Source organism: Arthrobacter sp. SPG23, from assembly GCF_000876655.1.
GTDB lineage: Bacteria > Actinomycetota > Actinomycetes > Actinomycetales > Micrococcaceae > Arthrobacter.
In genome coordinates this window covers 1-42,882 of the sequence record NZ_JYCN01000024.1, presented here as the reverse complement: position 1 = coordinate 42,882, position 42,882 = coordinate 1, and the positions used below count along the sequence as shown (strand labels likewise).

Here is a 42,882-nt window from a genome sequence, read left to right as displayed (position 1 = left end):
CCTGTCCACGCCGCAGCTCGGCGGGACCCAGGATGTGGCGCTGCGGGCGTGGCTGGCCGGCCAGGGGTACAAGACCGGCACGGACGGCAGCGGGGACGTGGCGATCAACCCCACCGAGAACGCGCAGACCCTGAAGCTGTTCCAGGACGGCAAGCTCGACGGCGCGTGGCTGCCCGAGCCCTGGGCGTCCCGGCTGGTGCTGCAGGCCGGCGCGAAGGTCCTGGTGGACGAGAAGGATCTGTGGGACGGGTCGCTGACGGGCAAGCCGGGCGAGTTCCCCACCACCATCCTGATCGTGAACAAGAAGTTCGCCGCCGACCACCCGGACACCGTCAAAGCCCTGCTGAAGGGCCACGCCGAGTCCGTGGCCTGGCTCAACAACACACCGGCCGCGGAAAAGGCGAGCGAGCTGAATGCTGCCCTGAAGGAATCCGGAGGTGCCGAACTCCCGGCCGACGTCATCGATCGGTCACTGCAGAACATCGTCTTTACCGTGGATCCGCTGGCCGGAACCTACAAGAAACTGCTTGAGGACGGCGTGAAGGCCGGCACCACCAAGCAGGCGGACATCAACGGGATCTTCGACCTCACCGCCCTAAACAGCGTCACCGCCCAAACCGGGGGCAGCCCGGTCTCCGCTGCCGGCCTCGGCAACGACTAACCCCAAAGCACCACCTCCAGCCCCATCAACGTAAGGACAGGACCATGCCAGTCGTACTGGAAAACCTGGGCAAACGCTTCGGCGACGGCGCCCCGGTGCTGGACGACGTCAACGCCAGCATCGCCCAAGGCGAGTTCGTCGCCCTCCTCGGCGCCTCCGGCTGCGGCAAGTCCACCCTGCTGAACATCATGGCGGGACTGGAACTCCCGACGTCGGGCGCCCTTGAAGTCCCCAGCGACGGCGCTGCCTTTATGTTCCAGGACGCCGCGCTCTTCCCGTGGCTGACGGCGCGGGAGAACATCGAGCTCGCCCTGAAGCTGCGCGGCGTGGGCAAGGCCGAGCGGCGCACCAAAGCCAACGAACTCCTGGACCTGGTCCACCTGGGCGGAGCCGGCGACAAGCGCCCCCACGAACTCTCCGGCGGCATGCGCCAGCGTGTCTCCCTGGCGCGATCGCTGGCGCAGGACCGGCAGCTGCTGCTCATGGACGAGCCGTTCGCCGCCCTGGACGCCATCACCCGTGACCTCCTGCACGATGAACTGGAACGGATCTGGAAGGAAACCGGCCGCACCATCGTTTTTGTGACGCACAACGTCCGCGAAGCGGTCCGGCTGGGCCAGCGGGTGCTCCTGCTGTCCTCACGCCCCGGCCGCGTCGTCCAGGAATGGAACGTCACCGAGGAACACCGAACCGACGCCGGACTTGCCGGACAGCTGACCGGGGTCATTACCGCCCGGCTGCGAGAGGAGATCCGCCGCCATGCCAAGTAACCCGACACCCCTGGCAGAAGCCCCCGTAAGCGGGGAGGCAGCCGGCCCCGTGCCCGAAACCCGCAAAGTACACGCGGCACTGACACGGTCCTCCACGGGCAACGAGGACCTGCGCGAGCTTGAATCCGGCCTTGATTCCCTGCAGTCGGACGCGGCCCGCGCGGCGCGCATCGACTGGAGCCGCATCCTGCTTCCCGTGGCGGCGCTCGTGGTCCTGGTGCTGGTCTGGCAGTTCTATGTTTCGCTCGGCTTCAAGCGCCGGGACCTGGTGCCCGGGCCAATGGACGTACTGGGGCAGTTCGGCACCCTGTGGGCCGAGGGGTCCCTGCAGGAAGCCGTCTGGACGTCGCTGCAGCGCGGCATTGCCGGCTTCCTGATCAGCGTGGTCATTGCGACCCCGATCGGACTCCTGCTGGCACAGGTGGCCCCGCTGCGCCGCGCCTTCGGTCCGCTCATCTCCGGGCTGCAGGTGCTGCCGTCCGTGGCCTGGGTGCCCGCGGCCATTATCTGGTTCGGCCTCACGGATGCCACGGTGTACTTCGTGGTGTTCATGGGCGCCATCCCGTCCATCATCAACGGGCTGATCTCCGGCGTGGACCAGATCCCGCCGCAGTACCGCAGCGTGGGCACCGTCCTGGGCGCCAACCGGCTGCAGATGGCCCTGCAGATCGTCCTTCCGGCCGCGTTGCCAGGCTACCTGAGCGGTTTGAAGCAGGGCTGGGCGTTCTCCTGGCGGTCCCTCATGGCGGCGGAAATCATCGCGGTGGGCGGCACCATCGGCTTCGGCCTGGGGTCCATGTTGAACCAGGGCCGCGACCTCGCCGACATGACGATCGTGATGTCTGCCATCCTGCTGATCCTGGCCGTGGGCATCCTGATCGAACTGCTGGTGTTCGCGCCGATTGAAAAGCGCCTCCTCCGGCGCCGCGGCCTCCTTGCCGGCAGCACCCGCTAGGGTCCGCCGCACCAGTCAACCCGCGCAGAACCAAACAGCAGAGCCCGACGGCGAGTCCCGCCGTCGGGCTCTGCTGTTGGCTTTTCGTCGGGGTCCGCAGCGTGGGGTGCGGTGACCGAATCAGGGCACTTCGACACGGACACGCCGGGCGTAGGCCCCGCCCGGGGCTGAATCGGCGTCAATGTGCCCCGCGACGGCGGAGATGGCGCCCGCAGCAGACCGGTCTGGCAGACTGGCGCCATGACCGCCAGCTTCGTGTGCCGCACAGAGTCCGCCCTGCCCCGGGAGCGCCTGTTCGACCTCGCGCGGAGCATTGATGCGCACCTTGACTCGCAGGCCGAGGCGGGGGAGCGGGCCGTGGCCGGTGTGACGTCCGGCCTGATCGGCGAGGGGCAGGAAGTGACCTGGCGGGCACGGCATTTCGGCGTGCCCTTCCGCATGACCAGCCGCATCACCTCCATGGATTACCCGGAGAGGTTCGTGGACGAGCAGGTCCGCGGGCCGTTCAAGGCCTTCCGCCACGTCCACGAGTTCGAGGCCACAGGCCGCGGCAGCATCATGACGGACCGGGTGGAGTTCACGACCCCGTTCGGGCTGCTGGGCCGGATTGCGGAGCGGCTGGTGCTGCGCCGGTACCTGGAGGGGCTCATCGCGGTGCGCGGGCTGTACCTCGCCGGGCAGGTTCCCCCGGGCCCACCTGCCTGAACCCGGGGCCTGCGGATGCCACGGCCGGTCCACCAGCAATGTGACGCAGCGTTACCTTACGTGAACTGGTGTTTCCGCGCCGTTGTTCCGGTATATGACGCGGCCCTATCGTCGATTTATGGCAATTCAGGACATTTACCCCACGGCACTGCGCCTGCTGGGCCGCCCCGTACTGGTGGTGGGCGGCGGGCCGGTGGCCACGCGCCGCGCCAAAGGGCTGCTCGACGCCGGTGCCCGGGTAACCGTGGTTGCCCCCCTCGCCTCCGCCGGACTTGAGGAACTGGCCGACGCCGGCCTCATCACCTGGGAGCAGCGCACCTACCGCACGTCCGACGTCGACGGCGCCTGGTTCGTCCAGACGGCCACCGGCGATTCCGTGGTGGACGCCCGGGTCTCGGCCGACGCAGAGGCGCAGCGCATCTGGTGCGTCAACGCGTCGGACCACGAAGCTTCCGCCGCCTGGACCCCCGCCGTCGCCGTGGTGGACGACGTGCAGATCGCCGTCAACGCCGGGGGAGACCCGCGCCGCGCCATGGCCCTCCGCGACGCCGTGGCCACCGCCCTGGAAACCGGCGACCTCCCGCTGCGCCGCCAGCGGGCCCACCGGGGAAGCGTGGCCCTCGTGGGCGGCGGACCCGGCGACACCGGGCTCATCACCGTCCGCGGCCGCAGGCTGCTCGGCCAGGCCGACGTCGTGGTGGCGGACCGCCTGGGCCCCCGCGAGCTGCTGAACGAACTCGCCCCGGACGTCCGCGTTATCGAGGTGGGCAAGACCCCCGGGCACCATCCCGTGCCGCAGGCCGAGATCAACCGCATCCTCGTCGAGGAAGCCCTGGCCGGCCACCGCGTGGTCCGGCTCAAGGGCGGCGACCCCTACGTCCTGGGCCGCGGCGGCGAGGAAGCCGAGTTCTGCCGGCAGCACGGCGTCGAGGTTGAAGTGGTCTCCGGCGTGACTTCCGCGATATCCGTTCCCGCGGCAGCCGGCATCCCTGTGACGCACCGCGGCCTGGCCAAGGGCTTCAGCGTGGTCACCGGCCACGAGGAACTCTCCGAAGTCCCGGCCCGCGCGGACCACACCATCGTGCTGCTGATGGGAGTGGGCCAGCTCCGCGAATCCGCCGCTGCACTGGCCGCTGCCGGTTTGCCTCAGGACACTCCAGTTGGCATCGTTGAGAACGGCTATTTGCCCAACCAGCGCGTGACCATCGGCACTGTCGGTTCCATCGCTGACCAGGCTGAGGCCACCGGCGTCGCGAATCCCGCGGTGATCGTGATCGGCGACGTTGTCCGCGTCAGCCCGTTCGCGCCGTCGCACTTCAAGACCGCCGACTACAGCACCACCACCCCGAACCAGCCCCGCGTACTGACCAAGTAGCCCCGAAGTCCCGTAGCCCCGTAGCCCCTTCCCAACTAGCTCGCAGTTAACGCTCCCAAAAGCCGTTTTCACGACGTTAAGTGCGAGTCAGTTGGGCCCGTGACAGAAAAAAGGAACACAGCCGTGTCAACTAGCACCACCGTAGGTTCTGCCGCCCGCCCGCTCCGGGTCGCCGTCGTGGGTTCCGGCCCCGCCGGCGTATACGCCGCCGACATCCTCACCAAGAGCGAAGCCGTCAAGAGCGGCGAGCTGACCGTGAGCATCGACCTCTTTGACCGCTACCCGGCGCCCTACGGACTGATCCGATACGGCGTGGCCCCGGACCACCCGCGCATCAAGGGCATCGTCAACGCCCTGCACAAGGTCCTGGACCGCGGCGACATCCGGTTCTTCGGCAACGTGGACTACGGCACGGACCTCTCCATCGAGGACCTCCGCACCCACTACGACGCCGTCATCTTCGCCACCGGCGCCATCAAGGACGCGGACCTGAACATCCCCGGCATCGAGCTCGAGGGCTCCTACGGCGGCGCGGACTTCGTCTCCTGGTACGACGGCCACCCCGACGTGTCCCGCGAATGGCCGCTGGATGCCAAGGAAATCGCCGTGATCGGCAACGGCAACGTGGCCCTGGACGTGGCCCGCATGCTCTCCAAGCACGCCGACGACCTCCTGGTCTCAGAAATCCCGGACAACGTCTACGCCGGCCTCAAGTCCTCGCCCGTGACGGACGTGCACGTCTTCGGCCGCCGCGGCCCCGCCCAGGTGAAGTTCACCCCGCTGGAACTGCGCGAACTGGCCCACTCCAAGGACGTGGACATCATCCTGTACCCGGAGGACTTCGAGTTCGACGAGGAATCAGACCGCCAGGTCCAGAGCAACAACCAGACCAAGACCATGGTTGGCACGCTCACCAACTGGATCGCCGAGCAGCCGGAAGACCTTTCCGAGCTCACGGCCTCCCGCCGCCTGCACCTGCACTTCCTGCACAGCCCGGTTGAGGTGTACGACGACGCCGAGACCCCCGGCCGCGTAGCCGGCATCAAGTTTGAGCGCACCGAGCTGGACGGCACGGGCAACGCCCGCGGCACCGGCGAGTTCGTGGACTACCCCGTCCAGGCCGTCTACCGCGCGATCGGCTACTTCGGTTCCGCGCTGCCCGAGGTGGAGTTCGACCACAAGAAGGGTGTTGTACCGAACGACGGCGGACGCGTCCTGGACGCCGCCGGCACCCACGTGCCGGGCATCTACGCCACCGGCTGGATCAAGCGCGGCCCGGTGGGCCTGATCGGCCACACCAAGGGCGACGCCCTGGAGACCGTGACCTACCTGCTCGAAGACCGCGCGAACCTGCCGCTCGCCGCTGCGCCGGCACCGGACGCCGTCGTCGAACTGCTGGAAAACCGCGGCGTGAAGTACACCAGCTGGGAAGGCTGGCTGGCACTGGACGCGCACGAGCGCGCCCTCGGCGAGAAGGCCACCGAGACCGGGTCGCACGGCGTGGAGGTTGCACGCGAACGGGTCAAGGTTGTGCCGCGCGAGGACATGGTGTCCATCTCCCGCGACGGGGTGGCCGCCCAGGTCTAGCCGCGCCCTTCTTCAGCGCGAACTGGCAGCTAATGACCGCAAACCACGCGGTTGACGTCATTAGCTGCCAGTTCGCGCTTTGGTTTAAGTCCCCGCGCCGCCCGCGTTCCCCGCGCCGCCCGCGGCCATGAGTTCCAACCGGTTCAGCGTTTCGGTGTTCCGGACCGTGATCAGGGGGTCGCGGATGGCCTTGGGGACCCAGAGGCCCGGTCCTTTGACAGCGTCCTCGGCGATGGTCACTTTGCACCCGGTTTCCTCCGGCTCCACGGTGATCACCACTTTGGCCTCGCCGAGGGGCCAGCCCCGCGCCATGAGCTCGATGGACTTCCCCGGATCCGACGCCGTCACTGTCGTTTTGTCGTTGATCAGCAGCGGCCACGCCCCGACCGAGTGGTGCAGCACCGCGTCGGCAGCAGGCCACAGTGCGTCCACATCCCGGATCCGTGATGCACCCACCACCCACCCCGAGTAGAGCCATCCGTTGGCGATGACGTTCCAGACGTCGGCCGGGGGAGTGAGGAAACTCTTCGAAACAGTAGCCATGTTGTGCTCGCTTTCTGCTGGGGACTGCGGGTTGCGCCGGCCTACATCCGGCCGAATCTTGCCCGGACCAGGGCGAACAGTCCGTAGCTGATGAGGCCGGCCGCAATGGCCGCCAGGAGGTAAGGCCCGGCCGGGTGGTCCCGCAGCGCCTTGAGGCTGCCGTCCAGCCCGGTCGATTCGCCCGGACGGTTGGTGGCGGCCGCCACGACGAACAGCAGTCCCGCCAGGATGAGGGCGACGCCCTTCGCCACATGGCCGGCGACGCCCAGTCCGCTGATGATGCGCCCGCGCCTGGTTCCCTCGAAATGGTGCAGTTCCTCCTTGAACTGCTTCCGGACGCCCTTGACGATGAAGTAGATTCCGACGCCGATCACCGTCAGCCCCAGCGCAATGAGCGCCGGAACCCCCAGGGGTCCGCGGACCAGGGCTGTGCTGAGGTCCCTTGTGGAATCGCCCGAGTCCCCGCGCTGTCCAACCGCGAACCCTGCGAAGGTGAGCCCCACACTGCCGTAGGCCACGGCCAGGAAACCGGATGAGACCAGCTTGCCGAGACGCTGGCCTGCAGGAAGGTGGCGGGCCCTGAGGGTGGCTTCGCTGAGCTGCCACAGCGCCAGGCCCGCACAGCCGGTCAGCCCGACCCACATCACGGCGGGACCCCACGGGTTCGCGGCCAGCTGCTCGATGGCTCCCGTGGGCTCGGCCTGACCGGGCTGGCCCAGCGCCAAGGCGATGGCGATGGCCCCGATCACAATGTGCAGCAGTGCCATCACGGCAAAACCGGAACGGGCGACGACGTCCAGCGCTTTGGTGTTCGACACCGCCTCGGCCGCATCGGCGGCTTCGCCCAGGGCCGTATTTTCTTCCGCCATCGTTAGCCGTTCATGGGGCCTTCGGCATGGACCTCATCGGCGCCCGGGCCGGTAAGTTTCACCGTGCAGCGGACAATGAGCTGCTCCGGTGCCGTGTGGACATCCGCCAGAGTGTCGCCCGGGTTGATGACCGTGTACGTTTCGGTGCCCTCTTCGACGCCGAAGCCCCGGGAGACGGCATCCTGGGCGGCGTTGGCCAGGGCGTCGCGGCGCAGTTCGTCCAGATACGCCTCGTCTCCGGACCGTGAAAGGTCACCAAAAGCCCAACCGAAAAGCGTTCCGGACCCGTTCATATCGCTGATTTTACGCATCATCCACCCTACCAAGATATTGATAAGTGTGCTTACTATAGCCTCGCTATCCGCACTCACGTTAGGAAGATCATCATGGCAGGAAATCTTGTTGCCCGCTCCATTCACGACCTGACCGCGGGCGCGTGGTTCGGGGGCTCGCTCATGGGTGCGATCGGGCTTAACGGGGCCGCCGCTGCGGCCAAGGATCCAACCGAGCGCACCAGGCTCTCCAGCCTGGGCTGGAAGAAGTGGGCGCCCGTGCAGGCCGGCGCGTTTGCGGCGCACCTGCTGTCAGGCTTGGCCATCACTTGGGAGAACAAGGGCCGCACGGCGGCGCAGGAAGGTGTGGCCGGCCTCAACGTTTACAAGACGGCGGTTACGTTGGCCGGCGCCGCCGTTACGTTGTACGCCGGGATCCTGGGCAGCAAGGTGGAGAAGCTCGCCGGTGAAGGCGCCGAAGGCGCAACCGAACCGAAGCGGGGGGCTTCGGACGAACTCAAGTCGGCCCAGAAGCAGCTGAAGATCCTGCAGTGGGCCATCCCGGTCTTTGCCGGCTGGGTCATCGTCCTGGGTGCACAGCACGGCGAAATGCAGCGGCCGAAGAACGTTCTGCAGGGCCTGCTGCACCGTTCCAGCTAGGGGCCACCGGCCAGCCAGTCGATACCCGGCCGGATCTCAGCTTCCAGCAGACCGGCCGCTGTCTGCGTCAGCCAGGTCCGGGTCCGCGGATTCCGCTTCGTCACTGCCAGGTTTGGCCGTCGCGGAGTCCGCGGGGTCCGGGTCCTTGCTGTCCGTTGTCCAAACCTGGATGATCGCCCAGACCACGGCGGCCAGCGGAACCGAAAGCACGGCGCCGATGATGCCGGCAAGGATGGTTCCTGCTGTCAGCGCCAGCAGGATGACCAAAGCATGCAGCTGCAGGGACTTGCCCATGACCACCGGCTGAAGCAGGTTGCCCTCAAGCTGGTTGACGGCGATCACCACAATCACCACAATCAGCGCCACCACGGGCCCGTTGGCCACGAGTGCCACCAGTGCCGCGAGGATGCCCGCCACCGTGGCTCCCACGATCGGGACGAACGCGCCGATGAAAACGATGATGGCCAGCGGGATGGCCAGCGGAACCTGCAGGATCAGCAGCGCAGAGCCGATGGCCACGGTGTCCACGAGGGCAACGATGGCCGTGCCGCGCACGTAGTCACCCAGGACCTGGATGGTTCGTGCGCCCGACCGGCGCAGCTTGGCCTCGCGTGCGCCGGTGTAGGGCCGCAGGAAGAAGTTCCAGATCCCGGTCCCGTCCTTGAGGAAGAAGAACAGGATCACCACCATCAGGCTGGCCCCGGCGAGGAACTCAGTGATGACGGACAGCCCGGTGATGGCTCCGGAGCGGACCTGGCTGCTGGCGGCAAAATCCACAATGGCTGCCCGGGCCTGCTCGATCTGCTCTCCGTCCACGGGAATGGGGCCGTTGAGCAGGAAGGACTGCAGTTCGTCCAGGCCTGAAGACGCCTGGCTGGCCAGTTCACCCCACTGGCTGCGGATGGAGGCAACAATGACCGTGGTGACGCCGGCCAATACGGCGAGCAGGGCCACAAAAGCCACAGCCGTTGCCGCCGAGCCGGGCAGGCCCCGCCGCTTCAGGAGGTTGACGAACGGCGCAATAGCAGCTGCCAGGATCAGGGCGATCAGCACGGGAATGACCAGGAGCCGGATCTGCAGCAGCGCGAAGACGGACACCACCACCACGGTGAGGACCAGCAGGATCTGGGCCGAGCGAACGCCCACCCTGCCCAGGCCGTCTGCCCAGGGGTCCGGGCGTTTGCCGTCCACCGTGATGTCGACTGATCTGGCCATGGGGTACTCCAATTCGTCAGCGTGCAAGAACGGGACGCCCGATCCGGCTGAGGCCGGGATGGGAACTCCCAAACAGCTAAGCCTACTGATTTACCGGGCCTCCCGCTGGGCGGCGGCCAGGGCCTCCCGCCGGGCGGCCGCCCCGGCCTCCCGCTGGGCGGCGGCAGCCCCGGCTATACCCCGAGCCACTCCGCGCAGGAGTTCAGGTTCCGGTTGACGCTGTCCACGGCGGCGGCTTCATCGTGCGCCTCGATGGCTTCCACCAGCTCGCCGTGCCCTTCGTCGGGTAGTCCGTTGAAGCCGCTGCGGCGCTGCTGCCGAAGCAGGTCCGCGTGGAACACGCCGCCGAAGCTCACATACAGCTCGTGCAGCAGCGGATTCCCGGATGCCTGCGCCACCAGAACATGGAAGTCCCAGTCGGCGCGTGCCCAGGCGGCGTAGTCCTCGGAGTTCCAGGCGTCGCGGCGCTCCGTGAGCAGGGCCTTCAGGGCGGCAAGGTGTTCCGGCTTGGCGTTGCGGGCTGCCAGCCGGGCCGCCTGGGTGTCCAGGCCTATGCGGACCTCGAGAATGTGTTCCTGGGTGTGGTCCTTGTACATCCGCTGCGCAGCGCCGGAGATCTCGCTGGTTGCCCGGACGTAGGTGCCGTCGCCGCGGCGGACTTCCAGCATTCCGCTGTGGGCCAGCGCCTTGATGGCCTCGCGCAGGGTGCCCCGCGATACGCCCAGTCGGGCCATCAGTTCGGGCTCGGCGGGGATCTTCTGCTGCAGCTTCCATTCGCCGGAGTGGATCATCCCGCGGAGCTTGTCCGTGATTTCGTCGGCCAGTACGGGCCGGTGCGAAGCTGTGAGGGTCATTGCCGGGTCCTTGCCGTCAGTAGGTGCCCCACCACGATCTGGGCCAGGGCGATGGCGAGCAGCAACACCAAGGGTACCGTCCAGCCGCCCGTGGCGCTGTGCAGCAGGCCCATGCCGAACGGACCGGCCGTGGCGAGCAGGTAGCCCACTGACTGTGCCAGCGTGGACATGGCGGTGGTTTCCGCCGTCGTGCGCCCGCTGCGGCTGATCATCACCATGACCAGCGGGAAGATGCCCAGCCCGAATCCCAGCAGCACTGCCGGGACGGCGGCCAGCATGGCAGGCAGCAGCATCAGGGCGGCCACGCCCAGGAGCATGGTGACGCTGGCGAGGTAGAAAGCCGGGCGCAGCATCCCCGGCCGGGATCCTATGGCGATCAGCACCATGCCGGCCGGCACTGAGACCAACTGCATCAGCCCGAACATCAGCCCGCTGTCCGTCGCGGTCAGCCCGGTGGTGGTGAGCATGTACGGGAACCAGCTGAGCACGGCGTAGGCGAGCAGTGCCTGAAGCGTGAAGATTGCGGTGAGCAGCGCGCCCGTGCGGGTCCGCAGGAGCGGCCACGGGGAAACGTTGGTGCCCCGGCCCGGCGCGGCATTCCGGTGTGCGTGGAGGGCCACCGGCAGGAAGCCCAGGAAGGCGGCCACGGAGAGCAGGCCGATGGCGCCCAGTCCCGCCGACGCCGACCCAAGCATCTGGGCAACCGGAACCACCAGCACGGCCGTGACTGTGGCGCCCGTGGTCATGGTGACCGTGTAGAGCGCCGTCATGAGGGACGTGCGGTGCGCGTAGTGCTCGCGGATGAATGACGGCATGGCTACGTTGCAGACGGCGAGCCCGGACATGCCCACCACCGTCCCGGCCAGCAGCATGCCGGTGGACGGGATGCCGCGCAGCAGCAGTCCCGCGGCCAGCATTCCCAGCGAGAGCAGGATGGCTTTTTCCACGCCCATCCGGCGCGTCAGCCAGGACGTGGCCGCGCCGGCCACCGCAAAGCACAGGGTGGGAATGGAAGGGATGACGGCGGCGATGAACGCCCCGTAGCCCAGGACTTCCTGGAGGTCGTGGAGCAGGGCGGCGGCTCCGGTGATGCCGGCGCGAAGGTTCAGCCCGATCAGCACCACGGCAACAATCCCGAGGACGACGACGGCGCGCGGCCGGGCTGCGCCGGTCCGTGCGGCGGGTGGGGTGTCAGTTCCGGGAGGTGCCGTCGTCGTGGTTGCCATACTTAAACATTAGACGTTAGACGTTTGATGTTTGTAAAGATGTGGCAGGGATCTCCGGAGGGCCCGGCCGCCGCCTCCTACCGCTGCTGACGGTGGTTCAGCCGCTGCACGGCCAGTGCCAGCCAGAGCTGCACGCGGTCCTGGGTCTGGGCGGGGTCGTAGCCCGTCAGTTCGGTGATCTGTGCCAGCCGGTACCGGACGGTGTTGCGGTGCAGCGTCAGCGCTTCGGCGACGGCGGCCACCGAGCCGTTGTTGTTCAGGTAGCTTTCCAGCGTGGCCATGAGTTCGGCCCCGTGCAGGGCGTCGAAGTTCCGAAGCGGGTTGAGGGACTCGTTCGCCATGTCCGCCAGCGGCACGTCCTCGCTGGCCAGCAGCAGCGATGTCAGGCTGAGCCGTTCGGGCTCGTTGACGGGCAGCCCGTGGCTTGCCGCGTCGCGGGCCTCGAAGTAGCTCCAGCGCAGCCCGTTCGGTTTGGTGTAGGCCCCGCCGATGCCGATCGTGGCGTGGATGCCGGCCTCGGCAAGATGGTCGCTGAGGCCCTTGGCCAGCGCACTGGCACCGCTGCCGTCGTCCGTGACAACAACCACCAGGTCCTTCCCGACGACGGCAGTCACCCCGTGCTCCAACGGCCGCGGCACGGAGGAACTCGCCAGCTGCTTGGGGTGCGCCGCGGACTCGGCCAGCAGGACAACGTTTTTCCGGGTGCTGTTGACACCGATGCCGGCAAGCCGCCGGGACGCCTCGCTGGCCTCCAGGGTCCCGTGGATCACGTCCTCCAGGACCTGGCCGGACAGCGCCCGCTGGGCCTGCCGCTGCTTGACCATGTTGTTCAGTTCCACGCTGATCAGGTTCTGCGCGTACCCCACGATGCCGGAATCCTCGAAGGGCTGCCGGGCCCAGAGCGTGCAGGCGTCCCGCCGGCCGGTGGGGATGGGATAGGACGCCCAGGTGTCCGCAGTGGGTGCCGGGTTCCCGGGCACGCTGTTGTAGAGCTGCGCCGTGAACTGGGTCAGCACAATATCCGTGCGCAGCATGGAGCCGAGGTTCTTGAGGAGTTCGGAGAGGCCGCCGCCGGTCAGCAGGGCGCGGGCCAGGATCTGGTGGCCCGCAATGAGCCGTTCCAGCTTGGCGTAATGATCCGCCGACTGGGCATCCGCCACCAGCTTGGTGATCGCAATGAAGGGTGTCTCGTAGGGGACCTCCACCACGGGAAGGCCCCAGCGGTTGGCCTCGGCAATCAGTGCCGGCGGAACGGCGTCGTGCGTCAGCCCCACCCCGAAGCCGATCCCCACCGCGCCTGCCCGCTGCACCTGCCGCACGAAGCGGCGCTGCTCCGGGGCCGACTTCAGCCGCATGCCGGTGGTGAGCACCAGCTCGCCGCCGTTGAGGAAGCGCTGCGGGTCCTCCTGCTCGGTAACGGCGACCCAATGGATGTCCTGGTGCCACGTGGTTTCGGCGAGGCCGGATTTCACGAGCTGGAGCGACTGCACGCCCAGCAGGGCGGCGAGGGAAATTGCCATGAAATCAGGATAGCCGCGTGCTGGGCAACCGCACTAAAGGATTCCGGAGAAGGTGTGCAGGTGGCTATTCCCTGCGTATCGGCGCTGGCATAGGCTCGTGAGCAGTCGCAACACTGCGCCGGTTTTGGAACCGGCCGCAGACACCCCGCAGGAAAGAGGTTGAACACCGTGGTCCAAACCTTGCAGAACTTCATCAACGGCGAGTTCGTCACGCCCGCCGGCACCGGACTGCTGGACATCGTGAACCCCGCCACCGGCGAAGTGGTGGCGAAATCGCCCATCTCCGTGCAGGCCGACGTCGACGCCGCCATGACGGCGGCCAGCGAGGCATTCAAGACCTGGAAGCACGTCACCCCGGGCCAGCGCCAGCTCATGCTCCTCAAGCTTGCCGACGCCGTCGAGGCCAACAGCGACGAACTCGTCGAGGCCCAGCACCGCAACACCGGCCAGGTCCGCAGCCTCATCGCTTCCGAGGAAGTGGCCGCCGGCGCCGACCAGCTCCGCTTCTTCGCCGGCGCCGCCCGCATCCTCGAAGGCAAGTCCGCCGGCGAGTACTTCGAAGGCCACACCTCCTACGTGCGCCGCGAACCCATTGGCGTCGTGGCCCAGGTGGCCCCCTGGAACTACCCGTTCCTGATGGCCATCTGGAAGATCGGCCCCGCACTCGCCGCCGGCAACACCGTGGTGCTCAAGCCCTCGGACACCACGCCGGAATCCACCCTGGTCCTGGCCCGCCTCGCCGGCGGGATCTTCCCGGCAGGCGTCCTCAACGTGATCCTGGGCACCGGCGAAACCGGCGCCATGATGGTGGAGCACAAGGTCCCCGGCCTGGTTTCCATCACCGGATCCGTCCGCGCCGGCATCGCCGTCGCGTCGGGAGCGGCCAAGGGCCTCAAGCGCGCGCACCTGGAGCTCGGCGGCAAAGCCCCGGCCATCGTCTTCAAGGATGCCGACATCAAGAAGAGTGCCGCGGCCATCGCCGAATTCGCTTTCTTCAACGCCGGCCAGGACTGCACGGCCATCACCCGGGTGCTGGTGGAGGACTCCGTTCACGACGACGTCGTGGCAGCCATGGTGGAACACACCAAGACCCTGCACACCGGCTCGCAGAACGACGAAGACAACTACTTCGGCCCGCTGAACAACGTAAACCACTTCAACGCCGTCACGTCGGTGGTGGAGCACCTGCCGGAGAACTGCAAGATCGTTACCGGCGGCCACCGCGCGGGGGAGAAGGGCTTCTTCTTCGAACCCACCATCATCACCGGTGCCAAGCAGACGGATGACGTCGTCCAGAAGGAAACCTTCGGGCCGGTCATCACCGTCCAGAAGTTCAGCACGGAGGCTGAAGCCGTGGAGCTGGCGAACGACGTCGACTACGCCCTGGCGTCCAGCGTCTGGACCACCGACCACGGCACGGCCATGCGCGTCAGCCGCGACCTGGACTTCGGCGCGGTGTGGATCAACACCCACATCCTGCTGACCGCCGAAATGCCCCACGGAGGCTTCAAGCAGTCCGGCTACGGCAAGGACCTCTCCATGTACGGCGTCGAGGATTACACGCGCATCAAGCACGTGATGAGTGCACTCGACGCCTGATCCAGCTTCTTCCCACGCCTCATCCCCAGCTTTAAAGAAAGGGCTTCTCCCATGACCACCACCGCAAGTGACATTACCTACCGTCTCGAGCAGAAGCGCCGCGTCCAGGCGGACTTCCCGGGCCCCAAGTCCGTCGCCCTGACCGAACGCCGCAAGGCCGTTGTGGCTGCCGGCGTCGCCTCCAGCGTCCCCGTCTATGTTGCGGACGCCGACGGCGGCATCATCCACGACGTTGACGGCAACTCCTTCATCGACCTCGGCTCCGGCATCGCCGTGACCAGCGTCGGGGCATCCGATCCCGCCGTCGTCGGCGCCGTGAAGGAAGCGGTGGAGCACTTCACGCACACCTGCTTCATGGTCACCCCGTACGAAGGCTACGTTGCCGTCGCCGAGCAGCTGAACCGCCTCACCCCGGGCGACCACGAGAAGCGCACGGTGCTGTTCAACTCCGGCGCCGAAGCCGTGGAAAACGCCGTCAAGGTGGCCCGCCTGGCCACCGGCCGTGACGCCGTCGTCGCCTTTGACCACGCTTACCACGGCCGTACCAACCTGACCATGGCGCTGACCGCGAAGGCCATGCCGTACAAGACCAACTTCGGCCCGTTCGCGCCCGAGGTCTACCGCATGCCGATGAGCTACCCGTTCCGCGAGGAAAACCCTGCGATCACCGGTGCCGAGGCCGCCAAGCGCGCCATCACCGCGATTGAGAAGCAGATCGGCGGCGAGCAGGTCGCCGCGATCATCATCGAACCGATCCAGGGCGAGGGCGGCTTCATCGTCCCGGCCGACGGCTTCCTGCCGGCCCTTGCCGCGTGGGCCAAGGAAAAGGGCATCGTCTTCATCGCCGACGAAGTCCAGTCCGGCTTCTGCCGCACGGGCGAATGGTTCGCCGTCAACCACGAAGGTGTTGTTCCGGACATCATCACCATGGCCAAGGGCATCGCCGGCGGCATGCCGCTGTCCGCCATCACCGGCCGCGCCGACCTGCTCGACGCGGTCCACCCGGGCGGCCTCGGCGGCACCTACGGCGGCAACCCGGTTGCCTGTGCCGCCGCCCTGGCGTCAATCGGCTCCATGGAGGAATACGACCTCAACGCCCGTGCCAAGCACATCGAGGAACTGGCCACCGCACGCCTCCGCGAACTGCAGGGTGAGGTGTCCGTCATCGGCGACATCCGCGGCCGCGGCGCCATGCTGGCCATCGAACTCGTGCAGGCCGGATCCAAGGAACCGAACCCGGAACTGACCAAGGCCGTTGCCGCCGCCTGCCTCAAGGAAGGCGTCATCATCCTCACCTGCGGCACCTACGGCAACGTGATCCGGCTGCTGCCGCCGCTGGTCATCGGCGACGAGCTGCTGATGGACGGCCTCGAGGTGCTGGCTGCTGCCATCAAGGCGCACGCTTAGCCAAGAATCTTTGCGAATGGAAGAGCCGCGGACCCACGGTCCGCGGCTCTTCTGTTGGTGCTGCTGCGGGAGCCAGGAAATCACCTCTGATTGTGCCGGTGTGGGCTAGAGTCAGCAGTACCACTGCAGGAACGCAGACCGGCCGACGTCGCCCGGGCACCCCGGGCGAGGCTGGATTCTGCCCCAGACTCACAAAGGGGTTCACCCATGCGATACGTAGTTGGCTACACACCAAACGAGCGCGGCGCCGATGCAGTTGCCCTGGCGTCCGCATTGGCCCGGGCGCAGGGCGCGCAGCTCGACCTCGTCTATGTGGTGGACAAGGGACTGCACGTTGCGCACGAGGTGGCGAGCGGCCATGACCTCGCCCGCGAACAGGCCGTGAAGGATGCGCAGCGCGAAGGGCTCGGCCTGGTCGCGGAGGACGTCCCCGTCGAATTTCACGTACGCCACGCGGAGTCGTTCGCTGCGGGCCTGATTGAAGCCGCGGTCGACATCGAAGCCGGCCTCATCGTGGTCGGCGCGGCAAGCAACGGTCTGTTCAAACGCCACACCATCGGCAGCGTGGCCAACGCACTGCTTCACGCTTCCCCGGTGCCGGTGGCGCTTGCCCCGCGCGGCTACCGCCGGACCGAGCCAATATCCCGGCTGACCCTCGCCGTCGGCCAGCGGGCCGGCGCTGACGCCGCGATCGACGTCGCCATCGGATCCGCAGAGCGCCGCGGCGTCCCGCTGCGCATGGTGTCCCTGGTGGAACTGGACGCTGAAGGCGATCCGGGAGAAGTAGTCAACGCGGCTCACGTGCATGCGAACACCGTTCTCACCGAAGCCTCGCGCCGGCTCCCCGAAGGACACAAGGTCGCGGTGGAGGTGGCGCACGGCCGCACCATCGAGGAGTGCATCGACGACCTTGACTGGGATGACGGGGAGATCCTGATCGTGGGATCCTCGCGCCTGGCGGAGCGGAACAAGCTGTTCATCGGCAGCACGGCCAACAAAGTGCTCCGCGCGTTGCCGGTGCCCATGGTGGTCATCCCGCGCGAGTACGAGCGGGTGGACACCGCCATGGCCCCCTGACCCACTGGCTACTTGAGCGGGAACGGATAAGCGCGAACGGGCAGATAATGCCCCCAAAAAGCGAAAAACAGGGCATTATCTGCCCGTTCGCGCGGGGGTCTGTGGGGGCTTAAGTGCCCGTTCGCGCTCCGGCCAGGGCCCGCTTCTTCGCCACGGAGTTGCGGCGGGTCAACGCCAGCATGTCCACCGTCAGCACCAGCAGCGCCAGCCAGACCACGCCGAAGCCGATCCAGCGGTCCAGGGTCATGGTTTCCTTGAACACCACCAGGGCCACGATGAACTGGAGCACGGGGGCGAAGTACTGCAGCAGCCCGATGGTGGTCATGGGCAGGCGGCGGGCGGAGGCTCCAAAAAACAGCAGCGGCACGGCCGTGATCACGCCTGAGGAAACCAGCAGCCAGAAGTGTGTGGAGCCCTGCGTCCCCAGCGTGTTGGTCCCGCTGATTGCCAGGAAGATCATCGTGGCGGCCGCCAGGGGAGTGAGCACCACTGTCTCCATCGTCAGGCTGGTGACGGCGTCGGCCTTGGGCCCGATCCGCTTCTTCACGAACCCGTAGAGCCCGAAGCTCACCGCCAGCGTCAGCGCGATCCAGGGGAGCTTGCCGTACGAAATCGTCAGGACCACTACGGCAATAAAGCCGATCCCGACGGCGGCCCACTGGAGCGGGCGCAGCGTTTCCTTCAGCACGAACACGCCCAGCAGGACGGAGACGAGCGGGTTGATGAAGTAGCCCAGGGACGCCTCCACCGCCTGGCCGGTGGTCACGCCGTAGGTGTACGTCAGCCAGTTCACCGCGATCAGGGCCGCAGCGATGGACAGCGTGCCGAAAACGGTCCGGTCCCGGAAAGCAGCCGCCAGGACCCGCCACGAGCGGGTGACCGTGATCAGGAGGGTGCAGAACACCAGCGACCACACCACCCGGTTGGCGACGATCTCCACCGCGCCGGCGGGCTGCAGGACGAAGAAGTACAGGGGCAGCAGCCCCCAGAGTCCGTAGGCACCAATCCCGAAGAGGACACCCGCCGTCGTGTCCTTGTCCACCGCTTTAAGTTCTACGCCGGGGCGGCGCGGCTGTCCGCCGGAAGCCCCACTGGAATGCCCGCTGGAAGCGGGCGTACCCGTGGTGGTCACGGCAGGTGCTGAGGCAGTTCCGTCGGGTGTAGGCACACGATCAATAACACCACCTCCGCGGGCTGTATTCCGCCAACACGGTACAGATTCCCGTTAGCGATATCCCGGGCACTTGCGGTACTCAGTACGCTTACCATTATGAATTCGCATCCTGAGCGGCCGGCACGATGAGGCTCCGCCACAGTAACGCCTCGGGCAGGGGCTACCGGCGCCTGGCTGCCGGCACCGGCTTCACGTACAAAGACCTGGACGGTTCCACGCTGCCGCCGGGTCCCGTCCGGGAGCGGCTGGAAAGCATCGGCATCCCGCCAGCCTGGACCGATGTGTGGATCGCCCCCTACGACAACGGGCACATCCAGGCCACGGGGCTCGACGCCGTGGGCCGGCGGCAGTACATCTACCACCCCGCCTGGCGGGAAAAGAAGGACCGGCTCAAGTTCGACCGCGCCCTCCAGCTCGCCGAATCCCTGCCGACCGCACGCAGGCTGGTCACCCTGGACCTCCGCAGCGAGGGCTTCTCGCGCGAACGCGTCCTGGCCGGCGCCTTCAGGATGCTGGACACCGGGTCACTGCGGGTGGGATCCGAGCGGTACACCAATGAGAACGGCAGCCACGGCCTGGCCACACTGCTGTGCGCCCACGTGAAGGTGAAGCAGGAGAGCCTCCGGCTCAGTTTTCCGGCCAAGAGCGGGAAGACCTGGGATTCGGAAATCGACGACGCCGACCTTGCCGCCCTGGTCCGCTCGCTCAAGCGGCGCGGCGGGAACGCCAGGCTCCTGGCGTACAAAAACGGGCGCAGCTGGCACCCCGTGGGCAGCTCGGAAATCAACGAGTACGTCAAGGAACGCACGGGCGGGGATTTCACCGCCAAGGACTTCCGGACGCTCCGCGGCACCGTGGCGGCTGCCGTCAGCCTGGCCCGGACCGGGCCGCAGGCCACGGTGGCTGCGAGGAAACGGGCCATCAGCCTGGCGATGCAGGACGCTGCCGCTGTGCTGGGGAACACGCCGTCGATCGCCCGGAAAAGCTACGTGGATCCGCGGCTGCTGGATCACTTTTCCGCGGGGGAGACGATCGACCCCCGCCGGACGGGTTCGGCGGAAGCGGAACTGCGCGCCATGCTGTACCGGGAAGGCGACGTCGTATCCCTCAACAGCTCCCCGAAGAAAGCGGGCTGAGCAACTAGAATGGGGGAATTGTGCGCTCAGTGACTTGGCGCAGTCTCTCAGTTCCAGAAGGGCTCCCGGTGTCCAATTCGGCCGAAACCACTCCCAAACGTCCCCTCCGCGTCGCGATCGTCGGCGCCGGACCGGCCGGCGTCTACGCCGCGGACATCCTGACCAAGTCCAATGAGGTCAAGGACGGCGACTTCGAAGTCAGCATCGACCTTTTCGAGGCCTACCCTGCCCCGTACGGCCTGATCCGATACGGTGTGGCTCCGGACCACCCGCGCATCAAGGGCATCGTGAACGCCCTGCACAAGGTCCTGGACCGCGGTGACATCCGGTTCCTGGGCAACGTGACATACGGCCGTGACCTGAAACTCCACGATTTCCGCGCCTTCTACGACGCCGTGATCTTTTCCACCGGCGCCATCAAGGACGCCGACCTCAACGTCCCCGGCGTCGAGCTTGAAGGATCGTTCGGCGGCGCCGACTTCGTCTCCTGGTACGACGGCCACCCCGACGTGCCGCGCGAATGGCCACTGGAGGCCAAGGAAATCGCCGTGATCGGCAACGGCAACGTTGCCCTGGACGTGGCCCGCATGCTGGTGAAGCACGCGGACGAACTGCTGTCCACGGAAATCCCGGACAACGTCTACCAGGCGCTGAAGAAATCCCCGGTCACGGACGTGCACGTGTTCGGCCGCCGCGGCCCCGCCCAGGTGAAGTTCACCCCGCTGGAACTGCGCGAGCTGAGCCACGCCAAGGACGTTGACATTGTGCTCTACCCGGAGGACTTCGAGTTCGATGAAGCGTCCGAGGAAGCCATCCGCAGCAACAACCAGACCAAGACCATGGTCAACACGATGACCAACTGGCTGGTCGAGGAGCACACCGAAGCCGAGGTGCCTTCCTCGCGCCGGCTCCACCTGCACTTCCTGCACAGCCCGGTCGAGATTTATGACGCCGCCGGCAACACCGCCGCCGGCAACACCGCTGCCGCCGGCAAGGTCGCGGGCATCAAGTTCGAGCGGATGCAGCTGGACGGCACCGGCCACGTGAAGGGCACGGGGGAGTACATCGACTACCCCGTCCAGGCCGTCTACCGGGCCATCGGATACCACGGCTCGCCGCTGGACGAACTCGAATACGACGCCAAGGCCGGCGTGATTCCCAACGAAGGCGGCCGCGTGCTGGACGCCGACGGCAACCCCGTTCCGGGAATCTACGCCACCGGCTGGATCAAGCGCGGACCGGTGGGCCTGATCGGGCACACGAAGGGCGACGCCCTGGAAACCATCGGCTGCTTGCTCGAGGACCGGCTGACGCTGCCCCCGGCGCAGGACCCGGACCCGCACGCCATCATCGCCCTGCTCGAGGAGCGCGGCGTGGAGTACACCACCTGGGAAGGCTGGAATAGGCTCGACGCGCACGAAGCAGCCCTCGGGAAGGCGTGGACCGAAGCCGAAGCGGACACCGGCGTCGTGCGGGAACGCATTAAGGTTGTTCCCCGCGAGGAAATGATCCGCATTTCCCGCAGCACCGACGGCTAACCCTGTGGCGGCCGGGCCGGGCGGGAACTAGACTGACCGGACCACGCCACTTCGGCATGACGTCACGCCTGGCACACCGCTGTGCCGGCAGGGGAGTCCAATGAGGAATATCTTGCAGCCGGCTGCCGCGGGCACCGCAGACAGAAACGACGCTGCAGCACTGCTCCAGCGGGATGCGCTGGCGGGCCACGAGCTGCTGACCGGGCCCGGCCCGCTGATCACCGGCAGCGCCGGCGGCCCTGCGGGTGTGCGGGTGCCCGGGCTGCGCAGTCTCGTGGAGGAATCCTGGCAGCGTTCTGTCCAGTTCCGGGCCAACCCGGACAACCCCGAAGCGCCGCTGGCCATGGACCGGGAAGAGCTGGATGAGTACCGCCGGCAGCACCCCCTGGCCACGATCATGCCGGTGATCCATAAGCTCCTGGTCCTGCCCAGCCACGACAGCGGCCTGCTGGTTGCCGTGGGCGATGAAGTGGGCCGGCTCCTGTGGGTGGAAGGCGACGCCGTCATGCAGCGCCGGGCCGAAGGCATGATGTTCGTGGCGGGCGCCGACTGGTCCGAGGCCAGCGTCGGAACCAGCGCCCCGGGCACCGCGCTCGCCGTGGGTCGCAGCATCCAGATTTCCGGCGCCGAACATTACAAGCGGTCGGTCCACCCGTGGAGCTGCACGGCCGTCCCGTTCCATGACCCGGATTCCGGCGCCCTGCTGGGGGTGGTGGACATTACCGGCACCGAGTCCGCCGTCGCACCGCACACGCTGTCCCTCGTGGAGGCAACGGTGGCTGCCGCCCAGGCCCAGTTGCGCGTGGAACGGCTCCAGCTGGCGGCCGCCCGCCAGGCAGCGCCGGCACGACGCCGGACGGCAGCTTCCACGGCACGGACCGCTTCCGCTGCGGGTTCCGGCAGCCTCTACCGCAACAGCCTCCAGCTCCTGGGCCGGGACCAGGCCCTGCTCAGCATCGAGGGCCGCACCGTGGCGCTTTCGGCCCGGCACAGCGAAATCCTGGCGCTGCTCAGCGTTCACCCGGACGGGCTCACCGCCGAGGAACTCTGCACCCTGCTGTACCCGGGAGACGGCTCGTCCATGACCCTGCGGCCCGAGATGGTGCGCCTGCGCAAGGTCCTGCAGCAGCTCAGCCCTGAAGCCGTCCCCGGCTCGCGGCCGTACCGGCTGCCCATGGACCTGATGCCGGATTCCAGCCAGGTCCTCAACTGCCTGCAGCGCGGCGCCCACCGCATCGCGCTGGAGATCTACCGCGGCGCCGTGCTGCCGCGGTCCGAAGCGCCGGGCATCGTGGACCTCCGGGACCGCGTCTCGTCACTGCTGCGCGAAGCGGTGCTCACCGACGGCAGCGCTGATGCGCTGCTGAAGTACGCGGAACTGCCGGAAGCAAAGGACGACGTCGGCGTCCGCACCGCCGCGCTGAAGCTCCTGCCGCCGCGCTCGCCCAAGCGGGCCGCCGTCGTCGCCGACCTCGAACGGCTGGAAACGGAACTCAGCGCCTGAAAGCGCCCCAACGTGAGCTGACTCACATGGTTGCAACCTGACTGCAACCTCCTAGCTCCTACGCTGAATGCAACGGCGGCCGCCAGCACAGGCCGCTGATCATCTTGCACAGCAAAGGAGCTAGCAATGACTGTCTATGCACAGCCCGGTACCGAAGGTTCGAAGGTTACGTTCAAGGACCGCTACGAGAACTGGATCGGCGGCGAGTGGGTTGCCCCCGTCAAGGGCCAGTACTTCGACAACATCACCCCGGTCACGGGCAAGGCATTCTGCGAGGTGGCCCGCGGCACCGCCGAGGACATCGAACTGGCGCTGGATGCCGCGCACAAGGTCGCACCCTCCTGGGGCAAGACCTCGGTAGCCGAGCGCGCAGCCATCCTGAACAAGATCGCGGACCGCATCGACGAGAACCTTGAGATGCTGGCCGTGGCCGAGTCCTGGGACAACGGCAAGCCGATCCGCGAAACCCTCAACGCGGACATTCCGCTGGCCGCCGACCACTTCCGCTACTTTGCCTCCGCCGTCCGCGCCCAGGAGGGCCGCCTGTCTCAGCTCGACGACGACACCACGGCGTACCACTACCACGAGCCGCTCGGCGTCGTCGGCCAGATCATTCCGTGGAACTTCCCCATCCTCATGGCCGTCTGGAAGCTCGCCCCGGCCCTGGCTGCCGGCAACGCCGTGGTCCTCAAGCCGGCCGAGCAGACCCCGTCGTCCATCCTGGTGCTGATGGAGCTCATCGGCGACATCCTTCCCGCCGGCGTCATCAACGTGGTCAACGGCTTCGGCGTCGAGGCCGGCAAGCCGCTCGCCTCCAGCCCCCGGATCCGCAAGATCGCCTTCACCGGCGAAACCACTACGGGCCGCCTGATCAGCCAGTACGCCAGCCAGAACCTGATCCCGGTCACCCTGGAGCTGGGCGGCAAGAGCCCGAACATCTTCTTCAACGATGTTGCCGAAAACAACGACGCGTTCTACGACAAGGCGCAGGAAGGCTTCGCGCTATTCGCGTTCAACCAGGGCGAAGTCTGCACCTGCCCGTCCCGCGCCCTGGTCCAGGAAGACATCTACGACTCCTTCATGGCGGACGCCGTGGCCCGGGTGGAGAAAATGATCCAGGGCAACCCGCTGGACACCGAAACCCAGGTGGGCGCCCAGGCCTCCAACGACCAGCTCGAGAAGATCCTCTCCTACATCGACATCGGAAAGCAGGAGGGCGCCAAGGTGCTCACCGGCGGCGCCCGTGCCGAACTCCCCGGCGACCTAGCCGGTGGCTTCTACGTCCAGCCCACCGTCTTCGAGGGCCACAACAAGATGCGGATCTTCCAGGAGGAGATCTTCGGCCCGGTGGTCTCCGTGACGCGCTTCAGCGACTACAACGACGCCATGGGCATCGCCAACGACACCCTCTACGGCCTCGGCGCCGGCGTCTGGTCCCGCAACGGCAACGTTGCGTACCGGGCAGGCCGGGAAATCCAGGCGGGCCGTGTCTGGGTCAACAACTACCACGCCTACCCGGCCGGTGCCGCGTTCGGCGGGTACAAGTCCTCCGGCATCGGACGTGAGAACCACTCCATGATGCTGGACCACTACCAGCAGACCAAGAACCTCCTGGTCAGCTACAACGAAAACAAGCTCGGCTTCTTCTAGGCCGCTATGAGCCCGGGCGGGGACGGATTGCACGCATCCGTCCCCGCCCGCACCACCTGGCCACCCCTCAGGAAGGCAGCACGACTCTTTACAGCCCCACCCCAAGCAATGCTTTAACGACGCAAGGATTTCGCCAATGACGACGACAATGCAAGCAGCCGTAGTAACCGAATTCGGAAAAGACCTTCAGATCCAGTCCCTCCCCGTTCCCACACCGGGCCGCGGAGAGGCACTGGTCAAGGTCATCACCACCGGCGTCTGCCACACGGACCTTCACGCGGCCGAGGGCGACTGGCCGGTTAAGCCCACACCGCCCTTCATCCCCGGCCACGAAGGCGTGGGTGAAGTGGTGGCCCTCGGCGAGGGTGTCACCGACCTGGCTGTCGGAGACCTCGTGGGCAACGCCTGGCTCTGGTCCGCCTGCGGTGACTGCCAGTACTGCCGCACCGGCTGGGAAACACTGTGCGAAGCCCAGAAGAATGCCGGCTACAGCGTGGACGGGTCCTTCGGCGAGTACATGCTGGTGGACAGCCGCTTCGCCGCCCGCATCCCGGCCGGTTCGGACCCTGTGGAAGTCGCCCCCGTGCTCTGCGCCGGCGTCACTGTCTACAAGGGCCTGAAGATGACCGAAGCCAGGCCCGGAGAGTGGGTCACCATCTCCGGCATCGGCGGACTCGGGCACATCGCCGTGCAGTACGCCGTGGCCATGGGCCTGCGGGTGGCCGCCGTGGACATCGCCGACGACAAGCTCGCCTTGGCCAAGAAGCACGGCGCGGAACTCACCGTCAACGCCCTCCATGAGGACCCGGTGGAAGTCATCCAGCGCGAAACCGGAGGTTGCCATGGAGTCCTGGTTACGGCAGTGCACCCGTCAGCCTTCGGGCAGGCGATCGGGATGGCCCGCCGGGGCGGCACTATCGTGTTCAACGGCCTGCCGCCGGGTGACTTCCCGGCGCCGATCTTCGAGATTGTGCTCAAGGGCCTGACCGTCCGCGGCTCGATCGTGGGAACGCGGCAGGACCTGGAGGAAGCCTTGGATTTCTACGCCCAGGGCAAGATCCACCCCACGGTGTCCACGCGGGAACTTTCGGAAGTGAACGCGGTTCTTGACGAGATGAAGCACGCCAAGATCGACGGCCGCGTGGTGCTGAGGTTCTGATGCCCGGAACCAGGCTGGACGCCGCGGTGACGCTGCCCGGGGAGGACTTCTCCCGGGTGGCGCTCACCGGGGCGGCCGTGGATTTGCTGCGGAAACTCTGGGGCCAGCACGGGCCCCTGATGTTCCATCAGTCCGGCGGCTGCTGTGACGGCTCCTCCCCAATGTGCTATCCGGCGGGGGATTTCATCACCGCCGAGGCCGATGTCCTCCTGGGGCTGTTCGATATTGCCGACGGCGTGGAGCCGAAGACGCTCGAGTTCTGGATGTCCAGGGAGCAGTTCAACTACTGGAGCCACACCCACCTGACCGTGGACGTGGTCCAGGGCCGGGGGAGCGGCTTCTCGGTGGAGGCGCCGGAAGGCAAGCGGTTCCTAATCCGGTCAACGCTGATGGACTGGCCCTCCTGAGCGGCCGGCTCCGATAGCGCGAACGGACAGTTGGGGCCCCTCTCACGAGGACCCCAACTGTCCGTTCGCGCTTTTCCGCGTCTCACTATCTGGGATAAATGTGACCGTCCACTGGATGGACACTACTCTTGATAAGTCTGTTTCCAGCAAGCTATCGAGATTGTGGACTTTCCTATGAACCTTTTCCGGACGAAATCCATCGAGCAGTCGATCGCCGACGCCGATGAACCCGGACGCAAGCTGAAGCGTTCCCTGAGCACGTGGGACCTCATGATCATGGGTGTCGCCGTTGCTGTCGGAGCCGGGATCTTCTCCGTCGGCGCCAAGGCCGCTGCGAACTTTGCCGGCCCCGCCGTCACGGTGTCGTTCGCCATTGCCGCCGTCACCTGCGCGCTGGCCATCATGTGCTACGCCGAATTTGCCACGGCCATCCCGGTTGCAGGTTCGGCCTACGTCTTCACCTACGCCACCATGGGTGAGCTGCTGGCCTGGATCATCGGCTGGAACCTCATCCTGGAACTCTTCACCGCCGGCGCCGTGATCGCCAAGTACTGGGGCATCTACCTCAGCAAAGTCTTCGCACTCATGGGCCTGGATATTCCGCCCGCCATCTCCCTCGGCGGCATCGACCTCTACTGGGGCGCCTTCCTGATCGTGGCCGTCTTCACGGTCCTGCTGGTGCTGGGGACGAAGCTGTCCGCCCGCGTCGGCAACATCTTCACCCTCATCAAGATCGCCGTGGTGCTGTTCGTCATTGTGGTCGGCTTCACGTACGTGAAGTTCGAAAACTACTCGCCGTTTGTCCCCGCTTCCGAACCCACTGCCGCCTCCGGCACCGCCGACGTGCTCAAGCAGTCCTTCTTCGGTTTCCTGACCGGAGCCGTACCGGCGCAGTACGGCACGCTGGGCATCTTTGCCGGCGCGGCGCTCGTCTTCTTCGCCTTCATCGGTTTCGACGTGGTTGCCACCTCGGCAGAAGAGGTCAAGAACCCGCAGAAGACCCTGCCGCGCGGCATCTTCGGCGGCCTGGCCATAGTCACCGTTCTCTACATCCTCGTGTCCCTCGCCCTGACCGGCATGGTGTCCTACACCCAACTGGCGGAGGCCAAGAACCCCACCCTCACCACCGCGTTCGAAGCCGTGGGCAACACCGACGCCGCCAAGGTCATCGCCTTCGGCTCACTGGTGGGCCTCACCACGGTGATCATGGTGCTCCTGATGGGCCTGTCCCGCGTGGTCCTGGCCATGAGCCGCGACGGACTGCTGCCGCGCTCGCTGTCCAAGACCAGCACCATCCGTGCAACACCGGTCCGGCTCCAGGTGATCTGCGGCGCGGCTGTAGCCGTGGTGGCCGGCCTGACCAACGTGGACCTGTTGGAGGAAATGATCAACATCGGCACGCTGTCCGCCTTTGTGATGGTGAGCCTGGGCATCCTGGTCCTGCGGAAGAAGCGCCCGGACCTCAAGCCGGCCTTCCGCGTCCCGTTCGGCAAGGTTCTCCCCGTGGTCTCGGCCCTGCTGTGCCTCTACCTGATGACCAACCTCGCGGTGGAGACGTGGATCTTCTTTGCTATCTGGCTGGTCATCGGTGTGGTGATCTACTTCTCCTACGGCCAGCGGCACTCCCGGCTGAATGAGAAGTTCGCTGAGGCCAAGGCCGCCGTCAATGGCGCCCCGGTCGCAGCGGGGGACGAGGACGCGCTCACCCGCAACTGACTCCGGGGCCCGGAATCCGCTCTGGCCATGACTCCATAAGATGGAGTCATGGCCAGAGCTGTTAAACCGCAACGCAAGGTGGAGTTATTGTCCGCCATTCAGGACTACCTGATGGACAAGACCCTGGCCGAACTCACCTTCCGGAGCCTCGCGGACGGCCTGGGCATCAGCTCCTACGTGCTGGTGTACCACTTCGGCAACCGGGAACAACTGGTCAACGAGATCATCCGCTCCATCGAATCCCGGCTGGACAGCATGCGCACCACGGACGTGCGGGACATCGACCGGGAAGCCTGGCGGTCGTTCCTAATGGAGTCCTGGCAGTGGACCATGGCCCAGCGCAACCGCCACCTGGCCAGGCTTGAGTTCGAGGCGACGGCGCAGGACGTCGTGGCCGCCTCGCCCCGCGGCACAGCCCAGGACCATTTCCGCATGCTCCACGAAAAAGCGCGCGACTGGCTGGTGGTGCAGGGCATCCGCCCGGAGTTCGCAGACACCGACGCCCGGCTCTTTACGTCCACGTTCTACGGGCTCCAGTTCGATTTTGTGGTCATGAACCAGCCCGAGGAAGCGACGAAGGCTTTCGAACTGATGGTGGCTGTGTTCTTTTCGAACCTTGAGCACCGCCTGGCTACGGAAGGCCAGCACGTCTGACGCCGGTACGCCCGGGACGCCAGCAGGGCGCACCAGCGCGGCGCGGCCCTGCGCGTCGCGGCAGCCCTAGGGCGCGGCGCGGCCCTGCGCGGCGCTGCAGCCTCCTAGGGCGCGGCGTGGCGGCCCACCCATTCAACGAGCGGCCGAAGCTGTTCCCAGAGCCGGGAAACCTCCTCCGCGGCTGCGGGCGTGGATAGCCAGTCCGGTTCCCCCAGCTCCTTGCCGGCCGACAGCGACTTGTACTTGAGGAGCTCCGCCCGGGGATGGTCGCGCGGAAAGCCCCTCGGCACGGTCTTGAGCCGGTCGCCCTCAACCTGGAACCCCGCTTCGGTGACCGTTCGGACGATCCGCTCCAGCGACTCGCCGGTCCCGGTGGCGTCCACCGAGTTCCGGAAGCGGGCCAGCTGGGCAGGCGAGCTCGAATGGCAGCCGCCGCCTACCAGGAGGCCGTCGGCGCTGAGCTGCACGTAGTAGCCCACTCCTTCCTGGAAGGATGCGACCGCTCCCTGGGCTGTCTTGTAGGGGGACTTGTCCGGGGAGAACCGGACGTCCCGGTTGGGCCGAAAGATTTTGGCCGGGCCGAACCTGGGTTCCAGCTGGGCCAGCAGTGCCGTCAGCGGTTCCCGGACGAGAGTTTCGTAGCGCGGCTTGTGCTCGAGCCACCACTCCCGGTTGTTGTTCTGCTCAAGGTCGGCATAGAACGCGGCGGCCGCCGCGGGGATGCCCTCGAATGTGGTCATGCAGTGATCCTAGGCAGCGGAATGAGCGCCAGCCAGAGCTGGCGGCGCGTATGTGGAAACCGCAGGGTCCGGCGCATCCACCCGAACCGAAGGCGCCTTCTTTCCGACTTCCGGTTATGCCAGTATCAGGAGGATAACGATGAGTGGTCAGTTTGACCTTCAACCTTCTGGTGCCAATAGACTTACCTCGAACGTTTGTTCGGACAGCGGACAAGCGGGGCTTGGGGGCCGTTCAGCTCCCAAGCCAGTCCACAAAGGAGTGAACATGAATCGTCGTACTGCCATTGCTGTGCTTGCCGCAGCATCAGTTTTGGGCCTATCAGCCTGCGGGTCCGGCTCGCCCAGTTCCACGGGAGGCGGAACTGCCTCAGGCGGAAGCACCGGCGGCGCGGAACTGACTAAAGTCAGCGTCGGCGTGATACCGATCGTCGACTGCGCGCCGATCTACCTGGGTGACAAGCAGGGATTCTTCAAGGAAGAGGGACTCCAGCTGGACATCCAGACCGCAACCGGCGGCGCAGCAATCGTCCCGGGCGTCGTCAGCGGCAGCTTCGACTTCGCCTTTTCCAACCTGATCTCCGTGATGGTCGCCAAGGACAAGGGCCTCGACCTGAAGTTCGTCGCCAACGGCGCCTCCACCACGGGTGAGAAGGGCAAGGACATCGGCGGCGTCGTCGTTCCTGCCGGCTCCAGCATTAAGTCCGCCAAGGACCTTGCGGGCAAGACCGTCTCGGTCAACAACCTCTCCAACATCGGCGACACCACGATCAAGTCGGTCGTCGAAAAGGACGGCGGCGACCCCAAGAGCGTGAAGTTCGTTGAGGTGGCCTTCCCGGACGCCCCGGCGGCCCTGGCCAACAAACAGGTCGATGCGGCGTGGATCCTGGAGCCCTTCCTGTCCAAGGCCGTGGCTGAAGGCGGCACGGTGGTCTCCTGGAACTTCGCCGAGATGAGTCCGGACCTGGACATCGCCGGATACTTCACCAAGGGGGACACCATCAAGGGCAAGGCCGAGCTCACACAGAAGTTCACCCGGGCCATGAACAAGTCCCTCGAGTACGCGCAGGCGCACCCGCAGGAGGTCCGCGACATCGTGGGCACCTACACCAAGATCGACGAGGGAACGCGAGCCAAGATCGTGCTCCCGCGCTACAAGGTCGACTTCAACAAAGATGCCTTCAAGACCCTCGGTGACGCCGCCGCCAAATACGGCACACTGACCAAGGCACCGAACGCCGGCGACCTCCTCCCGTGAGTTCCGACGATCCAGCCTCCGGCGGTCCCGCCCCCAGCGCGGGCCGGGACCGCCGGCCGGTCCGCAGGCTCCCGGCAAAGCAGTTGCTCGGCCTGGCCGGGATCGTGGGATTCCTCGCCACCTGGGAACTGATTCCCCGGCTCGGCCTCATCGATGAGCGTTACCTGCCGCCCGCCAGCGAAGTGATCCTGGCGCTGGTGCGGGACTTCGGCCTGACCGCATTCTGGATCTCGGTGGGCGAGACCATGGCAGCGTGGTTCCTGGGCCTCATCATCGCGGTGGCCTTGGCCGTGCTGCTGGGATTCGTTATCGGCTCCAGTGACTTCCTGCGGAAGGCGACCAACTCCACCGTGGAGTTCCTGCGCCCGATTCCTTCCGTGGCGTTGATCCCCTTAGCGGTGCTCCTCTTCGGCGTGAAGATTGAATCGTCCCTCATGCTGATCACGTACGCCGCCTTCTGGCAGGTCCTGATCCAGGTCCTTTACGGGGTGGCCGACGTGGACATGGTGGCCAACAACACCGCGAAGACCTACGGACTGGGCCGGATGGCGCGGATACGCTACGTTGTGTTCCCCACCGCCCTGCCGTACCTCATGACCGGCGTCCGGCTCGCCGCCACGGTGGCGTTGGTCCTGGCCATCACGGCGGAATTGGTGATCGGGTCCCCGGGCCTGGGCCGTGAAATCGCCCTCGCGCAGTCCGGCGGCGCCATTTCCGGCATGTACGCCCTGGTGCTTGCGACCGGCCTGATCGGCGTGCTGATCAACGTCCTGATGCGCTCCATCGAGAAGAAGACCCTGTCCTGGCACTCCTCCGTCCGTTCCGAGGTGATCGTATGAAAGCCCTGAAGACACTCGGCTACGTTCTTGCGCTGCCTGTGCTCCTGGTCCTGCTGTGGTGGGCCTCAACCCTCGGGGCGGTCAATTTCTTTGTCCCCACTCCGGCCGCACTGGTAGGCAAGTTCGGCGAGGTCTGGTTCGGGCCCCGTTTCTTCACCGACGTCCTGCCCAGCATCGCCCGGCTCCTGGTGGGCGTCGTCGCCGCGATTGCGATCGGCGTCGTGGGCGGTGTCCTGATCGGGTCGGTCAAGTGGCTCCGTGCGCTGCTGGAACCCACGCTGGAATTCTTCCGCGCCATCCCGCCGCCGGTCCTGGTCCCGGTCCTGATCCTCCTGATGGGCATCACCGATTCCATGAAGGTCGCGGTCATCATCTCCGGCTGCGTCTGGCCGGTCCTGTTGAACACCATCGAAGGGGTCCGTGCCGTCGACGGTGTCCTCTCGGATTCGGCGCACACCTATGGCATCGATGGCTGGGCCCGTGTCCGGTACCTCGTGCTGCCCTCGGCCAGCCCGCAGATCATGGCCGGCGTTCGCCAGTCGCTGTCCCTCGGGTTGATCCTGATGGTCATTTCCGAAATGTTCGCCTCGTCCTCGGGGCTTGGCTTCACCATTGTCCAGTTCCAGCGTTCCTTTGCCATACCGGAAATGTGGTCCGGCATTGTGGTGCTGGGTCTGCTGGGCGTGGCCATGTCATTCATCTTCCAGTGGGCCGAGCGGCACATCCTGCGCTGGTACCACGGCCAGAAAGAGGTAGAAAATGCAGCCTGACCCAACCCCGGCGCCAGCCGGGAAAACACCGCCGTCCGGGAAGACCCTGCCGGAGGTGATGCTCTCCGTCCGTGGCGTGAAAAAGGTATACCAGACCGACGGCGGGGACATCGAGGCCGTACGCAACCTCACCTTCGACCTGCGCCCCGGCGAACTTGCCTGCCTCGTTGGCCCCTCCGGCTCCGGCAAGACCACGCTACTGAAGTGCATCTCCGGCCTGATGGCGCCCACAGCAGGCGAGGTCCTGCTGGACGGCAAGCGCGTGTCCGGGCCGCCCAAGAAGATGGCCGTGGTCTTCCAGGAGTACGGCCGGTCCCTGTTCCCCTGGATGCGGGTGCGCGAGAACGTAGAGCTCCCCTTGAAGAACCAGGGCGTGCCCAAGGCGGAACGCGACACGCTGGTGGATGAGGCGCTCGAAGCCGTGGGCCTGTCCCACGTCCCGCGCTCCTACCCCTGGCAGCTCTCCGGCGGCATGCAGCAGCGCGTGGCGATCGCCCGTGCCATCGCGTACCAGCCGGAGGTCCTGTTGATGGACGAACCGTTCGCCGCAGTGGACGCACAGACCCGGGCGGACTTGGAGGACCTGATCAGGGTGGTCTGGAAGAAGCTCGGCGTAACCGTGCTCTTTGTCACCCACGACATCGACGAATCCGTCTACCTCGGCGAACGCGTCATCATCCTGTCGTCCTCCCCGACGGTAGTTCAGGAGGACATCGTGATCGACCTCCCCGACGAACGCGACCAGCTCAACACCAGGGCGCTCCCACGCTTCACCGAGCTCCGCCACCACGTGTACGAGCAGATCCAGCTGGCCAAGAAGGGCCACCGCCCCGCCGCGGCCGGCTCGACAACCGCCTAGGAATTCGGCAAGCAAACAGAACACCCCGCCACGGATGATCCGTGGCGGGGTGTTCTGTTCGTTCGCCGTCAGTGGCGCCGGGCGGCGCCGCCGAAGGGGCTACAGCTTGTTGGCTGCTTCAGCGTCGGATTCCGTCTGGCCGGCGCCGAGGTTGGCGCGCAGCTTGGCGCCGAGTTCGGCGTCAACGTTGGTCCAGTACTGGATGGCGCGTTCCTTGATGCCGGCGTTCTTCACGCCGCCCACAGCACCGGTGATGGTGTCCAGCAGGCGGGCCTTGGCGCCGTCGTCGAACACTTCGCGGTACAGCGTGCCGGCCTGGCCGAAGTCGCCGTCCTCGGCGTGCAGGGAGTGGGCGGAGAGCGTCAGCTGGCCGTCGTTCTCCCAGCCGCCTGCCGGGTTCTGCGGTTCAACGGCAGCCGGGCCGCCAACCGAGTTGGGGGCGTAGACCGGAACGGAGGAGGCGTTGAAGTGGTAACGCCCGGCGCCGTCCTGGCTGTAGTTGTTGACCTGGTTCTTCGGCTGGTTCACCGGGATCTGGGCGTGGTTGGTGCCCACGCGGTAGCGGTGTGCGTCGGCGTAGGAGAAGATGCGGGCCTGCAGCATCTTGTCCGGGGAAGCGGCGATGCCCGGCACGAAGTTCGACGGCGCGAAGGTGGCCTGTTCGATCTGTGCGAAGTAGTTCTCCGGGTTCCGGTTCAGCTCCATGGTGCCCACGTGGATCAGCGGGTAGTCAGAGTGCGGCCACACCTTGGTGAGGTCGAACGGGTTGAAGCGGTAGGTCTTGGCGTCTTCGTACGGCATGACCTGGACGTGCAGCTCCCAGGACGGGAAGTTGCCCGCGGCGATGTTTTCCTGCAGGTCGCGGATGTAGAAGTCGGCATCCGAGCCGGCAAGTTCTTCAGCCTGGTCCCCGGTGATGCTCTTGACGCCCTGGTTGGACTTGAAGTGGTACTTCACCCAGAAGCGCTCGCCCTCGGCGTTGATCCACTGGTAGGTGTGTGAGCCGTAGCCCTGCATTTCACGCCAGGAAGCCGGCAGGCCGCGGTCGCCCATGAGCCAGGTGACCTGGTGCGCGGACTCGGGGGACAGGGTCCAGAAGTCCCACTGCATGTCGGCGTCGCGCAGGTGCGTGCCCGGGAGGCGCTTCTGGCTGTGGATGAAGTCCGGGAACTTGATACCGTCGCGGATGAAGAAGACGGGGGTGTTGTTGCCCACGAGGTCGTAGTTGCCCTCGGAGGTGTAGAACTTCACGGCGAAACCGCGGGGATCGCGCCAGGTGTCGGGGGAGCCGCTCTCGCCGGCGACGGAGGAGAAGCGGATCAGCATCTCGGTCTCCTCACCCGGCTGCAGGAACGCGGCCTTGGTGTACTTGGAGACGTCCGAGGTGGTCTTGAACGTACCGAACGCGCCGCCGCCCTTGGCGTGCACTACGCGCTCCGGAACCCGCTCGCGGTTGAACTGAGCGAGCTTTTCGATCAGGTAGTGGTCGGTCAGGATGATGGCGCCGTCAGCGCCGACAGCCTGTGAGTGAGCGTCGGACGTGACGGGAGCGCCGGACTGTGTGGTGGACACAGCGGGCGCAGAGATGTTCAGAGTCATCTTTCTCCTTTGGTTGGGTTTCTTGCTTAGTTTCGTTCGGCGGGTAGCTTTTGGGTGCGCTGGCAGTCCTGGCAGATGCCCTGGTACATAACGTCAGCGATCTGGATGGTCATCGGCTCGGAGTTCTCGTCCCAGTGCGGCGTGAGGCAGGGCGCGTGGCCCACGGCGCAATCCACGTCCTCCACCCGTCCGCAGCTGATGCAGATGGCGTGGTGGTGGTTGTCGCCCACCCGCGTCTCGTAGAGTGCGGGGGAGTGGGGCGGTTCGAACCGGCGCAGCATGTGCAGGTCCGTGAGGTCACCGAGGACCACATAAACGGACTGTGCAGTCATTTCGGGCAGTTCTTCACGCGCTGCGGCAAGGATGCTTTCGGCCGGCGAGTGCGGGTGGCGTTCGACGGCGGTGAGGACCGCCATCCGCTGTTTGGTCACCCGGCGGCCGTGGGCGCGCAGGGCGGCAGCCCATGCATCCTGGCCCGCCTCGTGAACTGTCATAGCCCCATTCAAGCACTTATTATGACTAAATCACAATAAGGCGGGGCTAATTTCCGGAGCCCGCAGCAACATTTCAAACGGATTGACGGCTTCACCGGCGGAGCGGCCCAGCGCGTGCAGTTCCAGGCGGCCGTCCGTGACGGCAGTGTCCGGCACCACGCAGCTGAGGCCTGTGACGGCCGGCCGCAAAGCCAAGGTCTCAAGGGCGGCGGCGAGGGCAAGCAGTTCCCGCGGGGTCACATCCTCCACGGAACCGATGGGCCGATCCGGCGCGAGGACCGTGTGGTCCGACCCCGCAGGGGACGACGGCGTCCAGGCGCGGATGGCGGGCAGCGGCGCCGTCTCTTCCGGGCCGGTTGCCGGGAGAGTTTCCGCACGGGGTTCGGTAGCCGAACCGTCCGGTGCCTTAGCCGCGGCGGCAGCTGCCGCCTTCAGCAACGCGGAGCGGAGCCCGGCGTCGTACGTGTCCAGATCCCGGTCCTCCGCCGGCTTCCGGCGCTGCGCCGGCAGGGAGAGCTGCTCGGCGGGGGTGACCGGCTCGCCGTCCCAGCGGCCGAACAGGTGGAAGGTGGGGGTGGACGATTCCGCGGCAGGTTCGCCGATCGCGGCGCCGAGCGGATGCCAGCGGTGCGCGAAGAGCAGGGTGCAGGTGTCCGCCCCGAGAACATCGGCCAGTGCCCGGCGGGCTGCGTTGTGGCAGCGCAGCCAGTCGGCGGCCGACCGCTGGTCCAGGGCCGTTGCCGGATTGCTGAGCCGGATCATCAGGTGCCCTGAAGTCAGCGGAGTGCGCGGCCGGGTGACTTCCCAAACCGCCGAACCGAAAAGCAGCCGTCTGGACAACTGCATGCGTCTTCCTTCCCCCGTGGTGTTTCCCCGCCTGAGACTATCAAGGTGCGGGCCGTCGTTCGGGGGCGCCCCGGCACGGTGGACGCCGAACGGCCCGGTTCCATTGGCCCCCGCCGCTAGAGTTGCCCGGTGGGAAGACTTCTGGCTGACATCACTCCGCTGCGCGAGAGCCCTGACTTCCGCCGGCTCTGGCTCGGATCAGCCATCTCCAACCTTGGCAGCCAGTTGACCCTGGTGGCGGTCAGCCTCGAGGTGTACCGGCTGGCGCAGGACAGCCTCTACGTGGGGTTGCTGAGTATTTTTGCCCTGGTGCCGTTGGTGCTTGGAGGCCTGCTGGGCGGCTCCATCGCCGATGCCCATGACCGCCGCAGGGTCGCCCTGCTGGCGACTACCGTACTGTGGCTGACCACTGCCGGGCTGGCGGCGCAGGCCTGGCTCGAGGTGGGCAGCGTGTGGCTGCTGTACCTGCTGGTGGCTGTGCAGAGCGGTGCCCAGGCGATCAACCAGCCCGCCCGCAGTGCCATCATTCCCATGCTGGTCCGCAAGGAACTCCTGCCGGCGGCCAACGCCCTGAGCATGATCAGCTTTGGATTGGCCATGACCGCCGGTCCGCTCCTGGCCGGCGTGCTGGTGGCGTGGGTGGGCTTCGGCTGGACCTACACGCTGGATGTAGCGAGCTTTGCGTTTGCGTTCTGGGCCCTGCTGAAGCTCCCGCCGATGCCGCCGGGAAAGGCAGCACACCGCGCCGGGCTGCGGTCCGTGGTGGAGGGCTTCCGTTTTTTGGGTACTCGTCCAAACCTCCGCATGACGTTCGTGATCGACCTCGTGGCCATGATCTTCGCGCAGCCACGGGCGCTGATGCCGGCAATCGGCGCAGTGATGATCGGCGGGGGCGAGGCCACCGTGGGCGTGCTCCTGGCCTCGACTGCCGTGGGTGCGTTCCTGGCAGGGCTGTTCTCCGGGCCGCTGGGCGGCATCCGCCGGCAGGGGAGCGCCGTGGTGTGGTCCGTCATGGGATGGGGTGCGTCCATCGCCGGTTTCGGGCTGGTGGTGGTGCTGGCCGGGCGTTCCGGCGCCGACGGGGTGACGTGGTGGCTGCTGCCCGCCGCGCTCTGCTGCGCCCTTGCCGGCATCTCGGACTCCGTGAGCGCCGTGTTCCGCACCACCATCCTCCAGGCGGCGACGCCGGACCACCTTCGCGGGCGGCTCCAGGGAGTGTTTGTGGTGGTGGTTGCGGGCGGTCCGCGGATCGGGGACATGCTGGCGGGTAGCGGCACTAAACTTTTGAGTGAAGGTTGGGTTTTGTTGCTGGGCGGGTTGTTGTGCATCGTCGTGGCGTGGACGGTGGCGCGCTGGCAGTCGGGTTTCCTCGCGTACGACGCGCGGAATCCCGTTCCGTAGCGGCGCCGCCCGGCTGTCGTTTCGTGAGGGCAGTAACTTCGTGAGGAGGCACAGTGCATAATCACCACAACGGACTGAAGACCGCGGCTCTGTTCGGGGTGCTCTGGGCGGTGCTGCTGGGGCTGGGTGCCGTGATCGGCAGCAGCATGCGGAGCACCACCCCCATCTGGATCATGGCCCTCATTGGCGTGGGCACCACGGCTTACGGGTACTGGAACAGCGACAAACTCGCGCTCCGGTCGATGCAGGCCTACCCGGTCACTGAGGACCAGGCCCCGCAGCTCTACCAGATTGTCCGGGAGTTGTCCGCCCGGGCCAACCAGCCCATGCCGCGGATTTATGTCTCTCCCACGCCGGCACCAAATGCCTTTGCCACCGGCAGGAACCCGCAGAACGCTGCCGTCTGCTGCACTGAAGGCATTCTGCGGCTGTTGAGCGTCCGGGAGCTCCGCGGGGTGCTGGGCCACGAGCTCATGCACGTCTATAACCGGGACATCCTCACGTCATCCGTGGCCGCGGCGGTAGCCGGCGTGATCACCTCGGTGGGGCAGATGCTGCTGTTCTTCGGCGGAGGGGACCGCCGCAATGCAAACCCGCTCGCGATGATGGCGATGGCGCTTCTGGCCCCGCTCGCGGCGGTGGTGATCCAGTCGGCCATTTCCCGGACCCGGGAGTACGACGCCGACGAGGACGGTTCCGCACTCACCGGCGATCCGCTGGCGCTCGCCTCAGCCCTGCGGAAGATCCATCAGGGTGTACAGATGGTGCCGCTCCCGGCGGACCAGAAGCTGGTGAACACCTCGCACCTGATGATCGCCAACCCGTTCCGTGCCGGCGGTGTGACCAGAATGTTCGCAACGCACCCGCCGATGCAGGACCGCATCACCCGGCTGGAACTGATGGCGCGGGGCCCGGTCAGCTGAGCGCCGCCGTCGTGCGTTTGCGTTGAGGACGCAGAAACGGGCCGGGGACACCCGGATTCCGGTGTCCCCAGCCCGTTTCTGCGTCCTGGCGCCGCGTGGGCGTTTTAGCTGCGGAAGTTGACGAACTGAAGGTCGGCCTCGTCGAAGTCCTTCAGAAGGGCCATGGTGGCCTGCAGGTCATCGCGGGACTTGGACGTCACGCGGAGTTCGTCGCCCTGGATCTGGGACTTCACGGACTTGGGTGCCTCGTCGCGGATCAGCTTGTTGATCTTCTTGGCGAGGTCCTGGGCGATGCCCTCCTTGATGGAGGCCTCCAGCCGGTATTCCTTGCCGGATGCGTAGGGCTCACCGGTGTCCAGCGACTTCAGCGAGATCCCGCGGCGGATGAGCTTGGACTGCAGTACGTCCAGGACGGCCAGCACCCGCTCTTCCGAGTTGGCCTTCATCAGGATCTTTTCGCCGCTGAAATCGACCTCGGCGCCCACGCCCTTGAAGTCGTAGCGCTGGGCGAGTTCCTTTTGTGCCTGGTTCAGGGCATTCGCAACTTCCTGCTTGTCTACCTTGCTGACGACGTCGAATGTGGATTCGCCTGCCATAACTGTCCTCCTGCTAATCGCCTGGATGCCCCTTCAGGGGCGGTGTTGTCTGCATTCCAGCCTAGTACGGATGGCGGCCAAGTGAAGGCTCCAGGCCCGGGACGGGTTCCCGGTCTTCGCGGCGAATGCGTCGCCCGCAGCCGACGGGGTGCGGACGATTCACAGTTTCCTCAAAGGGGACGCACGGCGGGAACGAAGCCTTGGCCTCCAGAGTTGGAGGTGTTGGAAGAGCTGCCCCGGAAGGAAAGCACATGCACCAGAAGGCCGTCCGCTACGTCACCCGCTCCACTACCGCTGCGGCCACCACCCTCGCCGCCGCAGCCACGTCCGTGGCCGCCGCCGCGGTGGCCGCTTCGATCATCCTCAGCCCGGTGGCTGAGGCCTCCTCCCGCCTGGACGGTGTGCACTCGGATCTGATGCGGGCGGTGCAGTTGAACCAGATCACCGAGGAGCAGGCAGCGAAGTTCGAGGCGAAACTGGCCGGACGCATTCTTGGCGAAGCCTGATTGTTGGCGGATTTCCGGGGTATTTAGGGTCCTTTGAGGCTCGATTCGATTCTTCGGCAGAAGTTCTGTAAAGTTGTCTTGCCCGCGGTTGCTGGAAGCGGAACGGACTGGAAACAGCCGTTCTGACCAAGGAATCCGCGAGTGATCTTCTTTTGAAGTTCGGCAGATTACCCGAGCGGCCAAAGGGGGCTGACTGTAAATCAGCTGGCAACGCCTACGGGGGTTCGAATCCCTCATCTGCCACCCAAGGAAAAGTCTCCGGAACCATCAGGTTCCGGAGACTTTTTCGTTGTCCGGCCATATGTGCTGCCGTCTGGCAGGGTCTTGGCCGCGGCTCCTGGCCTTGGAGGTTCGGAACCGCGGACAAGCCCGGGAGCGTCAGTTGAGGCCGATCACCAGCATCTGGCTGGTCCCCGGGATGCAGGTCTGCAGAATGACCCGCGGGAAGCCGCCGAAAATCGCCGAGACATTGTTGGTGGTTCCAGGATTTGGTACCTGTCCCCGTCCCACCACTGTGTAGGTCCCGTAGCCGGGAATGCTGACAGTCTCGCCGACGCCGATCCCCGAGAACCGGGCCCACCCGCCGCAGAAGTCATGCTCCGTGATGAAGAGGGCGTAGGCATCGGTGGGCGTGAAGTGGATGGGACCGATGCAGGCGTCCACCATCGACTGCCCGCCGGCACCCGCGACGTAGATCGTGCGGACTGCCGGAGCAGGCGCAGGCGCAGGCGCAGGCGCAGGATCGGGCGCCGGGGCGGGTGCCGGAGCAGGCGCTGGAGCGGGTGCCGGGGCGGCGACGGCCGGCCCCGTCAGCTTCAGGACCTGTCCCGGTACGATCGGCGAGTACAGGCCCAGCCCGTTGGCTGCCAGCATGGCGTTCATGTCGACGCCAAAGCGGGCAGCTATTGCCCCCACAGTGTCCCCGGCAACCACCGTGTAAAGGTTGGACGCCTCAGGCGCAGGTGCCGGGGCCGGCTCAGGTGCCGGAGCGGGAGCGGGAGCGGGTTCGGCGGGCGGGGCAGGCGGCGGTGCGGCGGGCTCCGGAACGGCAGCAACGGCTGCAACGGCGGCCTCCGGCGTGCCGGCTCCGACGGTTGCAGAAGACGCGGGGTCTACGGATTGGTCAGCCTCAGGCGCCGGTGCAGTAACCGTCTGGGCATCGTTGACGCCGGACGGCTGGGCGGAGGCGGAGTAGCTGACGGCGGCCACAGCAACCGCCGTAACCACCGCTCCCGTGGCCAGTAAAGTCCGTAGCCTGGTTCTTCCACTGCGGAATGTTGAAGATGCCGGGACAGGTGTCCTGTCCTCAAGGTCAAGCTCGTTGTGATCCATCGGTTCCCCCCGAGAGTCAATGCCTTGGGGTCAACAGGACAGCGGGCCCCAGGGCGGCGGTGCGCCGGCGGCGGGCGGCAGTGGGGTGCAGCCCGGGGCCTGGAGGCGCATGAAGTGAACTGCCGAAATGATGAGTTATTTCGGAAGCCCGAATGATTAGACCCATGCCCACTTAGTGGCCATGTGTAATTCCGGAATGCTGCTTGCCCTAGGAATATTGAGTCTATGAATGGGGAGTTATTCACCGCACGAGTGGGAATTACCCGACTATTCGTACCCGGCACCCGCGCCTCTGTATGAGGTACGTAATGGACTCTTTGTTGGGTAGCGCGGGTACTCGCAAAAGGGGCAAGTGCCTACTCGCCTGGAGACAGGTATTGCGCTTTATTCCACGGTTTGCCCGGCCCTGCGGGTGTGCCGCCTACGTGCAGGTTGGGCCGCTGGTTAATTAGGTGCCCCCGGGGAAATTCCAGGATATTTGAGGGAATCTTGATGCTTCTTATATTTCACTCATATGGATTAATTCATCAAAAAGGGCAGTCCGCGGTCGCAAAGACCGAATGGCTGCCCTTTCGCAAAGTAGTCCCACCTGCAGGGACGGTTTAGTGCTCACGTTCGCGGCGCAGTTCCGCCAGTTCCCGCCTTAGTGCAGCCACCTCTGCCAACAATTCACGGACCTCCGCGCGGACCGGGATTTCGGCCGACTCCACGACCGCCTCGGTGTTTTCCTCGACTCTTTGCACCAGCCAGGATGCGATGGATGCGGTGACGACGCCCAGCACTGCGATGCCGCTCATCATGAGGGCTGCGGCAACCATCCGGCCAATCGGGGTGACGGGGAAGAGGTCTCCGTAGCCCACGGTGGTGATGGTGGTGACGGCCCACCACGCGGCGTCGCCGAAAGTGAGGATCTTGGCATCAGGTGCATTTTGTTCGACGTCCAGGACGGCCAGGGCGCCGACGAAGACCAGCAGCACCGCGGAGCCGGCCACGTAGGTGACCACCCGGCCGCGAAGTGTCTCGCCCACGGTCCGGTGCAACACGGACAGCAGGGTCACCAGCCGGAGCAGCCTCAGCGGGCGGAAAAACGGCAGGGCAACAATCAGCAGTTCGTGCAGGTTGAGGACGAACCAGCGCTTCCTGTTCTCCGCGAGCCACAGGTTGGCGGCGTAGTCGGCCACGAAGACAGCCAGGTGATCCACATAACGCTCTCGAGGAACTCGGCCCGCCGTCCCTCGATGTGCCCGATCACCTGCCATGCATAAGCCGCCAGGAAGACCAGCGCTGTTCCCATCAAAGGCCACTCGGCAATGTCCCTGTAGCGTTGCTGCGTCATAGGGGAAATCCTATGGGTGGCGGCTCTTGGCGCTAATGTTACTCGCGGGTAACATAAAGGGATGCACCTGCTTTTGCGAACGCTCCTGCTCCTGTTCACGTCCTCGCGCCGAGCGCCCCTAAGCATTTGGGATACGTCCTCACTCCCGCTGCGCGTCCTGCCTACGGACATCGACATCGCCTTGCACGTCAACAACGGGATGTACTTCTCGCTGATGGACCTGGGCCGATTCGATCTGATGGCGCGGAGCGGGACCTGGAAGAAGATGCGCCGGCGGGGGTGGTCGCCCGTGGCCGCCGGGGAGACCATCGCCTTCCGGAAGTCCCTGCAGCTGTGGCAGCAGTACACCATCGAATCGCGGATCATCGGGCTCGACACCAAGGCCATCTACTTCGAGCAGCGCATGGTGGCCGAAGGTGAAATCTATGCCCGCGCGTATATCGCAACGCGGCTGGTCAGCAAGGGGAAGCCGGTGAGCCAGGAGGAGATCTTCCGGGAGTTCGGCGAGCCTCCTGCCGGGCTCGAATTGCCGGAGTGGATCCACGAGTGGCGCGAAACCAACGCGCTGCCCGGGGCACGCCGCCCCGCACCCCACCTCTGGCATTAGGCCGGTAAGCCGTAACGCAAAAGAGGTGTGCCAAGAGCGAAACGCACGGGACATCGCCGGGAGGCTCGCGTACCGTTGACCCATGGCTACCGTAGACATTACAGGTGAACAGTTCGCATCTACCGTCGAGAACAACGACATCGTCCTCGTTGATTTCTGGGCCGAATGGTGTGGTCCCTGCAAGCAGTTTGGACCCACGTATTCCGCAGTTTCAGAGAAGCACCCGGACGTCGTATTCACCAAGGTGGACACCGAGGCCGAACAGCAGCTGGCCGCCGAGGCGGGCATCACGTCCATCCCCACGCTGATGGCCTTCCGCGAGAAGGTGCTGGTGTTCTCACAGCCCGGCGCCCTCAACGCCCAGCAGCTGGAGCAGGTGGTTGACGCCGTCAAGGCACTGGACATGGAGGAGGTCCACGCACACGTGGCCCGGTCCCAGGCCGAGTCGGCCGCTGCGGCGGGCAAGCAGGACGGCACGCAGATTCCGGAGGCCTAAGCGTCCGCCCGGGCTACCACCGCCTTAAACTCCAACGCGGGCGCTCGCCG

General features: G+C 66.3%; 41 protein-coding genes, 1 tRNA gene and 1 pseudogene. 28 read left to right on the top strand and 15 right to left on the bottom strand.

Annotation, left to right across the window (positions count from 1 at the left end):
* The 6 genes from TV39_RS16095 to TV39_RS16070 all read left to right on the top strand — a co-directional run.
* Nucleotides 1-661: ABC transporter substrate-binding protein (locus TV39_RS16095; RefSeq protein WP_043483401.1), on the top strand; the 661-nt coding region annotated here is incomplete at its 5' end.
* 44 nt (nt 662-705) lie between these two features.
* Nucleotides 706-1,431, top strand: a complete 726-nt coding sequence (locus TV39_RS16090) for an ABC transporter ATP-binding protein (RefSeq protein ID WP_043483399.1) — start codon at nt 706-708, stop codon at nt 1,429-1,431.
* Nucleotides 1,421-2,386: an ABC transporter permease gene (locus tag TV39_RS16085; protein ID WP_144406441.1), complete on the top strand. Its 966-nt coding sequence runs from the start codon at nt 1,421-1,423 to the stop codon at nt 2,384-2,386. The genes TV39_RS16090 and TV39_RS16085 overlap by 11 nt, the downstream gene beginning before the upstream one ends.
* A 240-nt stretch (nt 2,387-2,626) precedes the next feature.
* Nucleotides 2,627-3,091, top strand: a complete 465-nt coding sequence (locus tag TV39_RS16080; RefSeq protein WP_043483394.1) for an SRPBCC family protein — start codon at nt 2,627-2,629, stop codon at nt 3,089-3,091.
* A gap of 118 nt (nt 3,092-3,209) precedes the next feature.
* Nucleotides 3,210-4,466, top strand: coding sequence for a uroporphyrinogen-III C-methyltransferase (gene cobA / locus TV39_RS16075; RefSeq protein WP_043483392.1), 1,257 nt, complete (start codon nt 3,210-3,212; stop codon nt 4,464-4,466).
* A gap of 123 nt (nt 4,467-4,589) precedes the next feature.
* A complete protein-coding gene (locus TV39_RS16070; RefSeq protein ID WP_043483389.1) occupies nt 4,590-6,053 on the top strand; it encodes an FAD-dependent oxidoreductase in 1,464 nt (487 codons plus the stop codon).
* A gap of 84 nt (nt 6,054-6,137) precedes the next feature.
* Here TV39_RS16070 and TV39_RS16065 read toward each other — a convergent pair whose 3' ends face one another.
* Genes TV39_RS16065 through TV39_RS16055 form a run of 3 tightly spaced genes read right to left on the bottom strand, consistent with a single transcriptional unit; the run spans nt 6,138 to nt 7,758 of the window.
* A complete protein-coding gene (locus TV39_RS16065) occupies nt 6,138-6,596 on the bottom strand; it encodes an SRPBCC family protein (protein ID WP_043483387.1) in 459 nt (152 codons plus the stop codon).
* 41 nt (nt 6,597-6,637) lie between these two features.
* Complete coding sequence (locus TV39_RS16060) at nt 6,638-7,465, bottom strand: DUF1206 domain-containing protein (protein ID WP_043483385.1); 828 nt, start codon at nt 7,463-7,465, stop codon at nt 6,638-6,640.
* A 2-nt stretch (nt 7,466-7,467) separates the two neighbouring features.
* Complete coding sequence (locus TV39_RS16055) at nt 7,468-7,758, bottom strand: hypothetical protein (protein ID WP_043483383.1); 291 nt, start codon at nt 7,756-7,758, stop codon at nt 7,468-7,470.
* 93 nt (nt 7,759-7,851) lie between these two features.
* Between TV39_RS16055 and TV39_RS16050 the strand changes: the two genes are divergently transcribed.
* Nucleotides 7,852-8,397 (top strand): hypothetical protein, encoded by a 546-nt coding sequence (locus TV39_RS16050; protein ID WP_043483381.1) that lies wholly within the window; start codon nt 7,852-7,854, stop codon nt 8,395-8,397.
* 36 nt (nt 8,398-8,433) lie between these two features.
* Here TV39_RS16050 and TV39_RS16045 read toward each other — a convergent pair whose 3' ends face one another.
* From TV39_RS16045 to TV39_RS16030, 4 genes are all read right to left on the bottom strand, one after another.
* The gene (locus TV39_RS16045) at nt 8,434-9,612 is read right to left on the bottom strand and encodes an AI-2E family transporter (protein WP_043483378.1); all 1,179 of its coding nucleotides are present in this window, start codon (nt 9,610-9,612) and stop codon (nt 8,434-8,436) included.
* Nucleotides 9,613-9,785: 173 nt separating this feature from the next.
* Entirely contained in the window at nt 9,786-10,466 is a 681-nt protein-coding gene (locus TV39_RS16040; RefSeq protein ID WP_043483376.1) for a FadR/GntR family transcriptional regulator, read from the bottom strand.
* Complete coding sequence (locus TV39_RS16035) at nt 10,463-11,692, bottom strand: MFS transporter (RefSeq protein WP_043483374.1); 1,230 nt, start codon at nt 11,690-11,692, stop codon at nt 10,463-10,465. The genes TV39_RS16040 and TV39_RS16035 overlap by 4 nt, the downstream gene beginning before the upstream one ends.
* Before the next feature lie 77 nt (nt 11,693-11,769).
* Entirely contained in the window at nt 11,770-13,212 is a 1,443-nt protein-coding gene (locus tag TV39_RS16030; protein WP_043483371.1) for a PucR family transcriptional regulator, read from the bottom strand.
* A 168-nt stretch (nt 13,213-13,380) separates the two neighbouring features.
* On the opposite strand from TV39_RS16030, the gene TV39_RS16025 reads away from it, so the two are divergent.
* The 3 genes from TV39_RS16025 (at nt 13,381) to TV39_RS16015 (ending at nt 17,295) form a co-directional block, all read left to right on the top strand.
* A complete protein-coding gene (locus tag TV39_RS16025) occupies nt 13,381-14,811 on the top strand; it encodes a gamma-aminobutyraldehyde dehydrogenase (RefSeq protein WP_043483403.1) in 1,431 nt (476 codons plus the stop codon).
* 51 nt (nt 14,812-14,862) lie between these two features.
* Nucleotides 14,863-16,218, top strand: coding sequence for a 4-aminobutyrate--2-oxoglutarate transaminase (gabT, locus tag TV39_RS16020; RefSeq protein WP_043483368.1), 1,356 nt, complete (start codon nt 14,863-14,865; stop codon nt 16,216-16,218).
* A gap of 207 nt (nt 16,219-16,425) precedes the next feature.
* On the top strand, nt 16,426-17,295 hold the full coding sequence (locus TV39_RS16015) for a universal stress protein (protein ID WP_043483365.1): 870 nt from the start codon (nt 16,426-16,428) through the stop codon (nt 17,293-17,295).
* A gap of 109 nt (nt 17,296-17,404) precedes the next feature.
* On the opposite strand, the gene rarD is transcribed toward TV39_RS16015, so the two are convergent.
* Nucleotides 17,405-18,472: an EamA family transporter RarD gene (gene rarD / locus TV39_RS16010; protein WP_043483362.1), complete on the bottom strand. Its 1,068-nt coding sequence runs from the start codon at nt 18,470-18,472 to the stop codon at nt 17,405-17,407.
* A 122-nt stretch (nt 18,473-18,594) separates the two neighbouring features.
* Between rarD and TV39_RS16005 the strand changes: the two genes are divergently transcribed.
* The 8 genes from TV39_RS16005 (at nt 18,595) to TV39_RS15970 (ending at nt 28,233) form a co-directional block, all read left to right on the top strand.
* On the top strand, nt 18,595-19,605 hold the full coding sequence (locus TV39_RS16005; protein ID WP_043483359.1) for a DNA topoisomerase IB: 1,011 nt from the start codon (nt 18,595-18,597) through the stop codon (nt 19,603-19,605).
* Between the two features lie 68 nt (nt 19,606-19,673).
* Nucleotides 19,674-21,143, top strand: a complete 1,470-nt coding sequence (locus TV39_RS16000) for an FAD-dependent oxidoreductase (RefSeq protein ID WP_043483356.1) — start codon at nt 19,674-19,676, stop codon at nt 21,141-21,143.
* Between the two features lie 100 nt (nt 21,144-21,243).
* Nucleotides 21,244-22,647, top strand: a complete 1,404-nt coding sequence (locus tag TV39_RS15995; RefSeq protein ID WP_043483353.1) for a helix-turn-helix domain-containing protein — start codon at nt 21,244-21,246, stop codon at nt 22,645-22,647.
* Nucleotides 22,648-22,773: 126 nt separating this feature from the next.
* Nucleotides 22,774-24,297 carry an acetaldehyde dehydrogenase ExaC gene (gene exaC, locus TV39_RS15990; RefSeq protein ID WP_043483350.1) on the top strand — a complete coding sequence of 508 codons (1,524 nt, stop codon included), beginning with the start codon at nt 22,774-22,776 and terminating at the stop codon, nt 24,295-24,297.
* Between the two features lie 136 nt (nt 24,298-24,433).
* Entirely contained in the window at nt 24,434-25,456 is a 1,023-nt protein-coding gene (adhP, locus tag TV39_RS15985; RefSeq protein ID WP_200891041.1) for an alcohol dehydrogenase AdhP, read from the top strand.
* The gene (locus TV39_RS15980) at nt 25,456-25,863 is read left to right on the top strand and encodes a DUF779 domain-containing protein (RefSeq protein ID WP_043483344.1); all 408 of its coding nucleotides are present in this window, start codon (nt 25,456-25,458) and stop codon (nt 25,861-25,863) included. Before adhP ends, TV39_RS15980 begins: the two co-directional genes overlap by 1 nt.
* 174 nt (nt 25,864-26,037) lie before the next feature.
* Nucleotides 26,038-27,579, top strand: coding sequence for an amino acid permease (locus tag TV39_RS15975; protein WP_043483342.1), 1,542 nt, complete (start codon nt 26,038-26,040; stop codon nt 27,577-27,579).
* 48 nt (nt 27,580-27,627) lie between these two features.
* On the top strand, nt 27,628-28,233 hold the full coding sequence (locus TV39_RS15970; RefSeq protein ID WP_043483339.1) for a TetR/AcrR family transcriptional regulator: 606 nt from the start codon (nt 27,628-27,630) through the stop codon (nt 28,231-28,233).
* A 104-nt stretch (nt 28,234-28,337) separates the two neighbouring features.
* Here TV39_RS15970 and TV39_RS15965 read toward each other — a convergent pair whose 3' ends face one another.
* Entirely contained in the window at nt 28,338-28,973 is a 636-nt protein-coding gene (locus TV39_RS15965; RefSeq protein WP_043483337.1) for a DUF2461 domain-containing protein, read from the bottom strand.
* A 265-nt stretch (nt 28,974-29,238) separates the two neighbouring features.
* Between TV39_RS15965 and TV39_RS15960 the strand changes: the two genes are divergently transcribed.
* The 4 genes from TV39_RS15960 to TV39_RS15945 are packed head-to-tail and all read left to right on the top strand — an operon-like array spanning nt 29,239 to nt 32,696.
* Nucleotides 29,239-30,228: an ABC transporter substrate-binding protein gene (locus TV39_RS15960; protein ID WP_043483336.1), complete on the top strand. Its 990-nt coding sequence runs from the start codon at nt 29,239-29,241 to the stop codon at nt 30,226-30,228.
* Nucleotides 30,225-31,067 carry an ABC transporter permease gene (locus TV39_RS15955; protein WP_043483333.1) on the top strand — a complete coding sequence of 281 codons (843 nt, stop codon included), beginning with the start codon at nt 30,225-30,227 and terminating at the stop codon, nt 31,065-31,067. The genes TV39_RS15960 and TV39_RS15955 overlap by 4 nt, the downstream gene beginning before the upstream one ends.
* Nucleotides 31,064-31,837, top strand: coding sequence for an ABC transporter permease (locus TV39_RS15950; protein ID WP_043483330.1), 774 nt, complete (start codon nt 31,064-31,066; stop codon nt 31,835-31,837). The genes TV39_RS15955 and TV39_RS15950 overlap by 4 nt, the downstream gene beginning before the upstream one ends.
* Nucleotides 31,827-32,696, top strand: coding sequence for an ABC transporter ATP-binding protein (locus tag TV39_RS15945; RefSeq protein WP_043483327.1), 870 nt, complete (start codon nt 31,827-31,829; stop codon nt 32,694-32,696). The genes TV39_RS15950 and TV39_RS15945 overlap by 11 nt, the downstream gene beginning before the upstream one ends.
* Before the next feature lie 99 nt (nt 32,697-32,795).
* On the opposite strand, the gene TV39_RS15940 is transcribed toward TV39_RS15945, so the two are convergent.
* Genes TV39_RS15940 through TV39_RS15930 form a run of 3 tightly spaced genes read right to left on the bottom strand, consistent with a single transcriptional unit; the run spans nt 32,796 to nt 35,635 of the window.
* Nucleotides 32,796-34,295 (bottom strand): catalase, encoded by a 1,500-nt coding sequence (locus TV39_RS15940; protein WP_043483324.1) that lies wholly within the window; start codon nt 34,293-34,295, stop codon nt 32,796-32,798.
* A 26-nt stretch (nt 34,296-34,321) separates the two neighbouring features.
* Nucleotides 34,322-34,789, bottom strand: a complete 468-nt coding sequence (locus TV39_RS15935) for a Fur family transcriptional regulator (RefSeq protein WP_043483322.1) — start codon at nt 34,787-34,789, stop codon at nt 34,322-34,324.
* 30 nt (nt 34,790-34,819) lie between these two features.
* Nucleotides 34,820-35,635: a hypothetical protein gene (locus TV39_RS15930; RefSeq protein ID WP_043483320.1), complete on the bottom strand. Its 816-nt coding sequence runs from the start codon at nt 35,633-35,635 to the stop codon at nt 34,820-34,822.
* Nucleotides 35,636-35,764: 129 nt separating this feature from the next.
* Between TV39_RS15930 and TV39_RS15925 the strand changes: the two genes are divergently transcribed.
* Together TV39_RS15925 and htpX are read left to right on the top strand one after the other, a co-directional pair.
* Nucleotides 35,765-37,036 (top strand): MFS transporter, encoded by a 1,272-nt coding sequence (locus TV39_RS15925; protein WP_043483319.1) that lies wholly within the window; start codon nt 35,765-35,767, stop codon nt 37,034-37,036.
* 53 nt (nt 37,037-37,089) lie between these two features.
* Entirely contained in the window at nt 37,090-37,959 is an 870-nt protein-coding gene (gene htpX / locus TV39_RS15920; RefSeq protein WP_043483317.1) for a zinc metalloprotease HtpX, read from the top strand.
* Between the two features lie 104 nt (nt 37,960-38,063).
* Here the strand turns inward: htpX and TV39_RS15915 are convergent, their stop codons facing one another.
* Nucleotides 38,064-38,555: a YajQ family cyclic di-GMP-binding protein gene (locus TV39_RS15915; RefSeq protein WP_003804256.1), complete on the bottom strand. Its 492-nt coding sequence runs from the start codon at nt 38,553-38,555 to the stop codon at nt 38,064-38,066.
* A gap of 251 nt (nt 38,556-38,806) precedes the next feature.
* Here TV39_RS15915 and TV39_RS15910 point away from each other — a divergent pair, with 251 nt between their 5' ends.
* A complete protein-coding gene (locus TV39_RS15910) occupies nt 38,807-39,061 on the top strand; it encodes a hypothetical protein (protein ID WP_043483315.1) in 255 nt (84 codons plus the stop codon).
* A 161-nt stretch (nt 39,062-39,222) separates the two neighbouring features.
* Nucleotides 39,223-39,304, top strand: a tRNA-Tyr gene (locus TV39_RS15905).
* 135 nt (nt 39,305-39,439) lie between these two features.
* Here TV39_RS15905 and TV39_RS15900 read toward each other — a convergent pair.
* Together TV39_RS15900 and TV39_RS15895 are read right to left on the bottom strand one after the other, a co-directional pair.
* The gene (locus TV39_RS15900; RefSeq protein WP_043483313.1) at nt 39,440-40,393 is read right to left on the bottom strand and encodes a LysM peptidoglycan-binding domain-containing protein; all 954 of its coding nucleotides are present in this window, start codon (nt 40,391-40,393) and stop codon (nt 39,440-39,442) included.
* Between the two features lie 602 nt (nt 40,394-40,995).
* Nucleotides 40,996-41,729: pseudogene (locus tag TV39_RS15895) on the bottom strand (potassium channel family protein).
* A 61-nt stretch (nt 41,730-41,790) separates the two neighbouring features.
* On the opposite strand from TV39_RS15895, the gene TV39_RS15890 reads away from it, so the two are divergent.
* Entirely contained in the window at nt 41,791-42,336 is a 546-nt protein-coding gene (locus TV39_RS15890) for an acyl-CoA thioesterase (protein WP_043483311.1), read from the top strand.
* Between the two features lie 82 nt (nt 42,337-42,418).
* Nucleotides 42,419-42,832 carry a thioredoxin gene (gene trxA / locus TV39_RS15885; RefSeq protein ID WP_043483309.1) on the top strand — a complete coding sequence of 138 codons (414 nt, stop codon included), beginning with the start codon at nt 42,419-42,421 and terminating at the stop codon, nt 42,830-42,832.
* Nucleotides 42,833-42,882 lie beyond the last annotated feature (50 nt).

What these genes read in the sequence shown, in the direction of transcription:
- cobA (WP_043483392.1), top strand. Translation starts at nt 3,210, where the DNA reads ATGGCAATTCAGGACATTTACCCCACGGCACTGCGCCTGCTGGGCCGC.
- TV39_RS16040 (WP_043483376.1), bottom strand. Translation starts at nt 10,466, where the DNA reads ATGACCCTCACAGCTTCGCACCGGCCCGTACTGGCCGACGAAATCACG.
- TV39_RS16015 (WP_043483365.1), top strand. Translation starts at nt 16,426, where the DNA reads ATGCGATACGTAGTTGGCTACACACCAAACGAGCGCGGCGCCGATGCA.
- TV39_RS16060 (WP_043483385.1), bottom strand. Translation starts at nt 7,465, where the DNA reads ATGGCGGAAGAAAATACGGCCCTGGGCGAAGCCGCCGATGCGGCCGAG.
- TV39_RS16045 (WP_043483378.1), bottom strand. Translation starts at nt 9,612, where the DNA reads ATGGCCAGATCAGTCGACATCACGGTGGACGGCAAACGCCCGGACCCC.
- gabT (WP_043483368.1), top strand. Translation starts at nt 14,863, where the DNA reads ATGACCACCACCGCAAGTGACATTACCTACCGTCTCGAGCAGAAGCGC.
- exaC (WP_043483350.1), top strand. Translation starts at nt 22,774, where the DNA reads ATGACTGTCTATGCACAGCCCGGTACCGAAGGTTCGAAGGTTACGTTC.
- TV39_RS16050 (WP_043483381.1), top strand. Translation starts at nt 7,852, where the DNA reads ATGGCAGGAAATCTTGTTGCCCGCTCCATTCACGACCTGACCGCGGGC.
- TV39_RS16030 (WP_043483371.1), bottom strand. Translation starts at nt 13,212, where the DNA reads ATGGCAATTTCCCTCGCCGCCCTGCTGGGCGTGCAGTCGCTCCAGCTC.
- TV39_RS16090 (WP_043483399.1), top strand. Translation starts at nt 706, where the DNA reads ATGCCAGTCGTACTGGAAAACCTGGGCAAACGCTTCGGCGACGGCGCC.
- TV39_RS15890 (WP_043483311.1), top strand. Translation starts at nt 41,791, where the DNA reads ATGCACCTGCTTTTGCGAACGCTCCTGCTCCTGTTCACGTCCTCGCGC.
- TV39_RS15950 (WP_043483330.1), top strand. Translation starts at nt 31,064, where the DNA reads ATGAAAGCCCTGAAGACACTCGGCTACGTTCTTGCGCTGCCTGTGCTC.
- trxA (WP_043483309.1), top strand. Translation starts at nt 42,419, where the DNA reads ATGGCTACCGTAGACATTACAGGTGAACAGTTCGCATCTACCGTCGAG.
- adhP (WP_200891041.1), top strand. Translation starts at nt 24,434, where the DNA reads ATGACGACGACAATGCAAGCAGCCGTAGTAACCGAATTCGGAAAAGAC.
- TV39_RS15915 (WP_003804256.1), bottom strand. Translation starts at nt 38,555, where the DNA reads ATGGCAGGCGAATCCACATTCGACGTCGTCAGCAAGGTAGACAAGCAG.
- TV39_RS15940 (WP_043483324.1), bottom strand. Translation starts at nt 34,295, where the DNA reads ATGACTCTGAACATCTCTGCGCCCGCTGTGTCCACCACACAGTCCGGC.
- TV39_RS16065 (WP_043483387.1), bottom strand. Translation starts at nt 6,596, where the DNA reads ATGGCTACTGTTTCGAAGAGTTTCCTCACTCCCCCGGCCGACGTCTGG.
- TV39_RS15965 (WP_043483337.1), bottom strand. Translation starts at nt 28,973, where the DNA reads ATGACCACATTCGAGGGCATCCCCGCGGCGGCCGCCGCGTTCTATGCC.
- TV39_RS15935 (WP_043483322.1), bottom strand. Translation starts at nt 34,789, where the DNA reads ATGACAGTTCACGAGGCGGGCCAGGATGCATGGGCTGCCGCCCTGCGC.
- TV39_RS15975 (WP_043483342.1), top strand. Translation starts at nt 26,038, where the DNA reads ATGAACCTTTTCCGGACGAAATCCATCGAGCAGTCGATCGCCGACGCC.
- TV39_RS15945 (WP_043483327.1), top strand. Translation starts at nt 31,827, where the DNA reads ATGCAGCCTGACCCAACCCCGGCGCCAGCCGGGAAAACACCGCCGTCC.
- TV39_RS16035 (WP_043483374.1), bottom strand. Translation starts at nt 11,692, where the DNA reads ATGGCAACCACGACGACGGCACCTCCCGGAACTGACACCCCACCCGCC.
- TV39_RS16085 (WP_144406441.1), top strand. Translation starts at nt 1,421, where the DNA reads ATGCCAAGTAACCCGACACCCCTGGCAGAAGCCCCCGTAAGCGGGGAG.
- TV39_RS15910 (WP_043483315.1), top strand. Translation starts at nt 38,807, where the DNA reads ATGCACCAGAAGGCCGTCCGCTACGTCACCCGCTCCACTACCGCTGCG.
- TV39_RS16055 (WP_043483383.1), bottom strand. Translation starts at nt 7,758, where the DNA reads ATGAACGGGTCCGGAACGCTTTTCGGTTGGGCTTTTGGTGACCTTTCA.
- TV39_RS15930 (WP_043483320.1), bottom strand. Translation starts at nt 35,635, where the DNA reads ATGCAGTTGTCCAGACGGCTGCTTTTCGGTTCGGCGGTTTGGGAAGTC.
- TV39_RS16005 (WP_043483359.1), top strand. Translation starts at nt 18,595, where the DNA reads ATGAGGCTCCGCCACAGTAACGCCTCGGGCAGGGGCTACCGGCGCCTG.
- TV39_RS15960 (WP_043483336.1), top strand. Translation starts at nt 29,239, where the DNA reads ATGAATCGTCGTACTGCCATTGCTGTGCTTGCCGCAGCATCAGTTTTG.
- TV39_RS16080 (WP_043483394.1), top strand. Translation starts at nt 2,627, where the DNA reads ATGACCGCCAGCTTCGTGTGCCGCACAGAGTCCGCCCTGCCCCGGGAG.
- TV39_RS15900 (WP_043483313.1), bottom strand. Translation starts at nt 40,393, where the DNA reads ATGGATCACAACGAGCTTGACCTTGAGGACAGGACACCTGTCCCGGCA.
- TV39_RS15995 (WP_043483353.1), top strand. Translation starts at nt 21,244, where the DNA reads ATGAGGAATATCTTGCAGCCGGCTGCCGCGGGCACCGCAGACAGAAAC.
- TV39_RS15980 (WP_043483344.1), top strand. Translation starts at nt 25,456, where the DNA reads ATGCCCGGAACCAGGCTGGACGCCGCGGTGACGCTGCCCGGGGAGGAC.
- TV39_RS15970 (WP_043483339.1), top strand. Translation starts at nt 27,628, where the DNA reads ATGGCCAGAGCTGTTAAACCGCAACGCAAGGTGGAGTTATTGTCCGCC.